This window comes from Caulobacter sp. GW821-FHT05F04, from assembly GCF_059419665.1.
Genome location: NZ_JBWKSF010000003.1, coordinates 1 through 54,904, shown reverse-complemented (window position 1 = coordinate 54,904; position 54,904 = coordinate 1). Strand labels below are relative to the sequence as shown.

At 68.2% G+C, this 54,904-nt stretch carries 54 protein-coding genes and 2 pseudogenes; 27 read left to right on the top strand and 29 right to left on the bottom strand.

Annotation, left to right across the window (positions count from 1 at the left end; all coding sequences use genetic code 11):
* Window positions 1-30: 30 nt before the first annotated feature.
* The 3 genes from AC07R7_RS08875 to AC07R7_RS08865 are packed head-to-tail and all read right to left on the bottom strand — an operon-like array spanning window position 31 to window position 2,248.
* Entirely contained in the window at window positions 31-630 is a 600-nt protein-coding gene (locus AC07R7_RS08875) for an FMN-binding negative transcriptional regulator (protein WP_494634906.1), read from the bottom strand.
* On the bottom strand, window positions 630-1,358 hold the full coding sequence (locus tag AC07R7_RS08870; protein ID WP_494634905.1) for an N-acetylmuramoyl-L-alanine amidase: 729 nt from the start codon (window positions 1,356-1,358) through the stop codon (window positions 630-632). Before AC07R7_RS08870 ends, AC07R7_RS08875 begins: the two co-directional genes overlap by 1 nt.
* Window positions 1,355-2,248 carry a DMT family transporter gene (locus tag AC07R7_RS08865; RefSeq protein ID WP_099576215.1) on the bottom strand — a complete coding sequence of 298 codons (894 nt, stop codon included), beginning with the start codon at window positions 2,246-2,248 and terminating at the stop codon, window positions 1,355-1,357. Before AC07R7_RS08865 ends, AC07R7_RS08870 begins: the two co-directional genes overlap by 4 nt.
* 118 nt (window positions 2,249-2,366) lie before the next feature.
* Between AC07R7_RS08865 and AC07R7_RS08860 the strand changes: the two genes are divergently transcribed.
* Window positions 2,367-3,857, top strand: coding sequence for a flavin-containing monooxygenase (locus tag AC07R7_RS08860; RefSeq protein ID WP_494634904.1), 1,491 nt, complete (start codon window positions 2,367-2,369; stop codon window positions 3,855-3,857).
* A gap of 62 nt (window positions 3,858-3,919) precedes the next feature.
* Here the strand turns inward: AC07R7_RS08860 and AC07R7_RS08855 are convergent, their stop codons facing one another.
* Both AC07R7_RS08855 and AC07R7_RS08850 read right to left on the bottom strand, forming a co-directional pair.
* Window positions 3,920-4,579, bottom strand: a complete 660-nt coding sequence (locus AC07R7_RS08855; protein ID WP_494634903.1) for a DUF3052 family protein — start codon at window positions 4,577-4,579, stop codon at window positions 3,920-3,922.
* Window positions 4,580-4,583: 4 nt separating this feature from the next.
* Window positions 4,584-5,381: a crotonase/enoyl-CoA hydratase family protein gene (locus AC07R7_RS08850; RefSeq protein WP_492887676.1), complete on the bottom strand. Its 798-nt coding sequence runs from the start codon at window positions 5,379-5,381 to the stop codon at window positions 4,584-4,586.
* Window positions 5,382-5,555: 174 nt separating this feature from the next.
* Here AC07R7_RS08850 and AC07R7_RS08845 point away from each other — a divergent pair, with 174 nt between their 5' ends.
* Complete coding sequence (locus AC07R7_RS08845) at window positions 5,556-5,918, top strand: response regulator (protein ID WP_492837870.1); 363 nt, start codon at window positions 5,556-5,558, stop codon at window positions 5,916-5,918.
* A 51-nt stretch (window positions 5,919-5,969) separates the two neighbouring features.
* Window positions 5,970-6,584 carry a pyridoxamine 5'-phosphate oxidase family protein gene (locus tag AC07R7_RS08840; protein WP_494634902.1) on the top strand — a complete coding sequence of 205 codons (615 nt, stop codon included), beginning with the start codon at window positions 5,970-5,972 and terminating at the stop codon, window positions 6,582-6,584.
* Window positions 6,585-6,587: 3 nt separating this feature from the next.
* Here the strand turns inward: AC07R7_RS08840 and AC07R7_RS08835 are convergent, their stop codons facing one another.
* The 3 genes from AC07R7_RS08835 to fliX all read right to left on the bottom strand — a co-directional run bounded on the left by AC07R7_RS08835 (window position 6,588) and on the right by fliX (window position 9,324).
* Complete coding sequence (locus tag AC07R7_RS08835; RefSeq protein WP_494634901.1) at window positions 6,588-8,126, bottom strand: cation:proton antiporter; 1,539 nt, start codon at window positions 8,124-8,126, stop codon at window positions 6,588-6,590.
* A gap of 125 nt (window positions 8,127-8,251) precedes the next feature.
* On the bottom strand, window positions 8,252-8,680 hold the full coding sequence (gene dksA / locus AC07R7_RS08830) for an RNA polymerase-binding protein DksA (RefSeq protein ID WP_125159473.1): 429 nt from the start codon (window positions 8,678-8,680) through the stop codon (window positions 8,252-8,254).
* A gap of 212 nt (window positions 8,681-8,892) precedes the next feature.
* Entirely contained in the window at window positions 8,893-9,324 is a 432-nt protein-coding gene (gene fliX / locus AC07R7_RS08825; RefSeq protein ID WP_492837866.1) for a flagellar assembly regulator FliX, read from the bottom strand.
* Window positions 9,325-9,554: 230 nt separating this feature from the next.
* Between fliX and AC07R7_RS08820 the strand changes: the two genes are divergently transcribed.
* The 4 genes and pseudogenes from AC07R7_RS08820 to AC07R7_RS08805 all read left to right on the top strand — a co-directional run.
* Window positions 9,555-10,667, top strand: coding sequence for a flagellar basal body P-ring protein FlgI (locus AC07R7_RS08820; protein ID WP_492837865.1), 1,113 nt, complete (start codon window positions 9,555-9,557; stop codon window positions 10,665-10,667).
* Window positions 10,667-11,056: a rod-binding protein gene (locus AC07R7_RS08815; RefSeq protein WP_492837864.1), complete on the top strand. Its 390-nt coding sequence runs from the start codon at window positions 10,667-10,669 to the stop codon at window positions 11,054-11,056. The genes AC07R7_RS08820 and AC07R7_RS08815 overlap by 1 nt, the downstream gene beginning before the upstream one ends.
* A 4-nt stretch (window positions 11,057-11,060) precedes the next feature.
* Window positions 11,061-11,510 carry a flagellar basal body protein gene (locus AC07R7_RS08810; protein ID WP_492837862.1) on the top strand — a complete coding sequence of 150 codons (450 nt, stop codon included), beginning with the start codon at window positions 11,061-11,063 and terminating at the stop codon, window positions 11,508-11,510.
* Window positions 11,511-11,520: 10 nt separating this feature from the next.
* Window positions 11,521-11,602 (top strand): annotated as a pseudogene (locus AC07R7_RS08805) (hypothetical protein); the annotation flags it as partial.
* 11 nt (window positions 11,603-11,613) lie between these two features.
* On the opposite strand, the gene AC07R7_RS08800 reads toward AC07R7_RS08805, so the two are convergent.
* The 3 genes from AC07R7_RS08800 to AC07R7_RS08790 are packed head-to-tail and all read right to left on the bottom strand — an operon-like array spanning window position 11,614 to window position 13,908.
* Window positions 11,614-12,252, bottom strand: a complete 639-nt coding sequence (locus tag AC07R7_RS08800) for a class I SAM-dependent methyltransferase (protein ID WP_494634900.1) — start codon at window positions 12,250-12,252, stop codon at window positions 11,614-11,616.
* Complete coding sequence (locus AC07R7_RS08795) at window positions 12,249-13,838, bottom strand: ABC-F family ATP-binding cassette domain-containing protein (RefSeq protein ID WP_494634899.1); 1,590 nt, start codon at window positions 13,836-13,838, stop codon at window positions 12,249-12,251. The genes AC07R7_RS08800 and AC07R7_RS08795 overlap by 4 nt, the downstream gene beginning before the upstream one ends.
* On the bottom strand, window positions 13,795-13,908 hold the full coding sequence (locus AC07R7_RS08790; RefSeq protein WP_395444437.1) for a hypothetical protein: 114 nt from the start codon (window positions 13,906-13,908) through the stop codon (window positions 13,795-13,797). The genes AC07R7_RS08795 and AC07R7_RS08790 overlap by 44 nt, the downstream gene beginning before the upstream one ends.
* Before the next feature lie 125 nt (window positions 13,909-14,033).
* On the opposite strand from AC07R7_RS08790, the gene AC07R7_RS08785 reads away from it, so the two are divergent.
* Window positions 14,034-14,498, top strand: a complete 465-nt coding sequence (locus AC07R7_RS08785) for a DUF1203 domain-containing protein (RefSeq protein ID WP_494634898.1) — start codon at window positions 14,034-14,036, stop codon at window positions 14,496-14,498.
* 9 nt (window positions 14,499-14,507) lie between these two features.
* Here the strand turns inward: AC07R7_RS08785 and AC07R7_RS08780 are convergent, their stop codons facing one another.
* On the bottom strand, window positions 14,508-14,669 hold the full coding sequence (locus AC07R7_RS08780) for a hypothetical protein (RefSeq protein ID WP_492887663.1): 162 nt from the start codon (window positions 14,667-14,669) through the stop codon (window positions 14,508-14,510).
* Window positions 14,670-14,778: 109 nt separating this feature from the next.
* The gene (locus AC07R7_RS08775; protein ID WP_494634897.1) at window positions 14,779-15,405 is read right to left on the bottom strand and encodes a hypothetical protein; all 627 of its coding nucleotides are present in this window, start codon (window positions 15,403-15,405) and stop codon (window positions 14,779-14,781) included.
* A 252-nt stretch (window positions 15,406-15,657) separates the two neighbouring features.
* Here AC07R7_RS08775 and uvrA point away from each other — a divergent pair, with 252 nt between their 5' ends.
* Window positions 15,658-18,567 carry an excinuclease ABC subunit UvrA gene (gene uvrA, locus AC07R7_RS08770; RefSeq protein WP_494634896.1) on the top strand — a complete coding sequence of 970 codons (2,910 nt, stop codon included), beginning with the start codon at window positions 15,658-15,660 and terminating at the stop codon, window positions 18,565-18,567.
* 6 nt (window positions 18,568-18,573) lie between these two features.
* Window positions 18,574-19,074, top strand: coding sequence for a ClbS/DfsB family four-helix bundle protein (locus AC07R7_RS08765; RefSeq protein WP_494634895.1), 501 nt, complete (start codon window positions 18,574-18,576; stop codon window positions 19,072-19,074).
* Window positions 19,075-19,083: 9 nt separating this feature from the next.
* On the opposite strand, the gene AC07R7_RS08760 is transcribed toward AC07R7_RS08765, so the two are convergent.
* Window positions 19,084-19,995 (bottom strand): hypothetical protein, encoded by a 912-nt coding sequence (locus AC07R7_RS08760; RefSeq protein ID WP_494634894.1) that lies wholly within the window; start codon window positions 19,993-19,995, stop codon window positions 19,084-19,086.
* Window positions 19,996-20,135: 140 nt separating this feature from the next.
* On the opposite strand from AC07R7_RS08760, the gene AC07R7_RS08755 reads away from it, so the two are divergent.
* The gene (locus AC07R7_RS08755) at window positions 20,136-20,750 is read left to right on the top strand and encodes a glutathione S-transferase family protein (RefSeq protein ID WP_494634893.1); all 615 of its coding nucleotides are present in this window, start codon (window positions 20,136-20,138) and stop codon (window positions 20,748-20,750) included.
* 93 nt (window positions 20,751-20,843) lie between these two features.
* Here the strand turns inward: AC07R7_RS08755 and AC07R7_RS08750 are convergent, their stop codons facing one another.
* The 3 genes from AC07R7_RS08750 to AC07R7_RS08740 all read right to left on the bottom strand — a co-directional run bounded on the left by AC07R7_RS08750 (window position 20,844) and on the right by AC07R7_RS08740 (window position 23,497).
* Window positions 20,844-21,728 carry a hypothetical protein gene (locus AC07R7_RS08750; protein ID WP_492887655.1) on the bottom strand — a complete coding sequence of 295 codons (885 nt, stop codon included), beginning with the start codon at window positions 21,726-21,728 and terminating at the stop codon, window positions 20,844-20,846.
* Window positions 21,729-22,490 (bottom strand): hypothetical protein, encoded by a 762-nt coding sequence (locus tag AC07R7_RS08745; RefSeq protein WP_494634892.1) that lies wholly within the window; start codon window positions 22,488-22,490, stop codon window positions 21,729-21,731.
* Window positions 22,491-22,558: 68 nt separating this feature from the next.
* Window positions 22,559-23,497: a hypothetical protein gene (locus AC07R7_RS08740; RefSeq protein WP_494634891.1), complete on the bottom strand. Its 939-nt coding sequence runs from the start codon at window positions 23,495-23,497 to the stop codon at window positions 22,559-22,561.
* Between the two features lie 99 nt (window positions 23,498-23,596).
* On the opposite strand from AC07R7_RS08740, the gene trmFO reads away from it, so the two are divergent.
* Window positions 23,597-25,060, top strand: coding sequence for a methylenetetrahydrofolate--tRNA-(uracil(54)-C(5))-methyltransferase (FADH(2)-oxidizing) TrmFO (gene trmFO / locus AC07R7_RS08735; protein WP_494634890.1), 1,464 nt, complete (start codon window positions 23,597-23,599; stop codon window positions 25,058-25,060).
* Here the strand turns inward: trmFO and AC07R7_RS08730 are convergent.
* On the bottom strand, window positions 24,966-25,805 hold the full coding sequence (locus tag AC07R7_RS08730; RefSeq protein ID WP_494634889.1) for a DUF1365 domain-containing protein: 840 nt from the start codon (window positions 25,803-25,805) through the stop codon (window positions 24,966-24,968). The genes trmFO and AC07R7_RS08730 overlap by 95 nt on opposite strands.
* Window positions 25,802-27,121 (bottom strand): NAD(P)/FAD-dependent oxidoreductase, encoded by a 1,320-nt coding sequence (locus AC07R7_RS08725; protein ID WP_494634888.1) that lies wholly within the window; start codon window positions 27,119-27,121, stop codon window positions 25,802-25,804. Before AC07R7_RS08725 ends, AC07R7_RS08730 begins: the two co-directional genes overlap by 4 nt.
* 123 nt (window positions 27,122-27,244) lie before the next feature.
* Here AC07R7_RS08725 and AC07R7_RS08720 point away from each other — a divergent pair, with 123 nt between their 5' ends.
* The 10 genes from AC07R7_RS08720 to AC07R7_RS08675 all read left to right on the top strand — a co-directional run bounded on the left by AC07R7_RS08720 (window position 27,245) and on the right by AC07R7_RS08675 (window position 36,110).
* A complete protein-coding gene (locus AC07R7_RS08720; RefSeq protein WP_494634887.1) occupies window positions 27,245-28,285 on the top strand; it encodes an SAM-dependent methyltransferase in 1,041 nt (346 codons plus the stop codon).
* Window positions 28,282-28,686: a DUF2177 family protein gene (locus AC07R7_RS08715; protein WP_492837838.1), complete on the top strand. Its 405-nt coding sequence runs from the start codon at window positions 28,282-28,284 to the stop codon at window positions 28,684-28,686. Before AC07R7_RS08720 ends, AC07R7_RS08715 begins: the two co-directional genes overlap by 4 nt.
* A gap of 65 nt (window positions 28,687-28,751) precedes the next feature.
* Window positions 28,752-29,318 carry a sigma-70 family RNA polymerase sigma factor gene (locus AC07R7_RS08710; RefSeq protein ID WP_492837836.1) on the top strand — a complete coding sequence of 189 codons (567 nt, stop codon included), beginning with the start codon at window positions 28,752-28,754 and terminating at the stop codon, window positions 29,316-29,318.
* Window positions 29,315-30,049 carry an anti-sigma factor gene (locus AC07R7_RS08705; RefSeq protein WP_494634886.1) on the top strand — a complete coding sequence of 245 codons (735 nt, stop codon included), beginning with the start codon at window positions 29,315-29,317 and terminating at the stop codon, window positions 30,047-30,049. Before AC07R7_RS08710 ends, AC07R7_RS08705 begins: the two co-directional genes overlap by 4 nt.
* 185 nt (window positions 30,050-30,234) lie before the next feature.
* Complete coding sequence (locus tag AC07R7_RS08700) at window positions 30,235-31,506, top strand: allantoate amidohydrolase (RefSeq protein WP_494634885.1); 1,272 nt, start codon at window positions 30,235-30,237, stop codon at window positions 31,504-31,506.
* 89 nt (window positions 31,507-31,595) lie between these two features.
* On the top strand, window positions 31,596-32,819 hold the full coding sequence (locus AC07R7_RS08695; RefSeq protein ID WP_494634884.1) for a pyridoxal-phosphate-dependent aminotransferase family protein: 1,224 nt from the start codon (window positions 31,596-31,598) through the stop codon (window positions 32,817-32,819).
* The gene (gene puuE / locus AC07R7_RS08690) at window positions 32,816-33,727 is read left to right on the top strand and encodes an allantoinase PuuE (protein ID WP_494634883.1); all 912 of its coding nucleotides are present in this window, start codon (window positions 32,816-32,818) and stop codon (window positions 33,725-33,727) included. Before AC07R7_RS08695 ends, puuE begins: the two co-directional genes overlap by 4 nt.
* A complete protein-coding gene (gene uraD / locus AC07R7_RS08685; protein WP_494634882.1) occupies window positions 33,724-34,248 on the top strand; it encodes a 2-oxo-4-hydroxy-4-carboxy-5-ureidoimidazoline decarboxylase in 525 nt (174 codons plus the stop codon). The genes puuE and uraD overlap by 4 nt, the downstream gene beginning before the upstream one ends.
* Window positions 34,249-35,436, top strand: a complete 1,188-nt coding sequence (locus tag AC07R7_RS08680; RefSeq protein ID WP_494634881.1) for a urate hydroxylase PuuD — start codon at window positions 34,249-34,251, stop codon at window positions 35,434-35,436.
* Window positions 35,433-36,110 carry a TetR/AcrR family transcriptional regulator gene (locus AC07R7_RS08675; RefSeq protein ID WP_494634880.1) on the top strand — a complete coding sequence of 226 codons (678 nt, stop codon included), beginning with the start codon at window positions 35,433-35,435 and terminating at the stop codon, window positions 36,108-36,110. The genes AC07R7_RS08680 and AC07R7_RS08675 overlap by 4 nt, the downstream gene beginning before the upstream one ends.
* Here the strand turns inward: AC07R7_RS08675 and AC07R7_RS08670 are convergent.
* From AC07R7_RS08670 to AC07R7_RS08660, 3 genes are all read right to left on the bottom strand, one after another.
* Window positions 36,107-36,814 carry a YceI family protein gene (locus AC07R7_RS08670; protein WP_494634879.1) on the bottom strand — a complete coding sequence of 236 codons (708 nt, stop codon included), beginning with the start codon at window positions 36,812-36,814 and terminating at the stop codon, window positions 36,107-36,109. The two genes, AC07R7_RS08675 and AC07R7_RS08670, sit on opposite strands and share 4 nt — an antisense overlap.
* Before the next feature lie 98 nt (window positions 36,815-36,912).
* Window positions 36,913-40,269, bottom strand: coding sequence for a hypothetical protein (locus AC07R7_RS08665; RefSeq protein ID WP_494634878.1), 3,357 nt, complete (start codon window positions 40,267-40,269; stop codon window positions 36,913-36,915).
* 257 nt (window positions 40,270-40,526) lie between these two features.
* Window positions 40,527-41,474 carry an acetamidase/formamidase family protein gene (locus AC07R7_RS08660; RefSeq protein WP_494634877.1) on the bottom strand — a complete coding sequence of 316 codons (948 nt, stop codon included), beginning with the start codon at window positions 41,472-41,474 and terminating at the stop codon, window positions 40,527-40,529.
* 227 nt (window positions 41,475-41,701) lie between these two features.
* On the opposite strand from AC07R7_RS08660, the gene AC07R7_RS08655 reads away from it, so the two are divergent.
* From AC07R7_RS08655 to AC07R7_RS08640, 4 genes are read left to right on the top strand one after another with little or no spacing between them, the layout of a single operon-like run.
* Window positions 41,702-41,935: a hypothetical protein gene (locus tag AC07R7_RS08655; RefSeq protein ID WP_494634876.1), complete on the top strand. Its 234-nt coding sequence runs from the start codon at window positions 41,702-41,704 to the stop codon at window positions 41,933-41,935.
* Window positions 41,932-43,326, top strand: a complete 1,395-nt coding sequence (locus AC07R7_RS08650) for an AtzE family amidohydrolase (RefSeq protein ID WP_494634875.1) — start codon at window positions 41,932-41,934, stop codon at window positions 43,324-43,326. Before AC07R7_RS08655 ends, AC07R7_RS08650 begins: the two co-directional genes overlap by 4 nt.
* The gene (gene hpxZ, locus AC07R7_RS08645) at window positions 43,323-43,739 is read left to right on the top strand and encodes an oxalurate catabolism protein HpxZ (protein WP_494634874.1); all 417 of its coding nucleotides are present in this window, start codon (window positions 43,323-43,325) and stop codon (window positions 43,737-43,739) included. Before AC07R7_RS08650 ends, hpxZ begins: the two co-directional genes overlap by 4 nt.
* 9 nt (window positions 43,740-43,748) lie before the next feature.
* Entirely contained in the window at window positions 43,749-44,711 is a 963-nt protein-coding gene (locus tag AC07R7_RS08640; RefSeq protein WP_494634873.1) for a nucleoside hydrolase, read from the top strand.
* On the opposite strand, the gene guaD is transcribed toward AC07R7_RS08640, so the two are convergent.
* Genes guaD through uraH form a run of 5 tightly spaced genes read right to left on the bottom strand, consistent with a single transcriptional unit; the run spans window position 44,708 to window position 51,191 of the window.
* Window positions 44,708-45,991 (bottom strand): guanine deaminase, encoded by a 1,284-nt coding sequence (gene guaD, locus AC07R7_RS08635; RefSeq protein ID WP_494634871.1) that lies wholly within the window; start codon window positions 45,989-45,991, stop codon window positions 44,708-44,710. The genes AC07R7_RS08640 and guaD overlap by 4 nt on opposite strands.
* A complete protein-coding gene (gene xdhC / locus AC07R7_RS08630) occupies window positions 45,978-46,994 on the bottom strand; it encodes a xanthine dehydrogenase accessory protein XdhC (protein WP_494634870.1) in 1,017 nt (338 codons plus the stop codon). The genes guaD and xdhC overlap by 14 nt, the downstream gene beginning before the upstream one ends.
* A 60-nt stretch (window positions 46,995-47,054) precedes the next feature.
* Window positions 47,055-49,397 (bottom strand): xanthine dehydrogenase molybdopterin binding subunit, encoded by a 2,343-nt coding sequence (gene xdhB / locus AC07R7_RS08625; RefSeq protein WP_494634869.1) that lies wholly within the window; start codon window positions 49,395-49,397, stop codon window positions 47,055-47,057.
* Window positions 49,390-50,844: a xanthine dehydrogenase small subunit gene (gene xdhA / locus AC07R7_RS08620; RefSeq protein ID WP_494634868.1), complete on the bottom strand. Its 1,455-nt coding sequence runs from the start codon at window positions 50,842-50,844 to the stop codon at window positions 49,390-49,392. The genes xdhB and xdhA overlap by 8 nt, the downstream gene beginning before the upstream one ends.
* Window positions 50,844-51,191: a hydroxyisourate hydrolase gene (gene uraH, locus AC07R7_RS08615; RefSeq protein WP_494634867.1), complete on the bottom strand. Its 348-nt coding sequence runs from the start codon at window positions 51,189-51,191 to the stop codon at window positions 50,844-50,846. Before uraH ends, xdhA begins: the two co-directional genes overlap by 1 nt.
* 338 nt (window positions 51,192-51,529) lie before the next feature.
* On the opposite strand from uraH, the gene AC07R7_RS08610 reads away from it, so the two are divergent.
* On the top strand, window positions 51,530-53,809 hold the full coding sequence (locus tag AC07R7_RS08610) for an NADP-dependent malic enzyme (RefSeq protein WP_494634866.1): 2,280 nt from the start codon (window positions 51,530-51,532) through the stop codon (window positions 53,807-53,809).
* A gap of 233 nt (window positions 53,810-54,042) precedes the next feature.
* Here AC07R7_RS08610 and AC07R7_RS08605 read toward each other — a convergent pair whose 3' ends face one another.
* Both AC07R7_RS08605 and AC07R7_RS08600 read right to left on the bottom strand, forming a co-directional pair.
* Window positions 54,043-54,237 (bottom strand): cold-shock protein, encoded by a 195-nt coding sequence (locus AC07R7_RS08605; RefSeq protein WP_233206781.1) that lies wholly within the window; start codon window positions 54,235-54,237, stop codon window positions 54,043-54,045.
* 141 nt (window positions 54,238-54,378) lie between these two features.
* A pseudogene (locus tag AC07R7_RS08600) lies at window positions 54,379-54,582 on the bottom strand (cold-shock protein); the annotation flags it as partial.
* Window positions 54,583-54,904: the final 322 nt, after the last annotated feature.

Genomic DNA, 54,904 nt, shown 5'->3' with positions numbered 1-54,904 from the left:
GGGCGGAGCCCAAACGTCAACGCTCCAGCGTCAAAGGTCTCGCATCAGGCGCGCGATCGGATGCTCGCCCAGCCCCCGGGCCGCGCCCAACCGATCGGCGTCGTTCTTGTTCTGCGAGAGCTTGAAGGTCCCGTCCAGCCGCTCGACGAACAGCCGCCCGCCCATGATCCCGCGCAGCAAGGCCTCGAACTTGCCGGCCTTCATCTTGTCACGGGTCCAGGGCTTCTTGGGGAGAAGCCGCGCCTCTTCCTGAGCCGACAGGTCGTCCAGCAGGGCCACCAGTTCGGCCTCGCCCAGCGGCGCGACCGAGCCCTCGGCCTCTACCGACTGGTAGTTCCAGGTCGGCACCTGATCGGCGCTCTGGTACCAGTCCGGGCTGACATAGGCGTCCAGACCCGTGGCCAGCACCACCGCCCGGAAGCCCTGGGTCAGGTGCGGCGTCAGGACATTGCCGCGCGACAGGTGGAAATCGAGGGCGATCTCGCCGTCCAGGTCGCGGACTACCACCGGCGACTGGGCCACGAGCGGCCGTCCGCCGACGGACGCGGCGATCGTCACGAACGGGTGGGCGCGGATGAAGTCCAGCAGGACTTCGCGGTCCTCGACGTGGAAGCGGCCGTCCGGATGCATCAGTCCGCCGCCGCGCGCAGCAGGCCCACCAGCCGCGCCCGGGTCTCGCCGTCGGCGATGCCGTCGAAGCGGCTCTGCAGCCAGTGGCGCTGGAAGGCGCCGACCACCGTCGTGGTCCACTCGTCGTACTTGCCGGTGGGGGCGCAGTCGAAGCCAAGGCGGGTCAGGCCAGCTTGCAGGGCGAAGACGCCGGTCCCCTCCTCGCCCTGGCCCAGCGGCGCGCCGGGCGACGGCGCGGGCTCGATCCAGAGGCCGTGGCCGCTTTCGGCCAGGCGCTTCCAGGGGAAGAGCTCGCCCGGATCGACCTTGCGGCCCGGGGCGATGTCGGAGTGGCCGAGGATGCGGCTGTCGGGGATCATCCAGCGCGAGCGCACGTCGGCCAGCAGGTTGATCACCGCGGCGATCTGGGCCTCGGGGAACGGGCGATAGCCGAACTCGTGACCGGGATTGACGATCTCGATGCCGACCGAGGCCGAGTTGATGTCCTTGACGCCCTTCCAGAAGGCCGCCCCGGCGTGCCAGGCGCGACGCTCCTCGGGCACGAGGCGGAAGATGCGGCCGTCTTCTTCGACGCAGTAGTGCGCCGAGACCTTGGCCTCGGGGTCGCGCAGGCGCTCGATCGCGGCCTCGCCGGTCTCCATGCCCGTGTAGTGCAGCACGATCGTGTCGGGCACGGCCTTGCGGGCGTCGAAATTGGGCGACGGGGCCTCGATAAGGCTCAGACTCATTGGGCGCGGTTCCGGATCGACATCAGCAACGGCATGACCTGATTCCGCCGAAGCGCGATGATCAAGACGCCGGTCAGGGCCAGGCCGGCCCCCACGCCCATCCGCAGGTCGAAATGATCGTGGGTGACCAGCACGCCCAGCAGGATGGTGAAGAGCGGCGTCAGCAGGGTGAGCGGAGCGATCAGATTGGCCTCGTAGCGCTGGATCAGCCCGTAATAGGCCGTATGGGCCACGACCGAAACCACCAGGGCCGAGAACACCACCGCCGCCACGAACGGCCAGCCCGCCGCGATCCCCGCCGCGACCTGTCCGGGCTCGATCGCCGCGCTCATCGCCGCCAGCGGCCAGATCGACGAGAAGCCGACCCAGGCCTGGAACTGCAAGGGCCGCACGCCCTCGACCTGCTTCATCATCACCGCGCCCAGCGAGCCGGCGAAGGCGGCCGCCACGATCAGCCAGAGCCCCGGCGACAGCACGAAGCCGTGCGGGCTCCACATCACCGTCACCGCCCCGGCCAGGGTAAGCGCGATGCCAAGACCGCGCCGCCAGCGGATCGTCTCGCCCAGCATCAGCATCGACAGCAGGGTCGTGAACGGCACGCCCAGCTGGATCACCACCGACGCCGCCGACGGCGAGGCGGTCTTGAAGCCCATGAACAGCAGGGCGAAGTTCCCCGCCCCCATCAGCAGCGCCACCACCACGATCCGCCACGTCGGCTTGGGCGCGGGCAGCAGCCACGGCAGGGTCGCCAAGGCCACCAGCGAGAAGCGCACCGCCGCGTAGAAAAGCGGCGGCACGCCCCAATGGGCGACCACGATCTTGGAAATGATGTTGTTGCTGGCCCAGACCAGACAGATCAGGACCAGCAGGCCGAAGTCGCGAAGAGACATGAACTATCCGATAGGCCGCGGTTGACGTTCGGTCAAAACGGTCGTTTGTTAGTGAACACTGTTCACATACGACCACGCCGGGTCAACCGGCGGGCGTGAAGACCGGGCGGGAAACGGAATGACCATCGAACATGTCGACGTCCTGATCGTGGGCGCGGGGCTTTCAGGGATCGGCGCGGCCTATCACCTGAAGAAGCACTGCCCCGGCAAGACCTATGCGATCCTGGAGGGGCGCGAGGCGATCGGCGGCACCTGGGACCTGTTCCGCTATCCGGGCATCCGCTCCGACAGCGACATGTACACTCTGGGCTATAGCTTCAAGCCGTGGAAAGCCGCCAAGGCCATCGCCGACGGCCCGTCGATCCTGAACTACGTCCGCGAAACGGCGCGCGAGCACGACGTCGACCGTCACATCCGCTTCAAGCACATGGTCAAGCGCGCCAGCTGGTCGACGCAGACGGCGACCTGGACGGTCGAGGCCGAGCATGACGGTCAGACCGTCACCTTCACCTGCGGCTTCCTCTATATGTGCGCCGGCTACTACCGCTATTCGGCCGGCTACACGCCCGAGTTCGCGGGGACCGAGCGGTTCAAGGGGGCGATCGTCCACCCGCAGCATTGGCCCGAAGCCCTCGATTACACCGGCAAGAAGGTCGTGGTGATCGGCAGCGGCGCCACCGCCGTGACCCTGGTGCCCGAGATGGCCAAGACGGCCAGCCACGTCGTCATGCTGCAGCGCTCGCCGACCTATGTGGTCTCGCGCCCGGCCGAGGACGGGATCGCCAACTGGCTGCGCTCCAAGCTGCCGGCCATGACCGCCTATGGCCTCACCCGCTGGAAGAACGTCCTCTTCCAGATGCTGTTCTTCAACATGGCCCGCAAGAAGCCGGAGAAGGTCAAGGAGCGCCTGCTGGGCATGGTCCGCGAGCACCTGGGCCCGGACTACGACATCGAGACCCACTTCACGCCGCGCTACAATCCCTGGGACCAGCGCCTGTGCCTGGTGCCTGACGCCGACCTGTTCGACTCGATCAAGTCGGGCGCCAGCTCGGTGGTCACCGACCACATCGAGACCTTCACCGAGACCGGCCTCCAGCTGAAGTCGGGCAAGACCCTGGACGCAGACGTCATCGTCACGGCCACCGGCCTGCAGATGCAGCTGCTCAGCGGCATGGAGGTCGTGGTCGACGGCAAGGTCGCCGACCTGTCCCAGTCGATGAGCTACAAGGGCATGATGTTCAGCGACGTGCCGAACCTGGCCTCCGCGTTCGGCTATACCAACGCCAGCTGGACGCTGAAGGCGGACCTGACCTCCGAATATGTCTGCCGCCTGCTCAACCACATGGACCGCACGCGAACCGACTTCTGCGTGCCGCGCGTCGACGGCGAGATGGAGGTCGCGCCATGGCTCGACTTCTCGTCCGGCTACGTCACCCGCGCGATCGGCCAGTTCCCCAAGCAGGGCCTGCGCAAGCCGTGGAAGGTGCACCAGAACTACGCCCTGGACCTGGCCGCCCTGCGCCTGGGCAAGGTTGAGGACGGAGTCATGCAGTTTGGCCGCAAGACCGGGGTGAAGGCCCAGCCCGTGAAGGCGATGGCGGCGGCCTGACGAGGCTTCCCTATCGCCATCTCCTCCCCGCCTTCGCGGAATGAGCGGTATCGGGGATAATGCTACGCCTCCTCGTCGAACCCTTCGTCGTCCGCCACCGGAGCCGTCGCCGGCGCGGCCTTCGGCGTCTTGCGCTTCACGAACCGCAGGGCGGTGTGGGTCTTGGAGAAGGCGCAGACCTTGGTGTCGGACAGGCCAAAGCCGCGCGCGGCGGTCAGCACGTCGGTGTCCTTCAGCGGCGCGCCCTTGCCCTTCTGGGAGACGATCCAGATCGCGCCCTTGTCGGCCAGGATCCACATCAGGTCCTCCAGCCGATCGAGGTCGGCCAGGTCGTCGGCGGCCAGGAACAGGATGTCGACGCCGTCGGCCTCGTCGGCGTCGACCGGCTCGACGCGGGTAGACAGCTCGGCCAGGAACGCCGCGTCCTCGACGCCGTCGACGACCACGGTCATGCCCGGCTTGACGCCAAGCTTGTCCAGGCGCGAGGGCGGGTTCTGGATGGCGTGCAGCCACTTGTCGGCCTGGCCCGGCTCCAGGGTGAACCGCGTGCCGTCGCTCAGCACCAGGTCATCGCCCTCGGTCCGCAGGTTCTTCAGCGCGTGGCCCTGGTAGATGCCGCGATAGGCCCCGCGGAAGATCAGCTTCGGCGGCTCCCACAGCAGCTTGCCCTCGCTGTCGCCGTCCGACAGCTGACCCCAGACGCCACTCGCTTCCTTGCCCATGATCTCAGGCGCCCTTGAACACGGGCGCGCGCTTCTCGAGGATCGCGTCGACGCCTTCCATGTGGTCCTCGGTGTGGTGGGCGATGGCCTGGGCGGCCGCGCTCATCTCCATCAGGGTGTCGTAGCTGGCCGTCTGGCCGTGCTTGAGCAGGCTCTTGGCCATGCGCAGGGCGTGCGGCGGCTGCTGGGCGATGCGATTGGCGAGCGTCAGAGCCTCGTCCATCAGCGTCTCGGCCGGCACGGCCTTGCTGATCAGACCCCAGTCGGCGGCCTTGGCCGCGTCGATGACGTCGCCGGTGAACAGCAGTTCCGCCGCGCGGCTCATGCCGATCGTGCGCGGCATCAGCCAGGCGCCGCCGTCGCCGGGAATCAGACCCAGCTTCAGAAAGGTGACGCCGAACCGGGCCGTGTCGGCGGCGATGCGGATGTCGGTCATGCAGGCCACGTCGCAGCCCAGGCCGATCGCCGCCCCGTTCACCGCCGCGATCGACGGGACCTCAAGGCCGTAGATGGCCCGGACGATTCGGTGGATATTCTTGCGGTAGCCGTCGCGCACGGCCACGCCGTTGCCGCCGAACGCGCCTTCGCGCGCCTTCATCGCCTTGACATCGCCGCCGGCCGAGAAGGCCTTTCCCGCGCCGGTCAGGATCACGCAGCGGATCTCCTGATCGTCGTTGATCGCCTCGCAGGCGGCGACCACCTGGTCGCCGTCGCCCGGCGCTCCGAGGGCGTTCATCGTCTCGGGACGGTTCAGGGTGAGGATGGCGACGTGGCCGCGCTTCTCGGTAAGGATCAAGGACAAGGCTGGGCGCTCCTGCGAATTCTGTTTTTTCCTTCCATAGCCTGCTTTCCCACGCTGCGCAGCCGAACAGGCTCACACAACCTTTGCGCTTATGAAGATCACGAAAACGCGACTGGCGCGGCGACGCGCGGCGACATTGACTGGGCTTAGGGACGATCACGAAGGCTGCGGCGAATGACCGAGCACGCGAAGGCCCGACACGTGTTGATTATCGAGGATGAAATCCTCGTCGCGTTCGAGGTCGAAGCCCTTCTGGCGGAGCAGGGCTTCACGAGTTTTGATATCGCCGACAGCCTGTCGGACGCCTTGGCCTTGGCCTTGGCGAATCCGCCAGATCTGATCACCGCCGACTATCGGATCGTCGGCGGCACCGGCGAGGAGGCCGTCGAGGCCATCCAGCGGAAGCTGGGCCGCATCCCCGTCGTCTATGTCACCGGCAACGCCGACCAACTGCAGGGTCGCCTCACCCCGATCGTCGACAAGCCGATCTCGGCTCGCCGCCTGCGCGAGGCCTGCGTCCGCGCCGCCCTGTCCTGAGATTGTCCGCCGTCCGCCAAGGCTCTAGAAGCAGGGCCACGGGAGGATGCGATGCACGAGATCACCACCCTTGAGGCTCTTGAGGCGCTGTATCAGCCCCAGCCGGCCCCCGCCTCGACCGTCAAGGTCACCGACCACATCACCCCGCACTACGCGGCCTTGATCCAGGCCTCCCCGTTCGTGGCCCTGGCCACCGTCGGCCCCGAAGGCCTGGACTGCAGCCCGCGCGGCGACCTGCCCGGCTTCGTCCGCATCGCCGATCCCCGGACGCTGATCCTGCCCGACCGGCGCGGCAACAACCGAATCGATTCGTTGCGCAATGTCGTCCGCGACCCGCGCGTGGCGCTGCTGTTCCTGATCCCGGGCTCGGGCACAACCTTCCGCGTCAACGGCCGGGCGATGCTGAGCGCCGATCCCGACTTGCTGGACAGCTTCGCCGTCGACGGCAAGCCGCCGCGCACGGCCATGGTGGTCACGGTCGTCGAAGCCTACTTCCAATGCGCCCGCGCCATCGTCCGCTCGGGCCTCTGGAAGCCGGAAAGCCAGGTCGACCCGAAGTCCCTGCCCACGCCCGGCGCCATGCTGGCCGCCGTCACCGCCGGTGAGGTCGGCGGCGAGGCCTACGACCGCGAATGGCCGGGTCGCGCGGCGAAGACGATGTGGTGATGATCAGCTTTCCTCGATCTGCCGTTCGTCCTCGCGGCTGATCGAGACCTCCTCGAAATCCAGCTCCTCCTGCAGGACCAGAAAGGCGTCGGCGCCGACAACCTGGCCGTCGCGCAGTTCCTCCAGCCGCTCACGCTGGCGGCGGATGGCCTTGAGGCCCAGGGCCCTCCGCGCTTCCAGCTCACCAGTCCGCGTCGGGAAGGTGGTCGGCACCGCGGCGAAACGGTAGCGCCAGTGGTCGGCGGCCGCGCTCGTCTTGCCCTCCAGCGCCTTGAGGGCGACGCCGGCCATGTCGGCGCGGATACGGACCAATTCCGCGTCGAGGCCGTTCTCGCCGTCCAAGCGCAGCAGACGGACCAGCGGCGACAGGGTCAGGCCCTGCAGCACCAGGGTGGCCAGCACGACGGCGAAGGCGGTCAGCACGATCAGGTCGCGTTGCGGGAAGTCGCCCGGCAGGGCGAAGGCGGTCGCCAGGGTCACGAGGCCGCGCATGCCGCACCAGCCGACCAGCACGCCGTGGCGCAGGCTGGGGGTCGGATAGGCGTCGCCCCGCAGGCCGGGGAGGATCTGGGACAGCCGGATATAGGTCAGCACCCAGACCATCCGCACCGCGACCAGGCAGCCTACCACCGCGGCGGCGAAAACGGCCGCCTCCATCAGGCGCTCGCGCGGCATGCTGGCGACGATGGTGCGCGCCTGCAGGCCCATCAACAGGAAGGCCAGGACGTTCAGCAGGAACACCGACGAGGTCCAGACCGCGAAACTGTGGATGCGCATGCGCGGCGGCGTGCGCAGGCTGGCCGTTCTGGCGATGGTCATGGCGAAGGCCACCAGGCACAGCACCGCCGAAAGCCCCAGGCGCTCGGCGATGATCCAGGCTCCAAAACACGCGACGAACTCCGCCATGTTGCCGCCCAGCGTGCCGGTCACGAAAGGGTTCATGAAGCGCAGCACGCGTGCCAGGACGACCCCCAGGATCACCCCGCCGGGCGCCGCCAGCGTCAGCTTCACCGCCAGGGCGGTGTCGATGCCGCCCTGGGCCTGGAAAGCCAGCGCCGCCGAGAACAGCAGCAGGGCCGAAGCGTCGTTCAGCAGGCTCTCGCCCTTCAGCACCGCGACCGAGCCGCGCGGCAGGCGCACGCTGGTGAGGATGGCGGTGGCGGCCGCCGCGTCCGGCGGGGCGACGATCGCGCCCAGGGCCAGGGCCGCGGCGATCGGCAGGCCGACCATGGTCACGCCCAGCCACGCCACCGCGCCAGCGCTGAGGACCACCGCCACGATGGCCAGGGCGAATAACGGCCGCCACATTTTGCGCACATCAGCGACCGGGAAGTCGAAGGCCGCGTCGACCAGCACCGGGGCCAGAAACAGGGCCAGGGCCGTATGCGGCTCCATCGAGATCTTCGGCAGGCCTGGGACAAGGGCGAAGCATACGCCGGCCGCGGCCAGCAGGGCCGGATAGGGCGCGTTCAGCCGACGCGAAACCTGCAGCAGCAGGACGGCGGCGGCCAGCAGGACGAGCAGGCTCTCGAAAAAGCTCAAGCGGTGTCTCCGGGTCGGCGCACGACCTTACGCACCTGATCTCAAAACAAAAGCGGCCCTGGGCTCCCCACCCAAGGCCGCTTGAAACACATTGAGTCGCCCCAAGTTCCCTTGGAGAGCAGCGCTTAGTCGTCGCGATGGACGCGTTCGCGGCGCTCGTGGCGTTCCTGGGCTTCGACGCTCATGGTCGCCGTAGGGCGAGCATCCAGTCGAGCCAGGCCGATGGGCTCGCCCGTCTCCTCGCAATAGCCGTAGGAGCCGTCCTCGACGCGGCGCAGGGCCTGGTCGATCTTGGAGATCAGCTTCCGTTGACGATCGCGGGTACGGAGCTCAAGAGCCCGGTCGGTTTCCGAGGACGCGCGATCAGCGAGATCGGCGTGATTCTCGGTTTCTTTCTGGAGATGAGCGACCGTTTCGCGAGATTCGCGAAGGATCTCCTCTTTCCAGGCCAGCAGCTTGTTCTTGAAATACTCAAGCTGCCGTTCATTCATGAAAGGCTCGTCCTCGGAAGGACGATAGTCAGACTTCTCGACAAGAACAGTGGCCGTTTGCATCAACGCCTCACGCCCCAATGAACTCAGCCCTTAAGGGCTGCGTGCTTATAGCAAAAGGTGAGCCGGGTTCAATGAACCTCGCGTGAGCGGCGCGTTCAGGTCGCGCGCCTCCCGCAAAAGGGCCGTGAACACGGCGGCGACGCGTATAGAACGCGCAAGAAAGACTGGCGTGGCAGGGAAACGCCGATTTTGAAGTCCCCGCCCCGGCCATCTCAGCTACGCGCCTGAAGCTTGGCCAGCTCGACGGCGGCGCGCGTCTCGATGTCGTTGAGGATCCCTTCCAGGTTGGGATCGTCGGTATTGTCCCGCTGCTCGCGGATGGCGCGCGTCAGGCGGTCCAGGGTGTCGGATGAGATGTCGCCGTCGATCAGCCCGACCCGCACATCGCCCAGCAGGTCGAGGATGTGCTCGGCGCGGCGCACCGCGCGGCGCTTGCGCTCCAGCGGATTGCCGACCGCGCCCATCTCTTGAAGCGCCAGCAGGGCGTCGACCGAGCCGACGCCGGACAAGCCGCCGACCGAGGCGGTGCTCGCGGCGCCGCTGGCGGCGTTCACGGATGGCAGCGAAAAGCCCGTCGACCCGCCGGCCGGCTTGGCCCGCGACGCGCCGCTCGCACCTACGCCCCCCGTGCTGGAAACCTTCATCCGACAGCTCCAAAAAGCTCATGGCGCGAGTCACTTATCCCGCGATCTCAACATAATCCGCCTGGGCGCTTGAAGTATGGTTAATGCCGGGCAGATTCTGCCGCGAGGCGCCCTGCGGACCACCGCCGAATCCCGAATCCGTTGAGTCACAAGGCCCTGAGCACGATCAGGAAACTGGCCCGCTTCTGGCATGGAGCGGCGCGGGGACGGTTCCCCACGACGAGATTGCCATGCCGCGTTCATTCTTTCGCATCCTGCTGACCGCCCTGGTCGCCGCTTCGGCGCTGGTCGCCGCCCCGGCGTTCGCCAAGTCGCGGATCAAGGACATCGTCGCCTTCGAAGGCGTTCGCGAGAACCAGCTGATCGGCTACGGCATCGTGGTCGGCCTGAACGGCACCGGCGACAGCCTGCGCAACGCGCCGATGACCAAGCAGAGCCTCGAAGCCATGCTGGAACGCCAGGGCGTCAACGTCCGCGACGGCAATCTCAACACCAAGAACACCGCCGCCGTCATGGTCACGGCCGCCCTGCCCCCCTTCTCGGCGGCCGGCTCGAAGGTCGACGTCACCGTCTCGACCCTGGGCGACGCCAAGAGCCTGCTGGGCGGCACCCTGCTCGTCACCAGCCTGCAAGGCGCGGACGGCCAGACCTATGCCGTGGCGCAAGGCACGGTTCAGACCGGCTCGGTCTCGGCGGGCGGCGCCTCGGGCAGCTCGGTCACCAAGGGCGTTCCGACCGCCGGCCGCATCGCCAGCGGCGGCGTCATCGAGCGCGAGACCGGCTTCCAGATGGTCAATATGGACATCATGCGCCTGACCCTGCGCAATCCGGACTTCACCACCGCCCGCCGCGTCGCCGACGCCATCAACGCCAAGTTCCCCGGCTGCGCCCAGGCCCAGAACCCCACGATCATCGCCACCCGCGCCCCTCCCGGCATGGACATGATCACCTTCATGACCAACATCGAGAACCTCATGGTCGAGCCCGACGGTCCGGCCAAGGTGGTGATCGACGAAGTGGCCGGCGTCATCGTCATGGGCGACGACGTCCGCATCAGCAAGGTGGCCATCGCCCAGGGCAACCTGACCATCTCGGTCCAGGAAAACCCCGCCGTCAGCCAGCCGGCGCCCTTCAGCCAAGGCCAGACGGCCGTGGTCCCGCAATCGACGGTGAATGTCGACGAGGAGAAGGGCAAGAAACTGCTCACCCTGGGCGGCTCGCCGTCGCTCAAGAGCCTGGTCGGCGGCCTCAACGCGCTGGGCGTCACGCCCCGCGACATGATCTCGATCCTGCAGGCCGTGAAGGCCGCGGGCGCCCTGCAAGCCGACATCGAGGTGATGTGATGAGCACGCTGTCGACCATCTCCACCTTCGTCCCGCAGTTCGGCGCGACCGCCGCCACGATCAAGACCGCCGCCAAGGCGGTGCAGAGCGCCGCGAGCACGGCCCAGGGCGCGGTTCAGGACGCCGCCAGCGCGGCCAAGGAGGCCGCCCGGCGCGCCAAGATCGCCGACACGGCCAAGACCTTCGAGTCCTCGTTCATGTCCGTGATGATGCAGCAGATGTTCGAGGGCGTGAAAACCTCCGAACCGTTCGGCGGCGGCAACGGCGAGGAGATGTTCAAGTCGGTCCTGACCGACGCGATGTCGAAGGAAGTGACCAAGGCCGGCGGCATCGGCCTGGCCGCCACGATCCAGCGCGAAATGCTGAAGATGCAAGGTCTGAAGGAGTAACCCCATGGCCATCGCCGCCATCGACGCCGACGATCGCGTCCACCAGCTGACCCTGTTGACCGAGCGCCTGACCGACCTGATCGCCAGGGAGGCCTCGGCCTTCGAAAGCCACCGCCCGCACGAGGCGGCGCAGTATGTCGAAGAGACGGCCAAGCTGGCCAATGTCTACCGGCACGAGTCGATGCGGGTGCGCCACAACCCCGCCCTGCTCGAAAGCGCCCGCCCCGAGCTGCGCCAGCGGCTGATCCGCGCCACCGAGGCTTTCGACGCTGTTCTCGCCCGCCAGGCGCGCGCCGTGAACGCGGCCAAGACGGTCACAGAGGGCCTGGTCCACGCCGTGGCCCAGGAGATCGCCAGCCAGCGCGCCGCCCCGGCCGCCACCTACGGCGCCGGCGGCATGGTCACCGACCGCCCGCAGCACGGCGCGGCGATCACCCTGAACCGCAAGGCCTAGGAACAGAAACCTCGTCCTTCGACAGGCTCAGGATGAGGTTTCCACCGAACGCCAGCACTGATCCTCATCCTGAGCCCGTCGAAGGACGAGGATCACGCTCTGCCTAACCGATGAATTCGAACACCGCCGCCGCTCGCATCGCCCCCTGGGCATCGCCATAGTCGGCGACCGGATACTCGGCCACGACACGCAAGCGTTCGGTGGGCAGAAAGGCCCGGAACGGGTCGCCGATCAGCACCATGATCCCCGCCGCCAGGCACCGCCGCAGGAAGCCCTCGATCCGCTCGGCCAGGTCCGGGTCGTAGAAGAGATCCCCCACCAGCATCAGGTCGACCTCCGGCGGATCGCCACCGGTGATGTCGGACGGCGTCACCTCGACCGCCACGCCGTTGGCGGCGGCGTTCAGGCGCGTGGCGGTCGCGGCATAGGGATCGATGTCGACCGCCCTCACCGCGCCCGCGCCCGCCAGGGCGGCGGCGATGGCCACCAGGCCCGAGCCCGCGCCGAGGTCCAGCACGCGCTTGCCGGCGACGATCTCCGGATGATCGAGGACGTGTCGCGCCAAAGCCAGGCCACCGCCCCACGGCCGCGCCCAATAGGGCGAGCCGAAGTCCGGATCGGCCTCGGCCAGCCGCATCAGGCCGCTGCGGGGTCCGGCGCGATGCAGGCGGATCTCCGGGACGCCGGACGCTGCCTCCAGCGGCAGACGGCCCAGGATGAAGGCTTCGAGATCGGTCGTCATGGCTTGTCACCCAAGTTTACCGTTCTCTCGACGCCGATCGCATCCAGGAAATCGGCGTCGTGGCTGACCACCAGCAGCGCCCCGTCATAGCCCGACAGCACCGCCTCGACGGCTTCGATCGAGGCCAGGTCCAGGTGATTGGTCGGCTCGTCCAGGATCAGCAGTTGCGGCGGGACGGCGGCGCAGAGCACGCAGGCCAGAGCCGCCCGCAGGCGCTCACCGCCGCTCAGGGTCCCCGCGACCTGATGCGCTGCGGTGTTACGGAACAGGAACCGCGCCAAGGCCGCATGGGCGTCGTTCTGGGACGCGGCCGGGTTCAGGCGGCGGAAGTTCTCCAGGATGGTCTCGTCGTCGGCCAGCAGCGCCGCCCGCTGATCGAGCAGAGCGAACGGTACGGACAGCTTCACCGCCCCCGCCGCCGGCGCCAACGCGCCGGTGGCCAGCCGGATCAGGGTCGTCTTGCCCGTCCCGTTCGGTCCGGAGATCGCCACCCGCTCGGGCCCGGCGATGCGAAACGACAGGCCTTCGATCACCGGCGTTCCGTCCGGCCAGCCGAAGGTGACCGCCTCGAAAGCCAGCACGCCGCGCCCTTCCGCCAGGCCCGACGACGGCAGGTCGAAGCCCAGGGTCCGGGCGCGCTCGACGCGGGCCTCGGCCGAGACCTTGGCCTGGGCCGCCTCGGCCGTCAGCTTGTCGGCGAGCTTACCCTCGCGCGCGCCGCTGTTCTCGGCCCGCTCGGCCATCATGCCCAGCACGATTTTCGGCGTCCCGCCCCGGTCCGCGAACTTGCGGCCGGCGGCGTCCCGGCGCTCCTTGCGCTCGCGGGCCACTTGGGCCTCGCGGGCGACGCGGCGGACCTCCTTCTCGGCGTGGTCGAGGTCGCGCTGGGCGGCCTGCGCCGCCTCGGCCTTGCGTTCGGCATAGAGGTCCCAGCCGCCGCCGTAGGACCGCGCGCCCAGCGACGACAGCTCGACGATCCGGTCCATGCCGCGCAGCAGGCCGCGGTCGTGGCTGACCACCACCGCCCCGCCGCGCCAGCGGTCCAGCACCTTGCCGACGATCCCCCGCGCCTCGATGTCGAGATTGTTGGTCGGCTCATCAAGCAAGAGAACGTCGGGCCGGGCGATCAGCAGTCGCGCGAGGTCGGCGCGCGTCGCCTGCCCACCCGACAGCGCCGCCGCCGGTCGCTCGGGGTCGAAGCCCGCCAGGCCGACATCGGCCAGCGCCTGATCCAGCCGCGCCGGCAGATCCCAGTCCGCTTCGGCCAGGTCGACCTCGTCGCCCTCCCCGCGCTCGATGCGCGACAGGCGATCCCAGGCCTCGCCGACGCCCAACAGGTCGGCCAGTCGCGCCCCCGGCGAAACGTCTGGCGTCTGATCGAGGGTCGCGACGGTCCCCGCCCGCATGACCGTCCCAGTCAGCGGCGCGCGTGCGCCGGCGATCAAAGCCAGCAAGGTGCTCTTGCCGACGCCGTTGCGCCCGACGAAACCGATCCGCTCGGTCCCGATCGCCAGGTTCAGATTTTCGAAAAGAAGCCGGCCGTCAGGCGTGGCGGCGGAAACGGCGTCCAGAGTGACGAAGGACATGCGAACCCACGGTCAGGGAAACGGGAAGGACGAAGCGGTCTTCCGTCTTGCTGATCATGGGAGCCTCCATCGGATGGGAAGGGGCGGCTTTTACGCCCGCGAACGAAGTTCGGCAAGCTGGACCGCCGTCGCAAGGATCGGGTGTCGTTCTTCGACGGCTGGCGCGACAACGCGGACAACCCCGAGGAGTTTTCCATGGCCTACACCGTCACCAGCCTGTCCGCCGAACCGTTCGCCCCGCTGTTCGCGATGGACGACGAGGCCTTGGCCTCGCGCGGCGCCCGTCGCGTCGTCGCCGATGCGCCGCTGGGCTTTCCCTGCCGGGTCAGCCTGGATGACGCGGAGCCGGGCGAAACCCTGATCCTGGTCAATTACGAGCACCAGAGCGCCTCGACGCCGTTCCGCGCCAGTCACGCCATCTTCGTGCGCGAGGGCGTCGAACCCGTCGCCGTGATCGACGAAATGCCCCCCGCCCTGCGCCGCCGCCTGCTGTCGCTGCGGGCCTTCGACGCCGACGGCATGATGATCGCCGCCGACATCGTCGAGGGCGCCCAGGCGCAAGGCCTGATCGAAAGGATGTTCGAGGATCCGCGGATCGCCTACCTGCACGCCCACTACGCCAAGTGGGGTTGCTACGCGGCGCGGATAGACCGGGCCTGAGGCCAGGTTCTAGGTTGGCGCCATCTCGCGCAGGACCCAGACCAGCGAGCCGATCCCGGCGCAGAAGACCATCATGTCGATGACGATCGAGCGCGGCTTGGGCGCCTTCAGCGCGTCGAACGCCTCCTGCTTGGCGTCCAGCTTGGCGTTCCCGGCCTCTTTCTTGGCCATGGCTCATTCCTTCGTAGGGTCGAGCTTCGGCCCGAACCTGCGCTTTTAATCATGCGTGGACTGAAGAACCCGCTTCCAAACAGGGTTGAGGGAATCCCAACGGCGCCGCTCAGAAGCAGCCGCCCTCGCGCATCGACGGCATAGGCGGGGGATCCGCGCCGGGCTGAGTGCGGATGGTGCGATAGGCGCGACAGCGTTCTTGGCGGCGTGTCTGCTTGTTCTCGAACTTCGGTTCCCTTTGCCAGGCCTCGCGCCCGTCGGTCGGGCCGATGAACGTGCCGGGCGGCTTGGGAACACCGCCATAGCAGCGCTCATTCTCCTCCGGGGTCATGTGCTCGTTGCTGAGCCCCCTGCACGCCCGGTGGTAGCGGCCCCAGCCATAGTCCGGATTGCCCTCGGTCAGCCGCCATTGCTCGACGGCCTTCGGATCGACCGTCCAGGCGGGCTCGATCGCGGGGGAGCCCGTGGCGCGCGGTCCGGTGAGTCGCCCCGTCGCCCCGTCCGGCGCGGCCGACGGCGTCTCTTTTGCCGGAGCAGCGCTCCGGGAGGCCGCCCGCCCGCTCAGCGGTAGGGATCGCGGCCTCCGCCGATCGAACCGCTCCAGGTCCACGACGATCACCGTCGGCTCCTCAACGACCGGCGCCGTGTCCTCGACCAGCACCAGGGCGGCCAGGATCAGGCTATTGATCAGGACGCCGCCCGACACGGCGATCCAGCGTCGCCCTCCCCGCAACATTTCCGCCCCCTGGCCGCCACCTCTGGTTAAGCTGAGTGGCAGCACGCGCGCCGCTGGCGCCGTTTTCGAGGCGGTGGCGTGTTCAATCAGCGCCCATCGAAGAGTCGCCCTGCTGACATCCGCTGTCAGCAGCAGCGCCGCGGCGCGTGCGCGACATTTGTTCGCATGTTGTTCTTGTGTTAATTCGCGCGTCGAGCCCTACATATAGCCGCTGCGCCGCGACCAATGTCGCGGCCCAACGTTCCGGAAAACATGGCTGAGCAACTGAACTTCATCCGCGTTCGCGGCGCCCGTGAGCACAATCTGAAGAACGTCAGCGTCGATATCCCGCGTGGCGAGCTGGTCGTGCTGACCGGCCTGTCGGGCTCGGGCAAGTCGTCCCTGGCCTTCGACACGATCTATGCCGAGGGCCAACGTCGCTATGTGGAAAGCCTGTCGGCCTACGCCCGTCAGTTCCTTGAGCTGATGAGCAAGCCCGATGTCGATCTGATCGAGGGCCTGTCGCCCGCGATCTCGATCGAGCAGAAGACCACCAGCCGCAACCCGCGCTCGACCGTCGGCACGGTGACCGAGATCCACGACTACATGCGCCTGCTGTGGGCGCGGGTCGGGGTGCCGTACTCGCCCGCCACCGGCCTGCCGATCGAGAGCCAGACCATCAGCCAGATGGTCGACAAGATCACCGCCCTGCCCGAAGGCACGCGTCTCTACCTGCTGGCCCCGGTCGTTCGCGACCGCAAGGGCGAGTACCGAAAGGAGATCGCCGAGTGGCAGAAGGCCGGCTTCCAGCGGCTGAAGATCGACGGCGAATACTATCCGATCGAGGACGCCCCGGTCCTCGACAAGAAGTTCAAGCACGACATCGACGTGGTCGTGGACCGCGTGGTGACCAAGCCCGACATGGAGCAGCGCCTGGCCGACTCCATCGAGCAGGCGCTCCGGCTCGCCGATGGTCTCGCGGTTGCCGAGTTCGCCAATATCGAGGACGGCGAGAAGGAGCCGCGGCGCATCCTGTTCTCGGAACGCTTCGCCTGTCCGGTCAGCGGCTTCACGATCGCCGAGATCGCGCCGCGCCTGTTCTCGTTCAACAATCCGGCCGGCGCCTGCCCGGTCTGCGACGGCCTGGGCGCCAAGTTGGCCTTCGACGCCGACCTGGTGATCCCCGACAAGGACAAGAGCCTGCACAAGGGCGCCGTAGCCCCGTGGGCCAAGGGCCCCTCGCCGCTCTACACCCAGACCCTGCAGGCCCTGGCGCGCCACTACGGCTTCTCGATGGATGACGCCTGGTACAAGCTGTCGCCCGACGCGCGTGACGTGGTGCTGAACGGGTCCAAGGGGACCAAGATCAAGTTCATTTACGACGACAACGCCCGCAAGTATGAGGTCGAGAAGCCCTTCGAAGGCGTGCTGCCGAACCTGGAACGCCGCTGGCGTGAGACGGACAGCAGCTGGGTGCGCGAGGAGCTGGGCCGCTATCAGTCCGACACCCCCTGCGAGACCTGCCACGGCAAGCGCCTGAAACCCGAAGCCCTGGCCGTCAAGATCGACGCCATGGACATCGCCGAGGTCTCGATGCTGGCCATCCGTCCGGCGCGCGACTGGTTCGCGAGCCTGGAAGGCAAGCTGACCGACAAGCAGATGGAGATCGCCCGGCGGATCCTGAAGGAGATCAACGATCGCCTGCGGTTCCTGGTCGATGTCGGTCTCGACTACCTCAACCTGTCGCGCGGCTCGGGCACCCTGTCGGGCGGCGAGAGCCAGCGCATCCGCCTGGCCAGCCAGATCGGCTCGGGCCTGACCGGCGTGCTGTACGTGCTGGACGAGCCGTCGATCGGCCTGCACCAGCGCGACAACACCCGCCTGCTGACCTCGCTGCAAGGCCTGCGCGACCTGGGCAACTCCGTGCTAGTTGTCGAGCACGACGAGGAGGCCATCCTCACCGCCGACTACGTGATCGACATGGGTCCGGCCGCCGGCGTCCACGGCGGCGAGATCATCGCCGAGGGCAAGCCGGCCGACATCATGGCCAACCCCAAGAGCATCACCGGCCAGTACCTGACCGGCGCGCGCGAGATCGAGGTCCCCGAACAGCGCCGGCCGATCAACAAGAAGAAGGTGCTGAAGGTCATCGGCGCCACCGGCAACAACCTGAAGAACGTCACGGCCGAGATCCCCGTGGGGACCTTCACCTGCGTCACGGGCGTGTCGGGCGGCGGCAAGTCGACCTTCACGATCGAGACCCTGTACAAGGCCGCCGCGCGCCGACTGAACAACGCCAGCGACGCTCCGGCCCCGCACGAGCGGATCGAGGGCCTGGAGCAGTTCGACAAGGTCATCGACATCGACCAGAGCCCGATCGGCCGCACCCCGCGCTCGAACCCGGCGACCTATACCGGCGCCTTCGGCCCGATCCGCGACTGGTTCGCCGGCCTGCCGGAGAGCAAGGCGCGGGGCTATGGCCCGGGTCGCTTCAGCTTCAACGTCAAGGGCGGCCGCTGCGAGGCTTGCCAGGGCGACGGCGTCATCAAGATCGAGATGCACTTCCTGCCGGACGTCTACGTCACCTGCGATATCTGCAAGGGCAAGCGCTACAACCGCGAGACCCTGGACGTGCTGTTCAAGGGCAAGACCATCGCCGACGTCCTGGACATGACCGTCGAGGAGGCCGCCGACTTCTTCAAGGCCGTGCCGCCGATCCGCGACAAGATGGAGACGCTCAAGCGCGTGGGCCTCAGCTACATCAAGGTCGGCCAACAGGCCACGACCCTGTCGGGTGGCGAAGCCCAGCGCGTGAAACTGTCCAAGGAGCTGTCGCGCCGCGCCACCGGCCGGACGCTCTACATCCTCGACGAGCCGACCACCGGCCTGCACTTCGAGGACACCAAGAAGCTGCTCGAGGTGCTGCACGAACTGGCCGACCAGGGCAACACCGTGGTCGTCATCGAGCATAACCTGGACGTGGTGAAGACCGCCGACTGGCTGATCGACTTCGGGCCCGAGGGCGGCGACGGCGGCGGCGAGATCGTCGCCACCGGCTCGCCCCAGGACGTGGCCAAGGTCGAGGCCAGCTGGACCGGCCGCTACCTCAAGGAGTTGCTGGACCGCCACGAGGAGCGCCGCAAGGCTCGGGTGGCCGAACTGAAGAAGGCCAAGCGGGCTTAGGCGGCCGTGGCCGTTCCCGCCTCCAAGGCCGAACTGCTGGCCGCGATCGACCAGACCTTCGACAAGCTGATGGTCGACCTGGCCCGCACGCCTCTGGAGCGGGTCGACGAGACCACGCTGCAGGGCCACGCCGCCGGGACGCTGATGAGCCCGGCGGACCTGGTGGCCTATCTGATCGGCTGGAACGAGCTGGTTCTGAAATGGCTGGATCGCGACGATCGGGGCCAGCCCGTCGATTTCCCCGAGACGGGCTTCAAATGGAACCAGCTAGGCCTGCTGGCCGGCAAGTTCTACGCCGACTACCGCGCGCTGGACTGGCCCCAGCGGTTGGAGCGCCTGAGCGTGGCGAAGACACGCCTGGCCGAAACCATCTCGGCGCGCTCCGACGCCGAACTTTACGGTCGGTCCTGGTATGAAAAATGGACCAAGGGCCGGATGATCCAGTTCAACACGTCCTCGCCCTACGCCAATGCGCGGGACCGAATCCGCAAGTGGCTGAAGGCGTAGAGCGCCCGCCTACCAGCCGCCGGTGCTGTCGCGGTCGGCGCCCTGCTCGCGCAGGATCCTGTAGATGGTCGGCGGCGGCGAGAAGACGATCAGGCTGATCAACAGCGACATCGCCGTCGAGATCACGGTCTGCACCATGCCCAGCGGCGTCAGATAGGCCTTCAGCGAGGTGCTGTCGGCGTGAAGCACCCGACCGCCGGCGCCGATATCGCCGGTCAGCAGCGCGGTGGCGGCCGAAAGGATGACCATCAGCAGCAGGAAGACGATCACGCACATCACCACCGCCAGGAAATAGGCGCCCAGCAGCGACCAGAAGAGACCCTTGGTCAGGGGCAGGGAGCGCACGACGGTGAGCTTGCCGGTGTCGAAGGTTGTCGCCGAGGCCATGGACAGGCGCACGGGCAGATAGAAGAGCGCGCCGAGAGTCGCCAGCGTGATCGCCAGCGCCAGCAGCGCGCCGGTGGGACCGCCCAGCGCGCCCATGAACTCCGCCAGGCCGAGGCCGAGGCCGACCACCCCGCAGATCGCGACGTTGATCGACAGCCAGACCGCCGCCTGCCGCGCCTCGGTCAGGCCAAGGCCCAGGTGGGCGAAGCCCTTCTCCTCGGGCCGCAGCACCAGCCGATTGATCCCCGCGAACAGCACCCCGTTCAGCACCAGGCTGTAGGGCAGAGTCCAGAGCATCATCGGGGTCAGGTCCGCGACCCGACGGCCGAACTCCTCCACGTCGGGATTGTCGGTATTGCTGGCGAAATATTCGGACAGGGCGTGCATCTGCGGTCCGAAGAAATGGATCGACACGACGTTGTAGAGGAACGAGGCGACCGTCAGCAGTCCGCCCCAGATGGCGACGGTCTTCAGGTTCTCCCGCACGAGCCGGAAGCCGGAGAAGGCCGCGTCGGAGGCGGAGAACTTGGACATGTCGTGCTCTTCGAAGGATGGACGCCCAAGGCTAAACAGGTTCGCGCCGCTTCGACAGGGCCGAGGCCGGCTTTATTCGCGCGGGCTTGCGACCCGTCGACGGGCGCCTCTAACATCCGTTTGAAATCAGGGAGGACACCATGAAGCTCTACGGCGAGGCCATGCCCGCGCCCAATCCGCGGCGCGTGCGGATCTTCCTGGCCGAGAAGGGCGTCGAGGTCCCGGAGATCCAGATCGGCCTGCGCCAGGGCGGCCACCGCAGCCCCGAGCATCTGGCGCGCAACAGCCTGGGCCAGGTGCCGGTGCTGGAGCTCGACGACGGAACGACGATCAGCGAGACCGTCGCCATCTGCCGCTATTTCGAGGTGCTGCACCCGAACCCGCCGCTATTCGGCGTCTCGGCCCTCGAGCAGGCGACGGTCGAGATGTGGACCCGGCGGATCGAGTTCCGCCTCATGGTCCCCGTCGGCCTGTTCTGGCGCCACGCCCATCCGCTGACCGCGCGGCTGCTGAAGCAGAACGTCGAGTTCGGGGAGTCGAACCGCGAGGTCGTGGAAAAGGCCCTGCTGTGGCTGGACCGCGAGTTGGCCGACGGCCGCCCCTACCTGGCCGGCGACGCCTATACGATCGCCGACATCGCGGGACAGACGACGCTGGACTTCGCGGACTTCACGGGGTTGCACACGCCGGCCGAGGCGAAAAACGTCCTGGCCTGGCGCGAGCGGATGGCGGCGAGGCCTAGCGCGGGCGCGTGATCTCGTCCTTCGACAAGCTCAGGATGAGGACCATTGCCGAGGCCAAAGTGGAGCCCTCATCCTGAGCCTGTCGAAGGACGAGGTTTCGATCCCTCAGTCGTGCAGGCCCGCGTCGATCTCGTCCTGGTTCAGCTGGGCGAAGGCGCGAGCCGGGGCGGCGACCAGGATCACGGTCTGCAGGGTCAGGAAGATCGGGGCCAGCAGCAGGTTGGCCAGCAGCATCAGGATCAGGCGCGGGTGGCTGGCCACCACGTCGCCCGCGCCAGCGTCGACGCCGCCGCCCAGCACGTTGCCGATGATCGATGACACCGTCGTCCCGATGATCGAGACCACGGCCGCCAGGACGATGGCCAGGACGTACATGCCCAGCAGGCGCAGGAACTGGCCGTGGGTCTGCACCCAGGCCTCGCGGATGTCGATGTGGTGATGCGAGAAGGCGTGCGGGCCCAGCAAGGACAGGCGCACGGCCACCCATAGCGACAGGCCGATCACCGCCAGGGCGCCCAGGGTGGCGAACCAGCCGGCCGCCGCGCCCGACAGCAGCGACGCGCCCAGCACCACCGCCCCGGACGGGATCACCGTCACCCCCAGGGCCGCGGCCCAGGTGATCAGCGACACGATCAGCAGCTGCAGCTCTTCCTTGCCCAGGCGCAGATAGGCGAAGCGGTCATTGTTGGGCTCCACCACCGAGCGGATGACCGCCGCCTGCAGCACCGAGGCCAGGAACAGGGCCACCGCGATCAGGATCACCATCACCCCGCCCAGGTGCGTGATCAGGTCGAGGATCTCGCGCGGGTCGGCCGAGCCGGCGCGCCCCGCCAGGGCCGCCCGACCTTCGTCGCCCAGCACGATCTTGGCGAACAGGCCCAGGATCGGCAGCATGACCAGTGAGAAGGTCGCCCAGGCCAGCACCGCCAGCGGCTTGCGCCGCATGGTCTGGAGGCCTTCGAGCGCGGCGTCGACGGGGCGGACGGACATCTAGGCTTCCTGCGTGACCGCGCTGACGCGGTAGAAATAGGCCAGCGAACCGGCCCAAGCCGGCATGGCGTAGAAATAGGAACTCGCCGCCAGGATCGCCGCGATGACCAGCCCCTGGCCAGGCGCGAGGGCCAGCAGCGCGCTGAGCACGAATAGCGGGGCGGCGATCGCCAGGCCGACGACGAACAGGGTCGGCACGCGGCCCTTGGTCAGCGGAAAGGCGCTCAGGACCCGCACGCCCGACTGCTCGACCGTGGCCGGGGCCGACAGCGACAGGCGAAGGCTCAGCCAGATCAGGATCGCCAGGCTGGCCAGCGGGACCAGGCTGAGCACGAAGCCGGCCGGGCCGGCGCTGGCGAAGGCGCCCTTCCAGCCGTCGATCGTGCCGGGGTCGAAGTTCGGCGCGGCGGTGCGGGCCACGCCCAGGGCGACGCCGCCGACAATGATCATCAGGATCGCGCCGATCAGGCACAGCAGGGCCAGGACCATCAGTTGAGCGGCCAGCAGCCGCCACTCGTCGCGGCCCCACCGCAGGCCCTTCAGGCCCATCTCGCGGCCGAACGCGCGTCGGAACAGCGCGCCCTGAGCGATGACGATGGGCAGCACGGCGCCGATGGTCTTCAAACCCGGCGGTAGGACATCGGCGGCGACGCTGACCACCGCCGCGACGGCCAGGGCCGCCCAGCAGTCGCGAACGGCGCTGACCACATCGGAAAGGCCCGCGCGCAAGGTCGCGCTGATCGTCGCCGATCCGTCCGTCATCCTTCCAAGTCCTCTTGCGCGCCGAGTCGCCGCGATCCGCGCAATCTATGGCCTCGCCGCGCTCGCCGCTACGTCTCGCGCGTCAACGCCCGGTGGATGACCGCCCAGGGCGCGAAAAACACCGCCTGGACCACCGCGCTGAACAGGGCGCCGAGCACGCCCAGCCCCGTCAGCCACGGCCAGACGTCGCGCAGGATCTCCAGCGGCGGGCGGGCCATGAAGGTCTCGATCGCGCCCGATCCGCGCAGCGCCGTCAGCGAACCGCCGGCGGCGATCAGCAGACCCACCATCACCGCGCCGACCAGGATCTCCAGTCCCAGCACGAAGATCACCAGGAGCAGGGCCACGCCCAGCAGCCGCCAGCCCTGACCCTTGGTCAGGCTCCACGACTCGAACAGGCGGAACTGGTTGTCGACGAAGGTCATCGGCGCGGCCATCGACAGGCGCAGCGCCACCCACAGGATAAGACCTCCCGCCACGAAACAGCCGACAACGGCCGTCATGATCGCCGCCATGTGGCCGCTCTCGCCGCCGCCGACCGCGACGATCGCCACGATCACCACCACGACCAGGACAATGACGAAGATGGCGATCATCGTCAGCACCTGCTCGACCAGCAGCAGCAGGGTCAGCCACAGCTCGCGTGAGCCGACCCGAAGATAGGCCCAGGCCGACTGCTCAGGCGTCAGCACCGCCCGGAACACCGCCGCGCAGAACACCGCCCTCACGAACGAAGACCACATCCAGTAGAGCAGGTTGAAGGCCGTCATGCCCGACTGGGCCTGGAGCATCTGCTGCATCATCTCGGGGCTGGGATCGCCGCCCCGCTGGGTCATGGCCAGTTGGAGGATCTGGGCGAAAGCCGGCCCCATCGCCAGGACGCACAGGACGGCCGGGACGATCAGCGCCGCCACGACGGCGATCGCCCATCCGACCACCGCCAAGGGTTTGCGACCGACCAAGCCAAAGCCGGCCGTCGCGGCCTCGCCCACGGAAAAGCTCGCCATGTTCCCACCCATGCTCGCCAGGCGCGAAGGGCCCCGCCCAGTCACGTGACACTAACAGCAGGTTTCGCCGAGCGACAGCCGGGGGTATAGGCCCGCCCCATGACCACGAATTCCACTAATCAGCCCGTCCACGTCGTCGGCGGCGGCCTCGCCGGTTCCGAAGCCGCCTGGCAGATCGCCCAGGGCGGCGTGCCCGTCATCCTGCACGAGATGCGCAGGGACGAGGCGACCGGCGCGCCCTCAAGCAGCGAAGCGCTAGGGCAAGTAAAAAAGATTCGCACCGACGCTCACAACACCGACGGCCTGGCCGAGATGGTCTGCTCCAACTCGTTCCGCTCGGACGACTGGCAGTTCAACGCCGTGGGCCTGCTGCACGCCGAGATGCGCAAGCTGGACAGCCTGATCATGGCCTGCGCCGACCAGCACCAGGTGCCGGCCGGCGGCGCCCTGGCCGTCGACCGCGACGGCTTCTCGGGCGAAGTCACCCGCCGCCTGGAAGCCCATCCGCTGGTCACCATCGTCCGCGAGGAGATCGCTGGCCTGCCGCCGGAAGCGTGGGACAATGTCATCGTCGCCACTGGCCCGCTCACCTCGCCCGCCCTGGCCCAGGCGATCCTGGACGTGACCGGCGAAGGCCAGCTCAGCTTCTTCGACGCCATCGCGCCGATCATCCACTTCGACTCGATCGACATGGACAAGGCCTGGCGCCAGTCGCGCTACGACAAGGAAGGCCCCGGCGGCGACGCGGCCGCCTACATCAACTGCCCGATGAACAAAGAGCAGTACGAGGCCTTCATCGACGCCCTGCTGGCCGGTCCGAAGTCCGAGTTCAAGGAGTGGGAAAACGTCCCCTATTTCGACGGCTGCCTGCCGATCGAGGTGATGGCCGAGCGCGGCCGCGAGACCCTGCGCCATGGCCCGATGAAGCCGGTCGGCCTGACCAACCCGCGCGATCCCTTGGTCAAGGCCTACGCCATCGTCCAGCTGCGCCAGGACAACGCCCTGGGCACGTTGTGGAACATGGTCGGCTTCCAGACCAAACTGAAGCACGGCGTCCAGGCCGAGACCTTCCGGATGATCCCGGGCCTGGAGAACGCTCAGTTCGCCCGGCTGGGCGGCCTGCACCGCAACACCTTCATCAACTCGCCCAAGCTGCTGGACAGGTCGCTGCGCCTGAAGGTCCAGCCGCGCCTGCGCTTCGCCGGCCAGGTCACGGGTGTCGAGGGCTATGTCGAGAGCGCCGCCATGGGCTTGCTGACCGGTCGCTTCGCCGCCGCCGACCGCAAGGGCGCGCCGATCGACGCCCCGCCGCCGACGACGGCGCTGGGCGCTCTGGTCGAGCACATCACCGGCGGCCACCTGGAGGCCGGCAATGGCCCCGGCAGTTTCCAGCCGATGAACATCAACTACGGCCTGCTGCCGCCGCTGGAAGCGCCCAAGGTCGACGAGGACGGCAAGAAGATCCCGCTCAAGGAGCGTGGCCGGGCCAAGAAGCGGCTGATGAGCCTGCGTGCTCTGAAGGCTCTGGAGGCGTGGGCGGAAGCGGCGACGCCGGCCGCCTGAGGCCGCGCGTGGCGTGATCCCGCGGGAAGATCCTGAAGCCCTTCGCAACCAGCTTCAGTGCTTCCCAATGGATCGCCGCCAGGATGCCCGCGACCTGCCAGGGATGGCTAGCGAGCGCCTTCCAGATCGCGCCATCGGTCAGATCGCGCCGCTCGCCCGAAAAAGTCGCGGCCAGCACCAGGCCCTCCGCGTCCAGCACATCGACGCCGACATGGACGGTCTCGCCCGGCGGCGCGATCTCGAAGCCGTAGCGCAGGTCCATCGGCAGGAACGGTGAGACGTAGAAGGCCTTGCGGGCGTCCTGCTCGATCCAGCCGCCCACCGTCCGCCGGGCCGGAAGCACGTAATCGTGGCGCTGGCCGAACGTGTTGCGAACGGCGTGGATCGTGGCGACCAGCTTGCCGTCGGCGTCGTGGCAGAAGAACACGCTCAGCGGGTTGAAGCCCTTGCCCAGGATGCGCGGCATGGCCAGCACGCTGATCCGCACGACGTCCATCCCCTCCGCCCGCAGCTTGGCCAGCACGGTGTCCTTCAACGACGTCTCGGGCTCGTCCAGGTGGTCGCGATCGTGGAAGCCGATCAGGTTCCAGCGCCCGCGCGAGAACCGCTTGAGCGACCGGTCCAGCGCGTCGATCTCGTCGAGATCCAGCAGCAGCATGAACACCCGATAGCGCAGCCGATGGCGCTTGGGTCGCATGCGCTCGTGGAGGACATGACCGCTGTAAATCGCCGAGCGGAACGTCATGCGACCAGCGCCCGCTCGGCCTCGACCGCGGGAGACTTGAGGAAGATGCGTCCCGACGGATCCGGCGTCATCCACGGACGATGGACACCGCCCAGTTGCTCGGCGACGGCGAGGCCCGCCTGCAGGCCGTCCTCGTGGAAGCCCGAGCCGAAATAGGCGCCGCAGAACCAGGTCCGGCGGCGGCCTTGCAGCGACCATAGCTGTCGCTGGGCCAGCATGGCCGGACTGTCGAACAGCGGGTGCTCATAGACCTGGTCGTGCAGCAGCTCGCCCGGCGTCTTGTCGGGATTCAGAGACAGAAAGACCGGCGCCTCGCCGATCGGCTGCAGGCGGTTCATCCAGTAGGTCACCCCACCGTCCTCGCCGCGCCGGCCGACATGGTTCCAGCTGGCCCAGGCGGCCCGCCGGCGCGGCATCTGGCCGACGTCGCGGTGCAGCACCGCCCGGTTGCGGCTATAGCGGAAGGCGCCCAGCAGCGCGCGCTCCTCGGCCGTCGGCGAGGCCAGCATGGCCAGCGCCTGGTCGGCGTGGGCGGCGATGACCACTTGGTCGTAGGTCCGCGTCTGACCGGCCGCGTCCTCGATCGAGACCCCGTCGGGCTGACGATGAATGGCCCTCACGGGCCGCCCCGTAAGGATGTCGCCCGAGATCCCGGCGGCCAGCTTCTCCACATAGCGGGCGCTGCCGCCAGCCACGGTGCGCCAGATCGGCCGCTTGTCGACCGGCAGCATCAGCCCGTGATTGTCGAAAAACCGCAGCAGGGCGGCCGCCGGAAACTCGCGGATATCGCTCATCGAGGTCGACCAGATCGCCGCCGCCTGCGGCAGCAGGTGGTCTTCCTGGAACGCCCGCCCGAAACCCTGCTGGCGCAGATATTCGTCGAGCCGGCACAGACCGCCGCTCTCCAGATCCGGCGGGATGCGGCGGCCCTCGCGATAGAACCTCATGACGTCCAGCAGCATCTTGATGAAGCGCGGGTTCAGCGCGTTGCGCTTCTGGGCCAGGATGTTGGTGCTGGAATATTCCAGCGCTCCGTTGTCCAGAGACACGCCGAACGACATGTCGGTCGCCGCCGTCTCGACGCCCAGATGCTGGAACAGCGCCGTCAGGTTCGGATAGTTCGGCTCGTTGTAGACGATGAAGCCGGTGTCGATCGCCGTGCCGTCCACGCGCACCGTATGGGCGTGACCGCCGAGCCGGTCGTCGGCCTCGTACAACGTCACGTCATGGCCGCGCGACAGCAGCCAGGCGGCGGAAAGTCCCGAGATCCCGGCGCCGATCACGGCGACGGACAGACGAGGAACGACGGTGGCCAAAGCTATCTCCCAAGAGCGTCCGAGCGACACTTCGGGAGCAGCTACGGGTCGTCGAGACAAACGGACGCATCCTATCGGCCGGTCCGCGCGTAACTGTCCCCGGAACAGGGAAGAGGACGGCCCATGAGCTTGGTGAAGGCGGCGATCCGCGCGTTCGAGGATGCGCCGGCGCCCGACGTGTTGTCGCGCAGGGCGATCGACATGCTGGTCGGCGACGTGCGCCGCCGACTGTCCTACGCCCCGGCCGACGCGACCGCCCTCTTCGCCCGCGACATGGACCGTCATCCGATCGCCACCCACACCGAAGACGCCAACGCCCAGCACTACGAACTGCCCGCCCCCTTCTTCGAGACCGTGCTGGGTCCGAACCTGAAATATTCCAGCGGCCTCTATCCGCCCGGCGCCACCAAGCTGGAGCATGCCGAGGCCGAGGCCCTGCGCGAGACCGCCGCCCATGCCGACCTGCGCGACGGCCAGGACGTGCTGGAACTGGGCTGCGGCTGGGGTTCGCTGTCGCTGTGGATGGCCCAGCGCTATCCGAACTCTCGGATCGTCAGCGTCTCCAACGCCGCCTCGCAGCGCGCCTTCATCGAGGGTCGCGCGGCCGAACGCGGCCTGAGCAACCTGACCGTCGTCACCGCAGACATGAACGATTTCAGCACGGACCGCCGCTTCGACCGCGTGGTCTCGGTCGAGATGTTCGAGCACATGTCCAACTGGCGCGCGCTGCTGGCGCGGGTCCGCGGTTGGCTGAAGCCGGACGGACTGCTGTTCCTGCACGTCTTCACCCACCGCGCGACGCCCTACCGGTTCGAGACAAACGATCCCGCCGACTGGATCGCCCAGTACTTCTTCGCTGGCGGCGTCATGCCCAGCCACGACCTGGCGCGGCAGTTCCCGGACCTGTTCACCGTCGAGGCCGACTGGCGCTGGAGCGGCGAGCACTACGCCCGCACCGCCCGCCAGTGGCTGGCCAACATGGACGCCAACCGCGCCAAGCTCGATCCTGTGCTGACCGAGGTCTACGGCAAGGACGCGGCCGTCTGGCGGCGGCGCTGGCGACTGTTCTTCCTGGCCACGGCCGGGCTCTTCGGCCATCGCGGCGGCGAGGAATGGGGCGTCAGCCACTATCGTATGCGTCCGGTTCTGGAGACCGCCCGATGATCCGCCTCGCCGCCGGCTACGCGACCACCGCCCTGACCATGCTGGTCCTGGACGGGGTCTGGCTGACCCTGGCCACGCCGCGCCTCTACAAGCCACGCATCGGCGAGTTGCTGGCCGACAAGCCGTCGCTGCCGCCGGCCGTCGTCTTCTACTTTCTGTACGTCGCCGCCATTGTCGTGCTGGCTATCCAGCCGGCGCTGCGCGAGGGCGGCTGGCGACGCCTGCTGACCCACGCGGTCGTCTTCGGCCTCGTCGCCTACGCCACCTACGACCTCACCAACCAGGCGACGTTGAAGACCTGGTCGACCACGATCACGTTGGTCGACATGGCCTGGGGAACCCTGGTCACCACCGCCGCCGCCTCGACCGGATACGCCGTGATGCGCTGGATGGGGAAATAGTCACGTTGCCAGACCGAATTGACCGTGCGAGCGTCCCGGCCCTTGGGAGCTCGCGGGGACGCTTGATGGACGCCGACACCAGCCGCGCCTTGCTGTCGCGCGCCATCGCGCGCGTGGCCAACCGCGACTCAGACGCGCTGAAATACGTCTATCGTCACACATCCGCGAAACTGTTCGGCGTCTGCCTCCGTATCTTGAACGACCGCGAGGAGGCGGAAGACGTGCTTCAGGATGTGTACCTCACCGTCTGGAACAAGGCCGACAGGTTCGACGCCGAGAAGGCTAGCCCGATCACCTGGCTGGTCAGTCTGGCGCGCAACCGCTCGATCGACCGCCTGCGCGCCCGGGGCGCCAGGGGAGGAAGCGCCGTGACCGCTGGCGTCGAGGAGGCCGAGGCCCTGCCCGATGGCGCCCCCCTGGCCTCGACCCTGATCGAGGACGAGGACGACCGCCGCCGCCTCGAAGGCTGCCTGGATCAGCTGGACCCGAAGCACGCCGGCGCGGTGCGCACCGCCTTCTTCGAGGGCGTCACCTATGAGGCCCTGGCCAACATGCTGAGCGTGCCTCTGGGCACGATGAAGAGCTGGATCCGGCGCAGCCTGATCAGCCTGCGCGCGTGCCTCGAAGCATGACCGACGCCCTGTCCCCCGAAGGTGAAGACCGCCCGCTGGCCGGCGAATACGCTCTGGGCGTCCTCGACGCCGATGAGCGCGTGGAAGCGCAACGCCGGATCGCCGCCGAACCGGCCTTCGCCCGCGCCGTCGAATGGTGGGAAGGCCGCCTGGCCCATCTGGCCGAACGCATCCCGCCGGTCGAGCCCCCGGCCTCCATCTGGCCGCGCATCGCCAATCTGATCGGCGCCGCCACGCAGAAGCCCTCGGCCTGGAACAATGTCCGCCTGTGGCAAGGCGCTTCGGCTGGCGCCCTGGCGCTGGCGGCGGCCAGCATCGTCGCCCTCGTCGTGACCCCGCGTCCGGCCCCGCCGCCGGCCGTCGCCCCGGCCAAGCCGCCGCCGGCCGTCGCCGAGGTGGCGCTGATCGCCGATCCGGCCACCAAGCAGCCCGCCCTGGTCGCGACCCTCGATCACGCCGCCGGCAAGCTGATCCTGACGCCCGTCTCGATGAAGATGCCGGCCGGCCGCGAGGCCGAACTGTGGATCATCCCCGAGGGCCAGAAAGCCATCTCCCTGGGCATTGTTCCCAGCGACGCGCCCAAGGCCATCCCCCTGCCCGTCGGCCTGACCGGCGCGGGAACTTACACCGCCTTGCTAGCCATCACCGACGAGCCGCCCGGCGGCGCGCCCACTGGCGTCGCCACCGGTCAGGTCCGCGCGGCGGGCAAGTTCGTGGCCCAGACGGAATAGCCGCTCTCGCCGCCGCCAAGTAAGTCGTTTATGACTTAGCAACAGGCGCCGCCCCTCGATGGATGGCGCGTGTCGAGGCGCCCGCGCGTGATGAGCACGCGGCGACGGTTGCGGAACGGGGCTTCCGGGGTCTCTCCTGCTATCGCTGGGGTCTCGACGGCGAGTAGAGCGGGGTCGAATCGGGAGTGGCGGAAGCGTTCGACATCGGGGTCAGAGCCAAGGCGCGTTGCGACCTGCTGGGCCTTGCGCCCTACAGCGAGGTCGAGGGGCAGCTGACGCGACGGTTCCTGACCCCGGCGCACGAGGCCGCCCTGACCGCCGTGAGCGGCTGGATGCTGGAAGCCGGCATGAGCGTGCGCCGCGACGCCGCCGCCAATCTGATCGGCCGCTACGAGGGCGAGTTCCCCGACGCGAAGGCCCTGATCATCGGCTCGCACATCGACAGCGTCCGCAACGGCGGGCGCTATGATGGGCCGTTGGGGATCATGCTCGGGATCGATGTGGTCGAGGCCTTGAACCGCGCCGGCCGCCGCCTGCCGTTCGCGATCGAGGTCGTGGCGTTCGGCGACGAGGAAGGCTCGCGCTTCCCCGCCTCGATGAGCTGCAGCCGGGCCATCGCCGGGACGCTGGACGCCTCGGCGCTGGACATGAAGGACGCCAACGGCGTGTCGGTCGCGGAGGCGCTGAAGGCGTTCGGCGGCGACCCGGACGCTATCGCCAGCGCGGCGCGCAAGCCCGAGCAGGTGCTGGCCTTCCTCGAAGCGCACATTGAACAGGGTCCGGTGCTGGAGGCCGAGGGCCTGGCCCTGGGCGTCGTCACCGCCATCGCCGCGCAGAAGCGGCTGATGGTGCGCATCGAGGGGACCGCCGGCCACGCCGGCACGACACCGATGAACCTGCGCAAGGATCCCGGCCCGGCCGCCGCCGAGGCGATCCTGGCCCTGGAGCGGATCTGCCGCGCGGGGACCGATGGCCTGGTCGGCACGGTGGGACGCATGACCGCCCTGCCCGGCGCGTTCAATGTCATTCCCGGCGCGATCGAGTTCTCGATGGACATCCGCGCCGAGACCTCGGCGACGCGCGACGAGGCGGTGATCACCATCGGCGCCGAGATCCACGCCATCGCCGCCAAGCGCGGCCTGTCGGCGACCGTCACCCTGACGCAGGCCCTGGCCGAGAGCCCCTGCGACCCATCGCTGATGGGCCTGCTGGATGGAGCGCTGGCTGACCTTTCCTTGCCCGTGCGTCGCCTGCCCTCGGGCGCGGGTCACGACGCCATGGTGATGGCCGACCTGTGCCCGGTCGCCATGCTGTTCATCCGCTGCGAGGGCGGGATCAGCCACAACCCGGCCGAAGCCGTCACCGAGGCCGATTGCGCCCTGGCGGCCCAGGCCATGCTCGGATTTGTCGAGAAGCTGGCGGCGCGTAATCCTCGCCCTTCGACAGGCTCAGGGTGAGGACTACGAATGATCCGCCGCGACGACCCAACAGTAACCCTCATCCTGAGCCTGTCGAAGGACGAGGGTGGCCCAAGAACAAAGACACGATGACCGACACATTCCGCGAGCTCGACCACCCCGCCCGCCTGCTGATGGGGCCTGGCCCGATCAACGTGCATCCGCGCGTGCTGCGGGCCATGTCGGTACAGCTGCTGGGCCAGTTCGACCCCGAGTTCACCGGCTATATGAACGAGGTCATGGCGCTGTATCGCGGCGTCTTCCAGACCAGGAACCAGTGGACCTTCCTGATCGACGGCACCTCGCGCGCCGGCATCGAGGCGGCCCTGGTCTCGACGCTTTCGCCGGGCGACGACGTCGTGGTGGTCAATGCCGGGCGCTTCGGCCTGCTGCTGGCCGAGATCGCCGAACGCTGCGACGCCAAGGTCACCTTCGTCGAGGGCGCGTGGGGTGCGATCGTCGACCCGCAGGCGGTCGAGGACGCCGTGGCGCGCGTCAAGCCGCGCCTGGTCGCCTGCGTGCACGGCGACACCTCGACCACCATCGCCCAGCCGATCGAGGCCATCGGCGAGATCTGCCGCCGCCACGACGCCCTGCTCTATGTCGACGCGACCGCGACGCTGGCCGGCATGAACGTCCCGGTCGACGCCTGGCAGGCCGACATCGTCACCGCCGGTCTGCAAAAGTGCCTGGGTGGCCCTTCTGGCTCGGCCCCGATCACCATCAGCGACCGCGCCGCGGACCACATCGCCAGTCGCAAACATGTCGAGCGCGGCATCGCCACGGCGGGCGCCGCCTCGGGCCAGGGTCGCCGGATCGCCTCCAACTACTTCGACCTGGCGATGATCATGGACTACTGGTCCGACAAGCGCCTGAACCACCACACCGAGGCGGCCAGCATGCTGTTCGCCTCGCGGGAGTGCGCGCGGATCGTGCTGGAGGAAGGCCTCGACGCGCGCTTCGCCCGCCACGCCCAGGCCGGCGCGGCCATGGTCGCGGGGATCGAGGCGCTGGGCCTGACGGTCTACGGCGACCAGGCTCACAAGATGACCAACGTCACCGGCGTGATCGCGCCCAGCGGCGTCGACTACGACCGGGTGAAGACCCGCATGCGCACCGAGTTCGAGATCGAGATCGGCGCGGCCTTCGGACCTCTGGCCGGCCAGATCTGGCGGATCGGGACCATGGGCGTGAACGCGCGGAAGCACGCGGTGCTGCAGACGCTCGCGGCGTTCGAGGCCGTGCTGCGCTGGGAGGGCTTCAGCGCCCCGGCCGGCGCGGGCGTCGACGCGGCGGCGAAGGTCTTCGCATGAGCTATCCGAGAGACCTGATCGGCTACGGCGAACACCCGCCCCAGGCTAATTGGCCGAACGGCGCCCGCGTGGCCGTGCAGTTCGTGCTGAACTACGAGGAAGGCGCCGAGCGGTCGATCCTGCACGGAGACCCGGTCAGCGAGTTCTTTCTCTCCGAGATGGTCGGCGCACAGCCCATCGAAGGCATGCGCAACATGTCGATGGAGAGCCTCTACGAATATGGCTCGCGCGCCGGCTTCTGGCGTATCCGGCGACTGTTCGAGGAATTCGATCTGCCGTTGACGGTGTTCGGCGTCGCCCAGGCCATGGAACGCCATCCGGACGCCGTCGAGGCGATGATGAAGTCCGGCTGGGAGATCGCCAGCCACGGCTATCGCTGGATCGACTACCAGCATTTCACGCCTGACGAAGAGATGGAGCACATCCAGCAGGCCGTCGAGATCCAGACGCGGCTGACCGGCGAGCGGCCGCTGGGCTGGTACCAGGGGCGCACCAGCCCCAACACCGCCCGTCTGGTCGCGCAGGAAGGCGGCTTCGTCTACGACGCCGACAGCTATGCCGACGATCTTCCGTACTGGGACGACCAGCATGGCCGCGCCCAGTTGATCGTGCCCTACACCCTGGAAGCCAACGACATGCGCTTCACCGCGGCCCAGGGCTTCAACACCGGCGAACAGTTCTTCACCTATCTGCGCGACGCCTTCGACGCGCTCTATCTGGAAGGCGAGACCGCGCCGAAGATGATGAGCGTCGGCCTGCATTGCCGGGTGGTCGGCAAGCCTGGCCGCATCGGCGCCCTGCGGCGCTTCCTGGAACACATCACTCGGCACGACCGCGTCTGGGTGGCTAGGCGCATCGACATCGCCCGCCACTGGATCGCGACCCATCCGTATGAGGTGAAGACATGAGCGGCGCCCCGCCCCTGACCCTGGCTCGGCTGAACAGCATGAACCAGACCGGCTTCACCACCGCTCTGGGCTTCGCCTTCGAGCTGTCGCCCTGGGTCGTCGAACGCGCCTTCAATGAGCGGCCCTTCGCCAGCGTCGAGGCCCTGCATGGCGCGATGATGGCCGTGCTGGACGCCGCGACCACCGCCGACAAGCTCGCCTTGATCCGCGCCCACCCCGAACTGGCCGGCAAGGCCGCGATCGCCAAGTCGCTGACCGCCGAGAGCAACGCCGAACAGGCCAGCGCGGGCCTCGACAGGCTGACGCCGGACGAGTTCGCGCGCTTCCATGCGCTGAACACCGCCTACGACGAGCGCTTCGGTTTCCCGTTCATCATCGCGGTGCGGCTGAACGACAAGAGCTCGATCCTGGCCGCCATGCAGGCGCGCCTCGCCAACGACGAGGCCGAGGAGATCGCCGAGGCGATTCTGCAGATCGGCCTGATCTCCAAACTCCGGCTGCTCGACGCGGTGACCGAATAGATGGACTACGACCTTCCCGGCTGGCTGAACCTCTCGCTGCGCTGGCTGCACGTGATCGCCGGCGTCGCCTGGATCGGGGCCTCGTTCTACTTCGTCTGGCTGGACAACAATCTGCGCGCGCCCGTCCCCGAGAAGGAGGGCGTCAAGGGCGAGCTGTGGGCCGTGCACGGCGGCGGCTTCTACCATTCGCAAAAATACATGGTGGCTCCGGCGCACATGCCCGACCACCTGCACTGGTTCAAATGGGAGGCCTACACCACCTGGCTGTCGGGCTTCGCGCTGCTGATCGTGCTCTACTACTGGCAGGCGCCGGTCTATCTGATCGACACCGCCAAGCACGCGTTCAGCCAGCCGGCGGCGATCGGCGCGGGCCTGGCCTTCATCTTCGGCGGCCTGGCCGTCTACGAGGCGCTGTGCCGCTCGCCATTGGGCCAGCGCGGCCTGTGGTTCGGCATCATGTGGTTCGGCGCGCTGACGGCGGCGGCCTACTTCCTGTCCAAGCTGTTCAGCGACCGCGGCGCCTTCATCCACGTCGGCGCGATCATCGGCACGGCCATGGTCGCCAACGTCTTCCTGGTGATCATCCCCAACCAGCGCAAGATCGTCGCCGACATGCTGGCCGGCCGTCCGGTCGATCCGCGCCTGGGCGCGATGGGCAAGCAGCGGTCGGTGCACAACACCTACATGACCCTGCCGGTCATCTTCATCATGATCAGCAACCACTATCCGATGGTCACCGGCCATCCGCTGAGCTGGCTACTGCTGGCCATGATCAGCGCCGGCGGGATCTCGATCCGGCAGTTCTTCCTGCTCAAGCACCACGGCAAGATCCGCCATGACTTCCTGTTCTACGGCGCGATGCTGATCTTCGCCGCCACGGTCGTCGCCAGCATGAAGCCCAAGGACAAGGTCGAGATCTCCACCCCGGTCCCGTTCTCAACCGCGCAGGCCATCGTCCAGAAGCACTGCGTCATGTGCCACGGCGCCACGCCGACGCACCCGGGCTTTTCCGCCCCGCCCTTGGGCGCGACCTTCGACACGCCTGAGCATATCCGGACCTACGCCCCGAAAATCCGCGAGCGCGCCGTGCTCTCGACCAGCATGCCCCTTGGCAACGAGACAAGCATGACTGTAGAGGAGCGCGCCCAGCTGGGCGCCTGGATCCATCAAGGAGCCAAGATCCCGTGACCGACGCCGTCCTGGACGCGACCACCAAGACCGAGACCGAGAACACCCCGCGCAAGCGCAACGCCGAGCGCACGCGCAAGGCGATCCTCGCCGCGGCCTTGAAGGAATTCGCCCAGGCGGGCTTCGCCGGCGCGCGCATCGAGCGGATCGTCAAGGCCGCCAAGTGCAACATCCGGATGCTGTACCATTACTTCGGGGACAAGAAGGGCCTGTACATGGCCGTCCTCGAAAGCGCCTATATGGACCTGCGCGCTCGCGAGGCCGAGCTGAAGATCGACTTCGACAAGCCCCTCGACGGCTTTCTGGAGCTGCAGCGCTTCACCTTCGACTATTTCGAGAAGAACCCCCGCTTCGAGGGCCTGCTGCGCAACGAGAACCTGCAGCACGGCAAGTTCGCCGCCCAGTCGCGCGTGGTCACCGAGACCGCCTTCCCGCTGCGCCGCACGATCGAGAAGCTGATCGAGAGCGGCCAGCGCCAGGGGATTTTCGGGCCCGACCTCGACCCGGTGCAGATCTATGTGACCATCGCGGCCATGAGCCGCTTCCACCTGGCCAACGGCTATTCGCTGTCGGCGACCCTGGACACCGACATGAGCGCTCCCGAGTGGCGCAAGGCGCGGCTGGACCACGCCCTGGCGCTGCTCGAAGGCTATCTGACGCGCGGCGCGCGCTAAGGTTTGGCGGCCGGCGCGGTCGCCAGCGGCGGACCGCTGAACTCGGCCTCGATCGACACCTGGACCTCGTCGCTGACGCCCATGGTCGTGCCTGGGGCCGGGACGCCATAGGCGATGCCGAAGTCCGAGCGCTTGAACGCCCCCTTGGCCGAGAAGCCGACGCGGGCGTGCGGGTCCATCGGATGGCCCGGATAGCCGCCGTTATAGGTCACATCCAGCACGACCGGCTTGGTGACGCCGTGCAGGGTCAGGTCGCCGGTGACCTTGCCGGTGTCGGGACCGGTGGTCTCGACCTTGGTCGACTTGAAGGTGATGGCCGGATAGGTCGCCGTGTTCAGCCACTGCGGCCCGGTCAGCTCGGCCAGGAATCCCTCCGGCGGGACCGGCAGGGTCAGCGACATCGGATTGATCGTCGCCTCCAGCGTGCTGGCCGCGGCGTTGTTCTGGTCGAAATGCAGCTTGGCGTCGAAGTCGGCGAACGCGGCCGTGTAGTTCGAGAAGCCGAGGTGGCTGACGCTGAACACCAACGTCGCGTGATGCTTGTCCAGCGTATAGTCGCCGGCCGGGATATCGGCCTTCGGCGGCTTCAGCGCGGCGGCCGGCGGCGCGGCGACGACGGGCGCGTCCGCCTTCTTGTCGGCGGCGGGTTGGGGCGAACAGGCGGCCACCGCCAACAGCGCCACGGCGGGCAGGATCGATCTCATACGCTTCCCTCCAAGAACCCGAAGGCCGGGGCAACAGGCCCCTACGCCGACGCAACGTCAACGTAGGGGACCCGACAGAGGTTGCGGGAGGGGCCGCCTTAGGCGGCCATGAACATGTCGGCGGTGACGAGGGACGAGGAGACGTTCTTGAGCAGGACGACCTGGTCGTAGCCCGCGACCCCGTCGGTGTCGGCGACGACATAGGTGTCTGCGCCAGCGCCGACTATGATGTACTTCTGGCCATAGAAGCCCATCTGGCGCTGCTGGTCGTAGGCTGCAAGCGCCAGTTGCGCGGCCGCGCTGATCGCGCCGGTGAACGGACTGATCTGCCCGACGTCGCCCATGCGAATGACGTCGCCTTCCTTCACCACCGCCGGCGCGCCTGAGAAGGCCAGCTTGTCGTTGACGCCGAAGTCGGTGATGACGTCCGCCCCCGTCAGCGACGGGCTGAAGTAGCCGTCACCAGCGAGGAACTTGAAGACATCCGCGCCTGCGCCGCCGATCAGCATGTCGGAGCCCTGGCCGCCGAAGAGCACATCCGCGCCATCACCGCCGTTCAGCAGGTCGTTGCCGCCCCCGCCGTACAGGACGTCATTGCCGGCGCCGCCGGTGATCACATCATAATCGGCGCTGCCTTGGATGGTGTCTGCGCCCGACGTCGGCTGCATCGCCACCGTGCTGGAGATCGGAGCCAGGCCGATCATGTTGAGCGAAACGATGCCCGTGGCGCTGAAGACCAGTATGGTCCCGCCATCGTCGCTGACCTGGACCCGGTTGCCGTAGCCGCCGAAGTGATAGGCAGGCGAGTCCAGCGGATTGATGTCGACGCCCAGCGAAAACACCTGCTCGAGGCCCCACGTCGTCGTCGAATACTGGAACAGCCGGTCGTAGTTGTCGACGACGAAGAGATGTTTTCCGTCGGCGCTGAAATCGAGGCCGTAGAGGCCCAGAACCTGCGGCTGTCCGGCGAACAGGCTGAGCTTGTAGTTCAGCGCGCCGTCGAAGATAGCGCCGCCGCTGGCGATGAGCGAGCCGTCACGCGAAATGGCCATGGTGCTGGAGCCGCCGCCGGCCTGGCTGCCCTCGTAGGGCGCGCCCGAAACGGTGTGGCCCTTGTCGAATTCAAACAGTTCGAGCGTGAAGCCGCCCGAGGCCAGCAGGGCCTGATCATGGTCGGCGCTGCTGACCATCACGCTGCTCTGGCGGTAGTTCTGGGTGTCCTGGGTGAAGACCCCGGTGCTCAGGGTCAGCGTTGTGACGTAGTTCGTGCCTGACGCCTCCAAATCCTGGGTAAGGATCACCGTGTTATTGCCCAGGACGGCCACGTCGGCGAAGCCGCGATCGAGCCCCGTGGCCGTCGTGGTATAGTCCCTCACGGTCTTGGTCCACAGGTCCACCATGTGAACCGTCGCGGTAGCCCGGGTCTTCGTCCAGTCCTCGCCCGCGACCAGATTCGTGACCGCGTGCTCGGCGACGACCAGGTAGTGCCCGTCGGCCGTCACATCCATTCCGCCTAGATCGGTCCCGACCTTGATGCGGGCGGAGACGTCGCCGGTGGTGGCGTTGACGATGCTGACATAGCCGTCCTTGTCGGAGACATAGGCCTGCCGGCCGCTAGCCGAAAGCACCGCGTCCCGCAGATCGCCGGTGGCCGAGGAGACGATCATTTTCGGCTTCACCAGGTCGCCTACCGTCACCGTCGCGTTCGAGGACGGCAGGGCCACCGACTTGTCGTGGAACTTCAGGACCTCGACGTTCAGCAGTGTGTCGACTTCATTGAAGCCCTTCACCGTCCAGGTTCCGCTGTCGTTCTTGCTCCAAGTGTAGTCTCTGGCGTCGCCGAAAAAGATCGCGGTGTCCGTGCCTGCGCCGCCGTCGAGGATGTCGTCGCCGCCTGCCCCGTCGAGGGTGTTGTCCTTGGCGTCGCCGATCAGGACGTCGTTCGCGTTGGAGCCCGCCAGGCCCTCGAAGTTCATCAAGGTGTCGACGCCGGCGCCCTTGGTGTCCTGCGGACCGGTCTTGGAAAGGTCGACCCACACTCCGGGGGAGGTCGCGTAGGAGGCAACGTCGAAGCCCGCGCCCCCATCCAGGATGTCGTCACCGTGACCACCGTTGATCACGTTGCCGCTCGCGTCGCCGGTCAAACGGTCGTCGCCGTAACCGCCCATGACGTTCTCGACGTTCCGCACCATCATGTGGATGCCGGGCGCGATCAGTTGATCGCCAGTGTTCTTCAGGTCCAGTGTGAGGTTGTAGTCCGACGAGAACATGAGCACGTCGACGCCAGAGCCGCCGTCGACTGTCGTCAAGCCCTCGCTACCCGCCCCCGTCCACACGAGGATCTGGTCGGCGCCCGCGCCGCCCAGCAGCATGTCGCCGGGCTTGTAGAAGCTGCCGCGCAGGACGTCGTTGCCGTCGCCTCCGTCCAGAGTGTCGTTGCCGCCGACGCCGAAGATGACGTCGTCGCCGGCGTCGCCGAACAGGTAGTTCTCGGCGTCGTTGCCAACGATGGCGTCGCTATAGGCCGAGCCCATCGCCGCCTCGACCGAGCGGATCGCGTCGAAGCCGTCCGGGATCGGGATCTGCGGCGCCGGACCGCCCGACAGGTTGATCGTCACGCCCTTGTCGCTGAACGCGTAGTCGACCGTGTCCCAGCCGTCGCCGCCGTCGATGAGGTTGACGCCCGTGCCGCCCGACAGGTGGTCGTCGCCCGCGCCGCCGTAGAGCTTGTCATTGCCGTCCGAGCCCCAGAGGTAGTTGGCCTTGGCGTCGCCGGTCAAAACGTCGTCGAACTTGGAGCCGTACAGCAGCTCGACGCCGGTGATGGTGTCCTTGCCCGCGCCGCCGGTGTCCTGAGCCGTGGTCTTGGTCAGGTCGACCGTGACGCCGGCCGTGGCATTCTCGTACGAGCTCCAGTCGTCGCCGGCGCCGCCCTTGATGACATCGTCGCCCGCGCCGCCAACGACGTAGTCATCGTCGCCGCCGCCGTCCAGGGTGTCGTTGCCGTCGCCGCCCAGCAGGGTGTCATTGCCCTTGCCGCCGCTGATCGTGTCGTTGCCAGCGTCCCCGAACATCATGTTGTCCTTGGCGTCGCCGGTCAGGGTGTCGTTAAAGGCCGAGCCGTAGACGTTCTCGATCCCGGTCAGTTTGTCGGTCCCGGAGCCGCCGGTGTTCTGCGCGCCGGCGAGGTTCAGGTCGATCTTCACGTCGGCCGTGGCGTCCTCGTAGGCCGCCCAGTCATTGCCCGCGCCACCGTCGATGGTGTCGTTGCCGGCTCCGCCCAGGATGTAGTCGTCGCCGTCGCCGCCTTGCAGGATGTCGGCGCCGTCGTTGCCCGCCAGGACGTCGTTACCCGCGCCGCCCTTCAGGGTGTCATTGCCGCCGAACCCGTAGATGACATCGTCACCCGCGCCGCCGTTCAGAACGTCCGCGCCTTCCGTGCCCCGAAAATCCATCGCCTCACCCCCTCGCAACAAACCGCAACCTCAGCGCGACCTAGCGAGTGCAAGACGTGGGCCGGAGCGCTTTCAGCGTTCGCGGGAATATTAAGGATAAATCCTGTGCCGAAACGGCGCGCGCGTGTCGTTCTGGAACAACCAACCCTTTACGGGATTGGGGTTTGCGTCGATCGCATGAAGCGTGAGACTCTTCGACGCCCGCGCGCGATGCGTGGGTTCGCGTGTGATCTTCGCCACGCTCAGAAGTAGTGTCGCTAGAACAACAGCCCCTTGGCCAGCAGCGCGTGGACCCCCTTCTCGCCGTTGACGGTCTGGGTCACCCGGAAGTCCACGGCCAGGGAGCAGAACTGGTAGGCCTGGACGCGGGTCAGGGCCGAGCGCGCGGTGATGAAGTCGATCGTCTGGCGCAGGGCCAGCTTCATGGCCAGGTCGAGATCCTCGTTGAAACCCATCAGGATGTAGTGGGTCGGCGTCTCGGCGCGCGGCCACTTGAAAGGCTCGCCCTTCTTGTGCAGCACGAAGGTGAAGGTCCCGGTCAGTCCCATCTCCAGCGCGTTGACGCAAACCTCACCGTCCCCCTGGCGGCCATGGCCGTCGCCGACCGAGAAGTTCGCGCCAGGAACCCAGACCGGCAGGTAGAGGGTCGAGCCGGCGACCAGCTCCTTGTTGTCCATGTTGCCGCCGTGCTCACGGGGCTCGCGGCTGGAGAGGCGACCGTAGCTGGCCGGCGGGGCGACGCCCATGGTGCCGAAGAACGGCGCCAACGGCAGCTCCGGGCCCCATTCCGGCTTGCAGGTCCCGGCCGCGCGGTCGACGGCGATGTGGCTGACATAGCGCTCGGGGAAGTCTTCCGGCAGGGTGCCGGCCAGGGGCCGAACGGCGCAATAGCCCCAGTCGTTGTTGGGCTCGATCGTCTCGATCCGCACCTCCAGCGTGTCGCCCGGCTCGGCGCCGGCGATGGCGACGGGGCCGGTCAGAATGTGCGGGCCGATCCTCGGCGGATTGCTGTCATGGATCGCCCGCAGCGCGGGCGGCACAACGAGGGGCGACCCCGGCGGCGGCATGACCTCGACGCCGCCCGAGACGCACTCGAAGGTGACGCTGTCGCCGGAGTTCACCGTCAACACGGGATCGAAAGCCGCATCGAACATGCCGAAGCGGATGGTGTCGGGGGTGGAAGCCAGCCGGTGATGCGCCATCAAGTAAGTTCCTTCTTACAAGCGTATCTCGCGCTGGCGCTGGCTCAGCGCCTAGGCCTGGCGGAGGACCGGAGTGACGATCGCCCTTCCCTGCTCGCGACGCGGGCGATCGGCGGCCAGGATGGCGCGGGCTTGGGCGCTGCGCCCTTCCAGCGGCGGCGGGGCTGGCGATTCCCACGAACGCGGGTGTATGAAGTTTTTTCTTACTTGCTGAGTTTCGGGGAGACCGCATGGCGCTGGACGCGGAGACGAAGGCCTTTCTGGACCTGAAGGACCACGAGATCGCGCCGTGGACGGCCGCCCGCGCCGCCGCGCGCGACCTGCCCCTGTCACCGGACGTCCTGCCGACCGTGATCGACAACGTCGCCCTGCTGCGCACCCAGGCGTCCCTGTTCGTGTCAGCGCTCCAAGAGACGGGTGGGGGTGACCTCGCCGGCGAACCGCCGGAGACGTTCCAGCCGTGAGCTTCTGCAGCGTCGTCGAGATCGCCGGCGAGGTCCGCGCGGGCCGCGTCACCGCCCGAGCCGTGACCGAGGCCACCCTCTCGCGCATCCAGCGCCTGGACGGCGGGATCAACGCCTTCACGGCCGTCACCGGCGAGCGCGCCCTGGCCGCCGCCGAGGCGGTCGACGCCGACCTCGCCGCCGGCCGTCCGGTCGGTCCGCTGGCCGGCGTGCCGGTGGCGGTGAAGAACCTGTTCGACATCGAGGGTCTGCCGACCTTGGCCGGCTCGAGGATCCGCCGCGACGCCGCCCCGCCGGCCCACGACGCGACCCTGGTCCAGCGCCTGACCGCCGCTGGGGCGATCCTGGTCGGAGCGTTGAACATGGACGAGTTCGCCTACGGCTTCGTCACCGAGAACGCTCACGACGGGCCGGTCCACAATCCGCACGACCCCAGCCGGATCGCCGGCGGCTCGTCGGGCGGCTCGGCGGCGGCCGTGGCGGCGGGGCTGGTGCCCCTGACCCTGGGCTCGGACACCAACGGCTCGATCCGCATCCCGGCCAGCCTGTGCGGCGTGTTCGGCCTCAAGCCCACCTATGGCCGCCTGTCGCGCCAAGGCGTCTTCCCGTTCGTCGAGAGCCTGGACCATGTCGGTCCGTTCGCGCGGTCGGTCGAAGACCTGGCGCTGGCGTACGACGTCCTGCAGGGTCCCGATCCCCAAGGCGATTCCATCTGCGTGCGCGACGCCGAGCCTCTGGCCGATCGTCTCGACGACTTGGCCGAGCGTCCCTTGCGGGTCGGCGTGCTGGGCGGCTGGTTCCAGCAGGGCGCCTTCCCCGAAGTGCTCGAAGCCCTCGGCCGCGTCGGCTCGGCGCTGAAGGCCGACGACCTCGTCACCTTGCCGAACGCGGTCGCCGCCCGCGCCGCGGCCTTCTGCCTGACCGCCTTCGAGGGCGGCGAGCTGCATCACGCCGACCTGGCCAAGCGCGCCATGGACTACGACCCGGCCGTCCGCGACCGGCTGCTGGCCGGCGCCCTTTTGCCCGAGGGCGTACATAAGGCGGCCCAGCGCTTCCGCACGATCTTCCGCGACGAGGTCCGCGAGGCCTTCCAGCGCTACGATGTCCTCTTGGCTCCATCGTCGGTCTGCCCCGCCCCGCCGATCGGCCAGGCGACCATGGAGATGGACGGCGTCCCCGTCTCGGTGCGCAAGAACCTCGGCGCCTTCACCCAGCCGATCAGCTATATCGGCCTGCCGGTGGTGGCCGCGCCTGTGAACCGTCCGGGCCAGTTGCCGATCGGCGTGCAGATCATCGCCCCGGCCTGGCGCGAGGACCTGGCCTTCGCCGCCGCCGCAAGGCTGCAGCGCGAGGGTGTCGTGGCCGCCCATCCCCCGAAGGGCGCTCTATGATCGTCAACGATCCCGCCGTGCTGGCCGAGGTGACGGCCCTGGTCGACGCCTACGAGGCGGCGCTGATGAGCAACGACGTGGAGGCCCTGGACGGCGCGTTCTGGAACTCGCCCCACACGGTGCGGCTGGGCGTGGCCGAGAACCTGTGGAGCTTCGACGAGATCGCCGCCTTCCGCGTCGGCCGGGCCGGCGGCTCGCCGCCCCGCACCCGGCTGCGGACGGAAATCACCACCTTCGGCGCGGACTTCGCTATCGCCCACGTCGAATTCCGCCGCGACGACAGCGGCAAGATCGGCCGCCAGAGCCAGACCTGGATCCGCACCGACGACGGCTGGAAGGTCGCCTCGGCCCACGTATCCCTGATGCAGGGCGGGGCTGACCAGCGCCTCGCCTCGAATGAAGAAAAGCGCTAGAGCCCGCGAATGACGACCCCGACCAAGATCATCTTCGACACCGATCCCGGCATCGACGACGCCATGGCGCTGCTGTTCATCGAGGCGAGCCCCGCCCTCGAGCTGATCGCGGTGACAACTGTCTTCGGCAACGCCGACATCGAGACCACGACGCGCAACGCGCTTTACCTGAAGGCCCGCTTCGGCCTGACGGCGCCGGTCTACAAGGGCGCGGACAAGCCCCTGACCCGGCCGCGCAACCCCTCGCCGACCTTCGTGCATGGCGAGAACGGCCTTGGCGATGTCGAGCTGACCGGCCTGGTTCCCGCCGAGCCCGAGGCCAAACCGGCCCACCAGGCGATCATCGACCTGGCCCGCCAGTATCCGGGCGAGGTGGTCCTCTGCGCCGTCGGTCCGCTGACCAACCTCGCTTTGGCGTTGAAGGCCGATCCCGAGGTCGCCACCCTGCTGAAGTCCGTGGTGATCATGGGCGGCGCGTTCGGCGTGGCCGGCAAGCCGGGCAATGTCACCCCGGTGGCCGAGGCTAATATCTGGAACGACCCGGAAGCCGCCGACCAGGTGTTCACCGCTCCCTGGAACCTGACCGCCGTCAGCCTGGACGTGACCACCCAGGTGGTGATGTCGCCGGACTACATGGAGGCGTTGGCCGCCACGGGCAGCGACGCCGGCCGGTTCCTGAACGCCATCTCCAAGCCTTACGCGGCGTTCTACGGCGGCCGCGACGGCATCGTCGGCTGCTGCGTGCACGACGCCGCGGCGGTGGCCTTCGTGATCGATCCGACGCTGTTCACCGTGCGCCGAGGCTCGGTGCGCGTGGTGACCGAGGGCATAACGCTGGGCCAGACCTGCCAGAGCCCCGAGGGCGAACTGTTCGGGCCGTCAGCCTGGGATGGTCAGCCGATCCAGGCCGCGACCGTGGCGGTGGACGGGGCCCGGTTGCTGAAGCTCTATGCGGAGACGATGGGCGCCTAACGCCTGTACCGCTCCACGCCCGCCAGATAGGTCCGGGCCACGACCCGATCATCCCCCAGCACGGTCAGCGCGAAGAGCTTGTTCTCCAGGCTCTTCGCCCCTGCCAGCCGCCGCGCCATCAGCGGCGTCGCGGCCAGGTCCAGCACCACGAAGTCGGCTTCCTTGCCGGGCTCGAGATTGCCGATCTTGTCGCCGAGATCCAGCGCCCGCGCCCCGCCCAGGGTCGCCAGGTACAGCGCCTGGAACGGATCCAGCGCGTCGCCCCGCAGTTGGCCGACCTTGTAGGCCTCGCCCAGCGTATGCAGGATCGAGAAGGTCGTGCCCGCCCCGACGTCGGTGCCCATGCCGACCTTGACCCCGTGCGAACAGGCCTCCTCCAGCGGAAACAGGCCAGACCCCAGGAACAGGTTCGAGGTCGGGCAGAAAGCCACCGCCCCGCCCTTGGCCGCCAGCCGCCGGAACGCGTCGCCCTTCAGGTGGACGCAGTGGGCGAAGACGGATCGTTCGCGCAGCAGGCCGAAGCGGTCGTAGACGTCGAGATAGTCCTTGGCTTTCGGAAACAGGCGCGCCGTCTCCTTGATCTCGTGGATATTCTCCGACAGGTGGGTCTGCATCCAGACGTCGGGATGCGCGGCCAGGACTTCGCCGGCCATGGCCAGCTGTGCGTCGCTGCAGCTGATCGCGAAGCGCGGGGTGACGGCGTAGCCAAGGCGGCCCTTGCCGTGCCAGTCGGCGATCAGCTGCTCCATGTCGGCGCGACTGCTCTCGACCGTGTCGGTCAGGCCGTCCGGCGCATTGCGGTCCATCAGCGCCTTGCCGGCGATCAGCCGCATGTCGCGCTCATAGGCCTCGGCGAACAGGGCGTCGACCGAGACCTTGTGCACCGAGCCGAACACCAGCGCCGTGGTGGTGCCGTTGCGCAGCAGCTCGTCGATGAAAAACGCCGCCGTGTCGGTCGCGTGCTTGGGATCGGCGAAGGCCGCCTCGGCCGGGAAGGTGTGCTGCTCCAGCCAGTCCAGAAGCTGCTTGCCGTGGGCGGCGATGACGTCGACCTGCGGCAAGTGGATGTGGGTGTCGATGAAGCCCGGCGTGATCAGATGGCCGGTCAGGTCGTGCAGCTCGGCGTCGCCCAGCCACGGCGACAGCTCGGCATAGGCGCCGCAGCCGGCCACCCGGCCGTCCTCGACCAGCAGCAGGCCATCCTCGTGGAAGGCCACGGCTTCCGCGTTCTTGGTCGGATCATCCACGAGGTGGAGGATCGACGCCCTATAAGCTTGCACTGGCGCTCTCGTCGTTTCGAATGCGCGCCGCTTCCTGGCGCATCAGGAGGTCGGCCGCCACCGAGACCGCGATCACCTCGGGCGCCTTGCTCTTCAGCTGCGGCAGGCCGATGGGACTGGTCAGGCGGGTCAGCACCGCCTCCGAGAACCCGTCGTCGCGCAGCCGGCTCATGAACCTAGCGCGCTTGGTCTTCGAACCTATGACGCCGAAGAAACAAAATCCGCCCCCCGCCAGGCCGGCCGAGACCAGCGCATAGTCGAGCGCGTGGTCGTGGGTGAGAACCAGACCGTAGGCGTCGGGGCTCGCGCCCATGGCCTTGGCGGCGACCTCGGCGGGCGTCAGCACCGTGACACCCGGGATGTCGGCGGTCTCGGGACGGGTATCGTACCAGAAGAGGCGGAACGGCAGCGGCTCGAAAGCTCTGGCGATCGCCTGGCCGACATGGCCGGCGCCGAACAGCAGCAGCGGCGGACGCGGCGCGTCGGCGCGCTCGACCATCACGTCGCCAAGCTCCGGTCGCGCCCCGCGCGCGGTGGCGGGGACCTCGCCGAACGAGACCGCAGGGCCGTCGCCATCGGTGGCCATGATCGGCGCGACCACCTTGGTCAGCAGGCCGGGATCGAAGCGCGTGCGGACCTCGAACGGCTGGGCGGCGTCCATGCGCCTGGCGGCCTCGGTCAGCCAGTCGCGGCTGTTGTCGTTCAGGCGCTCCAGGAACAGGCGCACGCGGCCGCCGCAGCACTGGGCCAGCAGCGGGCCCAAGGGGTAGTCCTGGATGGCGAAATGGGCCTGGCCGCCGTCCAGCATCCGTCGCGCCTGGTCAGCGACACGGTATTCCAGATTGCCGCCGCCGATCGTGCCGGACTGCCCGTCGCGCCAGACGACCATCTTGGTCCCGGCCTCGCGCGGGGCCGAGCCCTCGGTGGCCAACACGGTGACCAGGGCGGCCTCGTCGTGCGCGTCGAGGCGAGCAAGCGCTGCGCGCGCCCAGTTCCGGCTCATGCGACTACCCCAAAAATCCGATTTCCCCGGCGAAGGCCGGGGAGAACGGGAGAAAGAAACTCAGGCATTCATAGCCCTCGCTCGCACGTCCTCGCAGGCCATCAGGATCGCCTCGGGCGTCGCCGGCGCGTCCAGCTTCGGGAACACCCGATAGTCCCCGACGCTGGCCACCGCGTGGTTGATCGCGCAGTAGACCGAGATCGCCAGCATCAGCGGCGGCTCGCCCACGGCCTTGGAGCGGTGCACCGTGGCCTCGACATTGCGGCCGGCCTTCCACAGGCGAACGTCCAGGTGCGCCGGGCGGTCGCCGATGGTCGGGATCTTGTAGGTCGACGGCGCATGGGTCCGCAGGCGGCCTTGCGCGTCGTAGACCAGCTCCTCCGTCGTCAGCCAGCCCATGCCCTGGATGAAGCCGCCCTCGATCTGGCCGAGGTCGATGGCGGGATTCAGCGACTTGCCGACGTCGTGCAGAATGTCGGCGCGGGTGACCTTCATCTCGCCCGTCAGGGTGTCGATCAGCACCTCGCTGCAGGCCGCGCCATAGGCGAAGTAATAGAACGGCCGGCCCGTGTGCGTCGCGCGGTCGTAGTGGATCTTGGGCGTGGCGTAGTAGCCGGTCGCCGACAGCGAGGTCCGCGCCAGATAGGCCTGGCGCGCGAACCAGCCGAACTCAAAGGTCTCGGCCCCGACACGAACGCCGTCCGGCGTGAACGCCACCTCGGTGGGATCCACGCCCCACTTCTCCGCGGCGAACGCCACGAGCCGCGCCTTGATGGTCTCGGCCGCGTTGAGGGCCGCCATGCCGTTCAGGTCCGCGCCCGACGAGGCGGCGGTCGCCGAGGTGTTGGGCACCTTGTCGGTCACGGTCGCGGTGATCTTCACGCGGCCGATCTCGACCTGGAAGGCGTTGGCGACGATCTGGGCGACCTTGATGTTCAGCCCCTGCCCCATCTCGGTCCCGCCGTGGTTCAGCATGATCGAGCCGTCGGCATAGAGGTGGATCAGCGCCCCGGCCTGGTTCAGGTGGGTCGTGGTGAACGAGATGCCGAACTTCACGGGCGTCAGGGCGATGCCCTTCTTCAGCACCGGGCTGGTCCGATTGAACGCCTCGATATCGCGCCGACGAGCGTCATAGGCGCAGGACGCGGCCAGCTCCTCGATCAGCTGGGGCGCGACATTGTCCTCGACCACCTGGTGGTAGGGCGTGAGGTTGCGCCCCTCGCCGCCATAGAGATTGCGGCGGCGCACCTCCAGCGGGTCGATCCCGACCTCGGCGGCGACGGCGTCCATCACCCGCTCGATGGCCAACATCCCCTGCGGTCCGCCAAAGCCCCGGAAGGCGGTGTTCGACACCGTATGGGTCTTGAACCTGTGCGACAGGATCTCGATCGCCGGCAGGAAATAGGCGTTGTCGGCATGGAACATCGCCCGATCGTTGATCGCCATCGACAAGTCGGTGGTCGCCCCGCAGCGCGAGGCCAGCTCCAGCGACAGGCCGGTCAGCCGACCCTCGTCGTCGAAACCGACGTCATAGGCGACCTCGAAGTCATGCCGCTTGCCGGTCATGACCATGTCCTCGTCGCGGTCCGGCCGGCATTTGGCGGCGCGGCCGGTCTTCACCGCGACCAGGGCGGCGGCGGCGGCGAACAGCGAGGCTTGCGTCTCCTTGCCGCCGAAGCCGCCGCCCATGCGGCGCACCTCGACCGTGACGGCGGTATGCGGGCGATCCAGCACGCGCGCCACCAGATGCTGCACCTCGCTGGGATGCTGGGTCGAGGACCAGATATGGACATCGCCCCCTTCGCCCGGCGTCGCCAGCGCCACCTGGCCTTCGAGATAGAAGTGATCCTGGCCGCCGATCGCGAACCTGCCTCGCACGCGGCGCGGCGCCGTCGCCAGCGCGGCCTGGGCGTCGCCCCGCGCCATGCGCTGGCTGGCCTCGATCTTCTGATCCATCCCGCGCGCGGCGGCGATGTCGACGGCGGCGGGCAGATCTTCGTAGTCGACGACGGCCTTGCCGACGGCGGCGCGAGCGGCGGCGATCGAGGTGGCGGCCACGGCGAACAGGCTCTGGCCGACGTAAATGACCTCGCCATCAGCGAACAGCTTGTCGTCGTGAAGGACCGGACTGACGTCGTTCTCGCCGGGGATGTCCTCGGCCGACAGCACCAGCTCCACCCCGGGCGCGGTGCGGACGGCCGACAGATCTATCCTGGTGATCCTGGCGTGCGCCTTGGCGCTCATCCCGAAGGCCACGTGCAGCAGGCCGGCTGGCTCGGGCATGTCGTCGATATAGATCGCCGAGCCCGCCACGTGGCGGGCGGCGCTGTCATGCGGCAGCGGCGCGGAGACGCCCTGCAAGGCGGCGCTCGGAACGGGAGCGGTCGCGGCGGAGTCAGCCATGGGCGCTCTCCGGAACCACGCGGGTCTCAACGTCCCTGTTTTGGCTCTCCAGGAACACCTTGCGCAGCATGTTCCGCGCGGTCAGCGACCGGTAGGCGGCGGAGGCGCGCATGTCGCTCATCGGCGCGTAGTCGGTGTCGAGCGCGGCCATGGCGGCCTCAAGCGTTGGCTCGCTCCAAGGCCGCCCGATCAGCGCCGCCTCGCAGGCCTTGGCCCGCTTCGGCGTGCCGGCCATGCCGCCGAAGGCGATACGGGCGTCGGCGACCACGCCGCCCTCGACCGCCAGCGAGAAGGCTCCACACACCGCCGAGATGTCCTGATCGAAGCGCTTCGACAGCTTGAAGACCTTGAAGATCCGGCCGGCGTCCAGCCTCGGCGTGATCACCGCCTCGACGAACTCGCCCGGCCGGCGGTCCTGCTTGCCGTAGTCGAGGAAGAAGTCTTCCAGCGCCAGCTCGCGCCGCTCGCCGCCCCGGCGCAGCACCAGGGTCGCCCCCGCCGCGATCAGCGCCGGCGGCATGTCGCCGATCGGCGAGCCGTTGGCGATGTTGCCGCCGATCGTGCCGCTATTGCGCACCTGGGTCGAACCCAACCGCCGCATCATCGCGCCAAGGTCCGGATAGAGCTTCGCCACCGCCTCGATGGCGTCGACATAGCGAACGCCGGCGCCGATGCGCAGACCCTCGACCGTCTCCTCCAGAGCCTTCAGTTCGACGACCTCGGACACGCTGATCAGGGTCGGCAACGGACGCCGCTGCTTGGTGACCCACAGGCCGACATCGGTCGCGCCGGCCACGATCGTCGCGTCGGGATGTTCCAGATAGGCCTGAGCAAGTTCATCGACGGTGCGCGGCGACAGCCACGTGCGGGTGACGCCGTGGATCTCGTCCTCGTAGCTGAGGCTCAGCATGGTCTCGTCGCGCACGACCGACAGATCGCCCGTCGGCGCTGCCTCGGCCGCCACGCCCTTGGCCACATCGAGGATCGGGCCATAGCCGGTGCAGCGGCAGAGGTTCCCGGCCAGCACCTCGCCCACCGGCGCGGCCGCGCCCTTGGCCGCGATCGCGCGACCGTACAGCGACATGACGATGCCCGGCGTGCAGAAGCCGCACTGCGAGCCGTGCTTGTCGACCATCGCCTGCTGCACCGGATGCAGCGCGCCGCCTTTAGCCAGGCTCTCGACCGTCAGCAGCGCCTTGCCATGCAGCATGGGCAGGAACTGGATGCAGCTGTTGACCGCCCGCCAGGAGACGCTCCCCTCAGGGCCCTCGCCGTCCGCCTCGCCCACGAGTACGGTGCAAGAGCCGCAATCGCCCTCGGCGCAGCCCTCCTTGGTCCCGGTCCGGCGCATTGGCCCGCGCAAGTGCTCCAGCAGGGTCGTCGTCGGGTTGGCCCCACGGACCTCTCGGACTTCACCGTCCAGCAGAAAGCGGATCGCCTCGCCCATCAGCTGCCCCGGTAGGTGGAATAGCCGTACGGCGAAACCAGCAGCGGCACGTGCCAGTGCTGGTCGACGTTCGAGACGGCGAAATCGATGACCACCACGTCCAGGAACGGCGGGTCGGTGACCGGCAGGCCGGACGCCGCGAAATGCGGGCCGATCGCGAATTCCAGGCGATAGGCGCCGACCTCCAGGTCCTCGCCGGCGACAAGCCGCGCACGACCGTCGGCGTCCGTGCGGCATTCCGCCAGCAGCGAGACGTGCGAACCCTCGCGCCGCGACACCCGAACCGTCACGCCGGCCGCCGGCTTTCCGGCCGCCTGGTCGAGAATGTGTGTCGTCAGTCCGCTCATGCTCCGCCCTCGGATCTCATTGCCGAGTCGATGCTCGGTCGCTCCGGGCGCCCTGTCCAGCGCCATGCCCCTCGAGACGGCGCGGGAAGGAACAGCGCCGAGGAACGGGGCGGCGGGCGCCCGAAGCAGAGGCATTATATAATAGAATTATTACTTATCCGAGGGGTTTGGCGCGACCCTTTTCGATAACGCTATCGTCGCAAGCAACGCCAAAGACGCGCGCAGGGTTGGAAAACCGGGCCATCCCCGGTAGCTAGACCCCCATAGCTTGACCCGTGACGGCTCGCGACAGAGACGGGCCGCGCCGCGTGCGCGCAGATGCTTCAAGAGGGACACCGATGGACGAGGATTTCCGTAAGGCGGCGCTGGATTACCACCGTCTGCCGCGGCCCGGGAAACTGGCCATCGAGGCCACCAAGCGGATGGCCACCCAGCGCGACCTGGGCCTGGCCTACTCCCCGGGCGTCGCCGCGCCTTGCGAAGCCATCGCCGCCGATCCCGACAAGGCCCGCGACTACACCGCGCGCGGCAATCTGGTGGCCGTGATCTCCAACGGCACCGCCGTGCTGGGCCTGGGCAATATCGGTCCGCTGGCCAGCAAGCCGGTGATGGAGGGCAAGGCCGTCCTGTTCAAGAAGTTCGCCGGCATCGACGTCTTCGATATCGAGGTCGACGCCAACGACCCCGACCGCTTCATCGAGGTGGTGGCGGCGCTGGAGCCCACCTTCGGCGGCATCAATCTCGAGGACATCAAGGCCCCCGAGTGCTTCATCATCGAGCGCACGCTGCGCGAGCGGATGAACATCCCGGTCTTCCACGACGACCAGCACGGCACCGCCATCGTCTGCGCCGCGGCCGTCCGCAACGCCCTGCTGGTCCAAGGCAAGAGCCTCAAGGACGTCAAGCTGGTCACCTCGGGCGCCGGCGCGGCGGCCCTGGCCTGCGTCGACCTGCTGGTCTCGATGGGCCTGCCGGTCGAGAACGTCACCCTGACCGACATCAAGGGCGTCGTGTACGCCGGTCGCGACGACGACATGCTCGACAACATGGCCCGCTATGCGCGCCAGACCGACGCTCGCACCCTGTCGGAGGTCATCGCCGGCGCCGACATCTTCTTGGGCCTGTCGGCTCCGCGGGTGTTCAAGGCCGAGTGGCTGCCGCTGCTGGCGCCGAACCCACTGATCCTCGCCATGGCCAACCCGGAGCCGGAGATCCTGCCCGAGCTGGTCTACGCCGCCCGTCCCGACGCCATCATGGCCACCGGCCGCAGCGACTACGCCAATCAGGTCAACAACGTCCTCTGCTTCCCCTTCATCTTCCGGGGCGCCCTGGACGTCGGGGCCAGTGAGATCAACGAGGCGATGAAGGTCGCGGCCGTCGAGGCGATCGCCGAACTGGCCCGCGCCGAGGCTTCCGAAGTCGTCGCCTCGGCCTATGGCGGCGTCGCGCCGGTGTTCGGCGCGCAATACATCATCCCCAAGCCGTTCGACCCGCGCCTGATCCTGCAGATCGCGCCGGCCGTCGCCAAGGCGGCCATGGACAGCGGCGTGGCCACCCGGCCGATCACCGACTTCGACGCCTACCAGGCGGAGTTGGAGCTCTTCGTCTACCGCTCGGGCCAGCTGATGCGCCCGGTGTTCGAGCGCGCGCGCAAGGCCCCGGTCAAGGTGGCCTATGCCGAGGGCGAGGACGAGCGCGTGCTGCGCGCCGTCCAGACCGTCGTCGATGAAGGCCTGGCCCATCCCGTGCTGGTCGGCCGTCGCGAAGTGATCAAGGCCAAGGTCGCCGAGATGGGCCTGCGCCTGGACCTGGGCGGTAAGGTCGAGATCGTCGACCCCTATACCGACAAGGACCTGTTCGGGCCGCTGGTCGCCGACTATCAGAAGCTGGTGGGTCGCCGCGGCGTGCCGCCGACCGCCGCCGAGCGTCGCGTCGAGGGTCGTCGCACCGTGGCCGCCTCGATGCTGCTGTCGTCGGGCTATGTCGAGGCCGCCCTGGTCGGCGGCAGCGGCGACTGGTGGCAGCACATGACCTACGCCCTGCCGATCATCCCGCGCCGGGAGAGCGTCAGCCGGGTTTACGCCCTGTCGACCCTGATCCTCGACAACGGCACGCTGTTCTTCTGCGACACCCACGTGAACGTCGACCCGACCGCCGAACAGGTCGCCGAGTGCACCCAGCTGGCCGCCGAGGCCGTGCGGCGTTTCGGCCTGACGCCCAAGGCCGCCCTGCTCTCGCACTCCTCGTTCGGGGCCAGCAATTCGCCGACCGCCCGCAAGATGCGCGAGGCCCTGGCGATCCTGCGCGAGCAGGCGCCGGAGCTCGAGGTCGACGGCGAGATGCACGCCGACGCCGCCCTCAGCCAGCACCTGCGCGAGCGTATGGTCGCTGACAGCCCGCTGAAGGGCTCGGCCAACCTGTTGGTCATGCCGACGCTCGACGCGGCCAATATCGCCCTAACCCTGCTCAGCGCCGCCACGGAGTCGCTGCTGGTCGGCCCGATCCTGCTGGGCATGAGCAAGCCGCTGCACGTGCTGGTGCCCAGCGTCACGGCGCGCGGCATCGTCAACCTGACGGCGCTCAGCGTGAATCAGGCGGCTTCGGAACGGGCCCTTTAGGGGACCTGACGGTCAGCCTCGCCCCATCCAGAATGTTGAAAGGCCGCCCCATGCCGGGCGGCCTTTTTCATCGCCGGGTGGCCCGAGCCGGCCCGCCGGAAGCGCCAAGGCGGCCACCGGTAAAGCTTGCCCAGAACGCCGAAAGGCCCCGTCCGACGTTCGCACGTCGGCGGGGCCCCTCAAAAGTCTCTGAAAAGGCCGTCCGTCCGGGCGGCCTTTTCGAATTCGCACCCTTAGAGGATGCGCAGGTTGCCGGCCGAGGTCTTGCCCGAGCGGCGGTCCTGTTCAAGCTCGTAACCGACTTGCTGGCCTTCGTTCAGGCCGCGCAGGCCGGCGCGTTCCACGGCCGAGATGTGCACGAAAATGTCGCCACCGCCGTTGTCCGGCTGGATGAAGCCAAAGCCCTTGGTGGTGTTGAACCACTTCACGACGCCCGTGCCGGCTTCACCGCCACCGCCGCCGCCGCCGCCGTAGCCGCCGCCACGCGGGGCGTCGAAGCTGCGCGGCGGACGAGCGCCACCGGGGCCACCGCGGGCGCCGCCACCGGCCGGCACGGCGCCTTGGCCCGTGACGCGCAGGTTGCCGGCCGAGGTCTTGCCCGAGCGACGATCTTCTTCCAGCTCGTAATTGACCAGGTCACCTTCATTCAGGCCAGCCAGGCCCGAACGTTCAACCGCGGCGATGTGGACGAACACGTCCTGGCCGCCGTCCTCGGGCTGAATGAAACCAAAGCCCTTGGCCGGGTTGAACCACTTAACGACACCGTTCGCCATATTATCCTCAAACACCTCAATCGACGGGCTGATAGTCGGCCCGCGTCCTTCCAACGGAAGTCATGACGCAAAACCGCGCCATGCGCTATGGGCTTTGAATGGAGAAAATCGGCTGTAAGGCGGCCAAGGCCATAAAAATTCGCGCTTCCGGCTTCGAGCGTTGCCGGAATGCCACTCTGGATTGCACGCGGAGGTACAAAAAAGCCCTGACCGCGCGCGGACAGGGTGGATGTTACGGTCTAGGGCCTTGGGTGCGGGGACAGGATTTGAACCTGTGACCTTCAGGTTATGAGCCTGACGAGCTACCGGGCTGCTCCACCCC

Excerpts from the sequence above, each read along its gene's own strand:
- AC07R7_RS08875 (WP_494634906.1), bottom strand. The coding sequence starts at position 630 with ATGCATCCGGACGGCCGCTTCCACGTCGAGGACCGCGAAGTCCTGCTG.
- AC07R7_RS08870 (WP_494634905.1), bottom strand. The coding sequence starts at position 1,358 with ATGAGTCTGAGCCTTATCGAGGCCCCGTCGCCCAATTTCGACGCCCGC.
- AC07R7_RS08865 (WP_099576215.1), bottom strand. The coding sequence starts at position 2,248 with ATGTCTCTTCGCGACTTCGGCCTGCTGGTCCTGATCTGTCTGGTCTGG.
- AC07R7_RS08860 (WP_494634904.1), top strand. The coding sequence starts at position 2,367 with ATGACCATCGAACATGTCGACGTCCTGATCGTGGGCGCGGGGCTTTCA.
- AC07R7_RS08855 (WP_494634903.1), bottom strand. The coding sequence starts at position 4,579 with ATGGGCAAGGAAGCGAGTGGCGTCTGGGGTCAGCTGTCGGACGGCGAC.
- AC07R7_RS08845 (WP_492837870.1), top strand. The coding sequence starts at position 5,556 with ATGACCGAGCACGCGAAGGCCCGACACGTGTTGATTATCGAGGATGAA.
- AC07R7_RS08840 (WP_494634902.1), top strand. The coding sequence starts at position 5,970 with ATGCACGAGATCACCACCCTTGAGGCTCTTGAGGCGCTGTATCAGCCC.
- dksA (WP_125159473.1), bottom strand. The coding sequence starts at position 8,680 with ATGCAAACGGCCACTGTTCTTGTCGAGAAGTCTGACTATCGTCCTTCC.
- fliX (WP_492837866.1), bottom strand. The coding sequence starts at position 9,324 with ATGAAGGTTTCCAGCACGGGGGGCGTAGGTGCGAGCGGCGCGTCGCGG.
- AC07R7_RS08820 (WP_492837865.1), top strand. The coding sequence starts at position 9,555 with ATGCCGCGTTCATTCTTTCGCATCCTGCTGACCGCCCTGGTCGCCGCT.
- AC07R7_RS08815 (WP_492837864.1), top strand. The coding sequence starts at position 10,667 with ATGAGCACGCTGTCGACCATCTCCACCTTCGTCCCGCAGTTCGGCGCG.
- AC07R7_RS08810 (WP_492837862.1), top strand. The coding sequence starts at position 11,061 with ATGGCCATCGCCGCCATCGACGCCGACGATCGCGTCCACCAGCTGACC.
- AC07R7_RS08800 (WP_494634900.1), bottom strand. The coding sequence starts at position 12,252 with ATGACGACCGATCTCGAAGCCTTCATCCTGGGCCGTCTGCCGCTGGAG.
- AC07R7_RS08795 (WP_494634899.1), bottom strand. The coding sequence starts at position 13,838 with ATGTCCTTCGTCACTCTGGACGCCGTTTCCGCCGCCACGCCTGACGGC.
- AC07R7_RS08790 (WP_395444437.1), bottom strand. The coding sequence starts at position 13,908 with ATGGAGGCTCCCATGATCAGCAAGACGGAAGACCGCTTCGTCCTTCCC.
- AC07R7_RS08785 (WP_494634898.1), top strand. The coding sequence starts at position 14,034 with ATGGCCTACACCGTCACCAGCCTGTCCGCCGAACCGTTCGCCCCGCTG.
- AC07R7_RS08780 (WP_492887663.1), bottom strand. The coding sequence starts at position 14,669 with ATGGCCAAGAAAGAGGCCGGGAACGCCAAGCTGGACGCCAAGCAGGAG.
- AC07R7_RS08775 (WP_494634897.1), bottom strand. The coding sequence starts at position 15,405 with ATGTTGCGGGGAGGGCGACGCTGGATCGCCGTGTCGGGCGGCGTCCTG.
- uvrA (WP_494634896.1), top strand. The coding sequence starts at position 15,658 with ATGGCTGAGCAACTGAACTTCATCCGCGTTCGCGGCGCCCGTGAGCAC.
- AC07R7_RS08760 (WP_494634894.1), bottom strand. The coding sequence starts at position 19,995 with ATGTCCAAGTTCTCCGCCTCCGACGCGGCCTTCTCCGGCTTCCGGCTC.
- AC07R7_RS08755 (WP_494634893.1), top strand. The coding sequence starts at position 20,136 with ATGAAGCTCTACGGCGAGGCCATGCCCGCGCCCAATCCGCGGCGCGTG.
- AC07R7_RS08750 (WP_492887655.1), bottom strand. The coding sequence starts at position 21,728 with ATGTCCGTCCGCCCCGTCGACGCCGCGCTCGAAGGCCTCCAGACCATG.
- AC07R7_RS08745 (WP_494634892.1), bottom strand. The coding sequence starts at position 22,490 with ATGACGGACGGATCGGCGACGATCAGCGCGACCTTGCGCGCGGGCCTT.
- AC07R7_RS08740 (WP_494634891.1), bottom strand. The coding sequence starts at position 23,497 with ATGGCGAGCTTTTCCGTGGGCGAGGCCGCGACGGCCGGCTTTGGCTTG.
- trmFO (WP_494634890.1), top strand. The coding sequence starts at position 23,597 with ATGACCACGAATTCCACTAATCAGCCCGTCCACGTCGTCGGCGGCGGC.
- AC07R7_RS08730 (WP_494634889.1), bottom strand. The coding sequence starts at position 25,805 with ATGACGTTCCGCTCGGCGATTTACAGCGGTCATGTCCTCCACGAGCGC.
- AC07R7_RS08720 (WP_494634887.1), top strand. The coding sequence starts at position 27,245 with ATGAGCTTGGTGAAGGCGGCGATCCGCGCGTTCGAGGATGCGCCGGCG.
- AC07R7_RS08715 (WP_492837838.1), top strand. The coding sequence starts at position 28,282 with ATGATCCGCCTCGCCGCCGGCTACGCGACCACCGCCCTGACCATGCTG.
- AC07R7_RS08710 (WP_492837836.1), top strand. The coding sequence starts at position 28,752 with ATGGACGCCGACACCAGCCGCGCCTTGCTGTCGCGCGCCATCGCGCGC.
- AC07R7_RS08705 (WP_494634886.1), top strand. The coding sequence starts at position 29,315 with ATGACCGACGCCCTGTCCCCCGAAGGTGAAGACCGCCCGCTGGCCGGC.
- AC07R7_RS08695 (WP_494634884.1), top strand. The coding sequence starts at position 31,596 with ATGACCGACACATTCCGCGAGCTCGACCACCCCGCCCGCCTGCTGATG.
- puuE (WP_494634883.1), top strand. The coding sequence starts at position 32,816 with ATGAGCTATCCGAGAGACCTGATCGGCTACGGCGAACACCCGCCCCAG.
- uraD (WP_494634882.1), top strand. The coding sequence starts at position 33,724 with ATGAGCGGCGCCCCGCCCCTGACCCTGGCTCGGCTGAACAGCATGAAC.
- AC07R7_RS08680 (WP_494634881.1), top strand. The coding sequence starts at position 34,249 with ATGGACTACGACCTTCCCGGCTGGCTGAACCTCTCGCTGCGCTGGCTG.
- AC07R7_RS08670 (WP_494634879.1), bottom strand. The coding sequence starts at position 36,814 with ATGAGATCGATCCTGCCCGCCGTGGCGCTGTTGGCGGTGGCCGCCTGT.
- AC07R7_RS08665 (WP_494634878.1), bottom strand. The coding sequence starts at position 40,269 with ATGGATTTTCGGGGCACGGAAGGCGCGGACGTTCTGAACGGCGGCGCG.
- AC07R7_RS08655 (WP_494634876.1), top strand. The coding sequence starts at position 41,702 with ATGGCGCTGGACGCGGAGACGAAGGCCTTTCTGGACCTGAAGGACCAC.
- hpxZ (WP_494634874.1), top strand. The coding sequence starts at position 43,323 with ATGATCGTCAACGATCCCGCCGTGCTGGCCGAGGTGACGGCCCTGGTC.
- AC07R7_RS08640 (WP_494634873.1), top strand. The coding sequence starts at position 43,749 with ATGACGACCCCGACCAAGATCATCTTCGACACCGATCCCGGCATCGAC.
- xdhC (WP_494634870.1), bottom strand. The coding sequence starts at position 46,994 with ATGAGCCGGAACTGGGCGCGCGCAGCGCTTGCTCGCCTCGACGCGCAC.
- xdhB (WP_494634869.1), bottom strand. The coding sequence starts at position 49,397 with ATGGCTGACTCCGCCGCGACCGCTCCCGTTCCGAGCGCCGCCTTGCAG.
- xdhA (WP_494634868.1), bottom strand. The coding sequence starts at position 50,844 with ATGGGCGAGGCGATCCGCTTTCTGCTGGACGGTGAAGTCCGAGAGGTC.
- uraH (WP_494634867.1), bottom strand. The coding sequence starts at position 51,191 with ATGAGCGGACTGACGACACACATTCTCGACCAGGCGGCCGGAAAGCCG.
- AC07R7_RS08610 (WP_494634866.1), top strand. The coding sequence starts at position 51,530 with ATGGACGAGGATTTCCGTAAGGCGGCGCTGGATTACCACCGTCTGCCG.